Below are 57272 nucleotides of genomic sequence, written 5' to 3' on the forward strand. Positions count from 1 at the left end.
GGTGTTCAGGTCTTTCGTCACACATCGATCATGAACACCCTCCACCTATCCCCGTGCCCGGCCCCTTCACGCGACCTTCACGGAATCAACCATCTGAGCTGCGCGGAACTGCCGGCGGATGGGTCGACGACGAGGCGGACTGGAACGAAGCGCAGTCGCCCGACTGGCCCACGCTCCACCTCGCCTCGCGCCCGTTCCACGGTCGGCCCGAGAACGTCGACCTCGAACTGCAGCCGATGCCCGGGAACGTGTTGGCCATCATGGCCTACACCTCGGAGGCGGCGTTGCGTCAGGGGTGCGGGCCGCATCAGGCGGCGGCGCCGGTGCCGGCGGGGTTGCTCGGCGACGTCCGACGTCAGTGCGGAGCACACACGATCTGTCTGGACACACCGTTGCCGCAGCGCCTGCGGCACGGCGGAGAGGAGTGAGGCATGTCCGGCGATGAAGTTCATGTCGGACACGAGCAGCTGCGCCGGATGGCGTCTGCGTTGCGAAGCAGCACCGACGAACTGGACAGTGCCGCGAAGACTGCCCCCGACATGCCCGAGGTGAGCACCTCCGCCGAGAAGGTGAGCCACACGCTGGGGGAGCTCTCGCAGACTGCTGCCGGGTTGATCGCCACCATCGACGAAGTCGCCGGCAAGATCGATGCCAGCGACGGGAGCTACGGCGAGGTGGACAACCGCAACGCCGAGCAGCTGCGGAAAGAGTACTACGACGAGTACGCCGGTCGGCCGGACTGAGCGGGGAGCGGAGCATTGGCTGGGGAACTCGACACCGAAGTCCTGGACAAGCCCGGCACGTGTCGGCGCACGGCTGATTGGCTGGGCAAGCTCGCCGGCGGGATCACCGACGTGGCCGACACCGTGAGCCAGCAGCGCAGCGCCTCCGAGAGTTTCTGGCGGGGGACTGCGGCGGACGCGGCACGCGGCGAGCTCGGCAGACACGGCACGAACGCGGACGACTTGGAAGGCGCGATCAAGAAGGTCAAGTCGGCCTTGGAGATCTTCGCCGACGAGATCGACACCGTGAACCGGCGCATGGCCGACGCACGCGACACCGCCCGTGGCGCCGGTTTGGTGCTCAACGGCACGAAGATCCTGCCGCCGAAACCGAGCCCGACCGGATCTGCCGGCCGGCCCAACGGCCCGAGCGGGGTGGAGGAGCAGCAGCAGAAGGCCTTCGAGGAAGCCGGCGAAACGGTCGCGGACGCGCGGAGAAAGCAGGAGGAAGCGCACCGCACGCTCGAAGGCCAGTTGAAGGACCCGAACGAAACCTTCAACACGGTCAAGACCCACGTGATGCGAGCGGTGACCGGCGGCCTGACCGCGGTCAAGACCTCCAGTGATTCCGCGGCTGCGCTCTTCGAAAAGGCCGACGCCTTCGAACGCAACGCGAAGGAAATGGGCAGGCTGGCCAAGGCAGCCGATCACAGCAGTGACGCCGCCAAGACCAAGGTCGCCGCGATGCAGACCCGGGCCAAGGGCAAGGTCGCGAACGTGCACGGTGACAGGACCGGGCGGCTGGCCAACAAGGTCGGGCGAGGTGTCAGCAATTTCGTCGCCGCGGACGCGAGCAAGTACGTGAAGGGCGGTTCCAAACTCGCCGACGGTGCCAGTTCCGTGCTTCGCGGCGTGCCGTATGTCGGGACGATTGCGACGGTGGGCTCGGAAGTGACCGACTACGCGACCGGAACCGATTCGGCGGGAGAGGCCGCGATGGATGCCGGCGCCAGCCTCAGTGGAGCAGCGGTCGGGGGCGCGGCCGGTGCCGCGATCGGTTCGGCGATCTTCCCGGGTGTTGGCACCGTGATCGGGGGAGCTGTGGGCAGTATGGCCGGAGACTTCCTCGCGACCACAGCGGAGAACGTCCTGACGGGCGAGTAGAGGGGACGAGGGATGTCCGAGGACAGTGCTGTGGTGCCGGAGCAGCTGCCGCCGCGGCCGGATCGGTGGACGGGTGAGCCGCGGCCGCCGCGGGCGCCGGGGTTCTTCAAGGGGGACAAGCCGCCGAAGGATCAGGATCCGGAACGCGATCGCAGCCAGCGGCGCAAACCCACGCCGCCCGAGGGGCAGGGTCCGGTGCTGGAGTGGTACCGGCACAGCCAGCGCTACGCGATCGGCATGGGCGTCGCTGCCTCCGTGGTGATCGGGATTCTGATCGGTTTCCGCCAGGGGCTCGATTACAGCTGGCTGAGTATTCCGTGGATGTGGCTCTTCCTCGCCGTGGCGGGGTTGGGCATGTACGGCATCTTCCGCCAGGTCGATCCTGCGGTGGGGGCCGACTGGTTGAAGGTCGGCCGCACCTGGGTGCTGCTGTACGAGCTCACCGACATCAAGATCCGCCACCGCGGGATGTCGATGCACCTGGACCTCAAGGACAGCGGAGGGCGCAAGGTGCAGGTGAAAGTGGACGAGCTGCAGGAGGACCGCGACATGTGGGACCTCGTCTACAACGGCCTGCTGCACTCGGTCCTCGTCAATGACGCGAACACCAACACCGGAGTGCACTCGCGGCTGAAGGTGCCCGACCCGTTGGAGTAGGGGCCCGTTGTCGGCAACCGTGCTCAGGCGTGGGGGCGGCGAGCCCGATTCACCTCGCGTGCAACTGCCCACGCGTCCGCCACCGGACCCAAGTGCCCGAGCTTGTCGGGACTGCTCACCGAGCGGATCGTCTGGATCCGCCCGCCGAGCACGTCGATCGCCAACGTGCTGACCACCTTGCCGTCCCGATCGCGAAGGATCGCGCCAGGCCGGCCGTTCACCTCGCGTGGCTCCACTCTCGCGTCGATCTTGGCGAGCACCGGGAAGATCGACGTGAGCACGCGTGCCACGTTGTCGGCGCCGATCACGCCCTTGGTGAACGCAGGCGCCTTGCCTCCGCCATCCCCGACCATCCGGACGTCTGCAGCAAGCAGCTCCCTCAATCCGTCGACGTCGCCATCGCGGACCGCGTCGAAGAAGCGCGCCGCCAGTTCTTCGCGTTCCCGGCGGTCCGCCTCGAACCGAGGGCGCCCGTCATCCATGTGGCGCCGCGCCCGGGCCGCGAGCTGGCGGCAGGCCGCCTCGGATCTCCCGACGGCCGAGGCGACCTCGGGAAAGTCGAACCCGAACACGTCCCGCAACACGAACACCGCCCGTTCGAGCGGGCTGAGCCGCTCGAGCAGCAACAGCGCCGCCATCGACAGCGAGTCGGCCAACTCGGCCGACCGCGCCGGATCCTCATAGGGGTCGGTGAGTATCGGTTCGGGCAGCCACGGTCCGACGTAGGCTTCCCGCCGAACGCGTGCCGATCGCAGCACGTCGATCGAAATCCGCGTGACCACGGCCGAGAGAAACGCTTTGGTCGACGTGGGTTGTGCCGGGGAGGACTCGTAGCGCAGCCAGGTCTCCTGGACCGCGTCCTCCGCTTCAGCCACGCTGCCGAGGACCCGGTAGGCGATGGCGAACAGGAGCGGCCGCAGTTCCTCGAACTCCTCGTCCCGGGTCATGCGAGTTCTTTCTCGAAGCCCTGTCGCCACGAGGGGTGATGCGGTTCCCAGCCGAGCCCCCGCTTGGCCTTGGCGTTGGAGAAGCCACGCCCCTCGGTCATCATGCCCACCATCATCTCACCGGCCAGCAGCCGGGCCAGCCACGTTGGGACCCGCCGCGGTGGTTTGGCCCCGGCGCACTCCGCGAGATGGGGAAGCCACTCGCTGACCGGTGCCGGCTCGTCATCGACGATGTTGAACACGCCTTTCGCCTTCTGCTCCACCGCCAGGACGGTGGCGCTCGCCGCGTCGTCGACGTGCACCCACGAGAAATGGCCGGTTCCGCCCCCGACGAGCGGGAACATCCCTTTGCGCACGAACTTGACCTGATCGTCGTTGGCGCCTGCCCCGTAGAGCCCGCCGTAGCGCAGGACCGCGCCGCCGGCCCCGACGACCACGTCCTCGAGGTGGTTGATCGCCTTCGTCCCCGCCGCCACGGCTTCCAGCGGATCCTCCTCGGTCTTGACCCACCCGCCCTCGCGGATGCCATTGAAGATGGCGGCGCTCTGCGCGACGACGTGGGAGACACCGGTCGCCTCGGCAGCGGCCAGCAGATGGTCGGTCCCCTCGCTGCGGAGCCGGTTGGTGATGGCGAAGAAGCGGTCGGGCTTCCTCAGGTTGGGTTTGCCCGCGTGCGCGACGGAAAGAGCCGTCATCTGATTCACGATCGCGTCCGGCCGGGCCGCGGCCACCGCTTCACCCACCAGTACCGCATCCAGACCGTCCATCACGATGCCCTCGGCCCCGAGCTGCTCCAGCAGCCCCAACTTGCCCGCGCTCGTCGTCGTCGCGGTCACCTGGTGCCCACGGGCCACCAATTGCGGCACCAGACGCCGCCCGATGACCCCGGTCCCGCCTGCCACGAACACTCGCATGACGTCACGCTCCTCATCCGGTACTTGCTCTCACCACTGGGACGAGACAGCCCGGCAGCCCGTGACATGCGAAGGTCCGTACTGCACGGGTCCGTGACCGGCCACTCGGCACACTTCTGCCGAAGACGAGACCCTTGTCGCCGGATCGGGTGAGGCCGGAAAAGGACATGGCCGCTGCTGCGTTACTCGGCGTCGACGGATCCCGATTCAGTGTTCCCGGATCGGAGTAGTCCGGATGAGTCCCGGGCCGGTGTGTGCTGTGCTGGTGGTCCCTCGGAAGGAGTAGGACCGGATTGCGGAGATGGCCCGCGACCCGGTTCGCAAGGCGGCGCGGACGATTCGGCGCAGCCACTGGACGAGCGTGGGGGAACCGTCGGCGACGGGAACAAAAATGAGTGAACCGACCGGTATATCCGCTGAAGCTTCGGCTCGTTCGATCGGTGCCACTACCGTTGATGCCCGCGCGTTGGCACCCGACCTCGCACGTGGTTGCATGCTGCTGCTCATCGCGCTCGGAAACGCACATGTCTACCTCGTCGGAGACGAAATCGGTGTCCGGGGCTACCCGGTGGCCGAGGCGGTGCCCGACCGGATTGTCACGCTGCTGCAAATGGTTTTCGTGGACGGTCGTGCCTATCCCATGTTCGCGGCATTGTTCGGGTACGGCATCGTCCAGCTCGCTCGCAGGCAGGAAGGTGCGGGAATCGAGCCGAACACCGTTCGGAAACTGATCCGGCGCCGGGGATGGTGGCTCGTCCTGTTCGGGTTCGCGCACGCGCTGCTGCTGTTCTCCGGGGACATCATCGGCTCCTACGGGATACTCGCCGTCGGTTTGGCCGGGGTCTTCCTCCGGGCCCGTGACAGGATGCTGCTGTTGGCGGCCGGATTGTGGATGGTCCCGGTGGCCGTGTTCGGCGCGCTCCAAGGCCTGACCGTGCCGGAGACGTCACAGCCTTCGGTGTCGTCGATATCGACATCGAATCCGCTGGCCGCCGCTGTTCTCCGGCTGGAGGAGTGGGTGACGCTGACCTTCCAGCAGGTGCTGTTCAGCCTGGTACCCGCCCTGCTTTTCGGTGTGTGGGCGGCGCGCAGGCGTCTGCTCGACGAGCCCGAGCGGTATCGGTGGAGACTTCGGTATGCCGCGGCCGTGGGAATCGGATCGGCCGTGGCAGGGGGACTGCCGATGGCGCTGATGGCTTCCGCGGTGTGGCCGGAACCGGGATTCGTGGTCAGTACGATTGCCGGTCTGCTGCACTCCGTGGCCGGCTATGCGGGCGGCGTCGGTTACACCGCGATCGTGGGGCTTGTCGCGATCCGCCTCCGGCAACGGCGGCAGGGTCCGGTGAGCACGGCGCTGACGGCCTGTGGTCAGCGGTCGATGACGTGCTACCTCAGCCAGTCCGTTGTCTTCGTCGCGGTGCTCGCAGCCTACGGCGGCGGACTCGGGAACGACATCGGGATCGCCGCAACGGCGGTGCTGGCAGTGCTGACCTGGGTGCTGACCGTCGTCGCGGCCGAGGTCATGCGGCGGCGTCGTCGTCGTGGACCTGCCGAGGTCTTGTTGCGCCGCTTCACCTACGGAGCTACGGCCCCCCGGACATGACGCCGTGCCCACCGCGCCGGTGCCACCCACCGGGCATTCACGGGGGCATCACCAGGACACCGCGGTCGGTCGATGCCGATTCAGCGGGAAATCGCGGTGACGACACTGCCGGTCTGATTCTCGGACTGCTCCCGGGCGATGTCGGCTTGGGCAATCATTCCGATCAGGCGCTGATCCATGTCGATCACCGGCATTCTGCGTATCTGATTCCGGGACATCAGGGTCAGCGCTTCGTCCACGGGGACACCGGCACCCACACATACGGGATTCTGTTTGATGATGTCCGCTGCCCGTGTCCGTTCGGGATCGCTGCCCTCGGCGACACTGCCGACCACGATGTCGCGGTCGGTGAGGATACCGACGGGCCGCTGCTGTGCATCGCACATCGGCAGGGAGCCCACCCCCGCATCGCGCATCTTCGCCGCAACCGTGACCAGAGTGTCCTCGGCCTGGATGCATACCGGGTTCTGCGACATCAATTCACGTACGGTGGTCATCGCTGTTTCTCCTCCTGTGGGATCCAATCTGCGGATACCCGCCGTCGGCGAGAACACGCAGGCGGGTCGGAGATCCATCGGGGAGTAGGCGCGGTGTGACGAGGGCCATCGGACGCGTTGCGTCCCACGGACGCTCGTTTCCGAGAGTGCGAGAGAGGAGTATCTCGATGTCCGACAATCGCGCCGAAGCCACCCGGGAGCGCACCGTGGTGGTGGGGCTGGTGGCCGATCCCGGCCTGCCCGCGGAAATCGCGCAGCGGCTGTCCGAGGAACTGCCCGGGGTGCTGTCCCGGCGGGTCGACAACCGGGTCGAGTGGGAACTGCGTGCCACCACTGAAGGCATGGTCCTCGATGCCCACGGCCGGATACCGATCGTGGAGATGGCGCGCAGGAAGATGCCGGACGAGGGCTGGGATCTCATGATCTGCCTGACCGATCTGCCCCGGCGCAACGGTATCCGGCCGATCATCGCCGATGTCAGCTCCGTGCACGGGGCGGCGCTGGCCTCGCTACCGGCCATCGGGTGGGTGCGCAGGAAGGCGCACGTGCGAGAGACGCTCGTACATCTCATCGGCATCCTGGCCGGTGAGACCCTGCAACTGGATATCCACCACGCGCAGCGCGACAGTCACCACCACATCCGGCGCAGGCCGACCGAACGGGTCTCCTCGGTGCGGCAGGTTCCCGCGCCCGGAGAGCGAGGCGTCGACCTGTACCTGGCACTGACCGGGGCTCGGGGCCGGCTGCGACTGCTGTTCGGGATGGTGCGCGACAACCGGCCGTGGCGCCTCGTGCCCAGCCTGTCCAGGGCGTTCGCCGCGGCCGCGGCCACGGCCGCGTTCGGCATTTTCTACTCCAGCATCTGGCGGATGGCCGACGCTCTCTCCTCGGTACGACTGACCGTGATCAGTGCCTTCGCGATCGGGATCATGGTCACCTGGCTGATCGGCTACAACGGCCTGTGGGAGCGCCCGCGCAAGGCGGAAGGGCGGGACAAGGCCGTGCTTTACAATGCCGCGACCGTACTCACCCTCTTCTTCGGTGTGGCGGGCATGTACCTCTTGCTGTTCCTGGTCACCTTTCTGGCGGCCGTCGCCGTGATCTCCGCCGACTACCTGCACTTCCGGCTCGGGCACTCGGTCGGGATACACGACTACGCGAACCTGGTGTGGCTGGCCAGTTCGATGGGGATCGTCGCCGGTGCGCTGGGGTCCAGCCTGGAAACCGAGGAAGCCGTGCGCCAGGCGACCTACAGCAAACGGGAACGGGAGCGCCGCGACCGGCTCCGCGAGCGGGAGGAACAGGAACAGGGCCGGGATCAGGCAGCGAGCTCGGGATAGCACAGGCAGCGGAGGGCAGCGGTTCGCTGCGCAAACCGCCACCGGGAGTACCGGAGAAGTGCCTCGACGCGTCCGCGCCTGGCCGTGATACAGAAGTTCCGGAGGTGGGTGCCCCCTTCCCGGGCCCACACGAGTGGATGGTCCTGTGTTCGAGCTGTTGACGTCGCCGTGGCCGCTGGGCTGGAGCGTGGCCTTGTTCGTGGTGGCTGCTGCCGGTCCGTGCTCGCTGGTCAGCGAATTCTTGATCAGTATGTTCCGGCTGAACCAAAAGAATTTCCGTAGCAGACCCGGGTGGGACAGGCAAAATTTCTGTTGTGCTCGTCACGCTGCCCACCCTGTCGTGCCTGGTGGCGGGGCCATTGCGGCGGTGTTGGCCTGACGAGGGCCCGATGTTCTGTTAGTTTGGGGCAGCATGACCGGCGAAAAACCGAGCCATAACGGCGGCAAGCGGGATGGCGATAGCGGGTCAGCCGGGCGGGTGGAGATCGACACTCCGGTCGTCGCGGACGGTCCGGCGCTGTATCGAATCACTCGTGATTCGGGAGTGCTCGATGTGAACTCGTCCTATGTCTATTTGTTGTGGTGCCGCGACTTCGCGCAAACCTCCGTGGTGGCGCGGGCGGACGATGCGGTCGTGGGTTTCGTGACCGGCTTCATCAGGCCGGACGCGCCGGACACGATCGTGGTATGGCAGGTCGCCGTCGATGCTTCTCAGCGCGGTGGTGGCGTGGCGGGGGCACTTCTGAACCGGTTGGTGGATCGAGTGCTTCCGCGTGGTGTCCGCTATCTGGAAACGACGATCACGGCGGATAACGCCGCCTCGATCAAACTCTTCTCCGCACTGGCGCGCAGACGCGATGCGGAGCTTGTGGTCAGCGAGTTGTTCACTCCGGATCTGTTCCCGGACGCACACGAAGGCGAGGATCTGTATCGCATCGGCCCGTTTGCCGAGGTGGCTGCGCCGGTCTGACAGGTGGCGGCGTGCCTGCAGGTGAACGCCGCGAAAGTCTTCTACGTGGGAGAGACGTACATAGCCGGCGACTGCGACATCACGACAACGGTCGCCAGGCCGAACGGAGGATCGTGAACGACATTTTCGCCACCCTGGAATCCGAGGCCCGCAGTTACAGTCGGACCTGGCCTGCCACTTTCGACCGGGCCCTCGGCAGCTGGTTGTACGACGAGGACGGCAAGCCCTACCTCGACTTCTTCGCCGGGGCAGGGGCGCTGAATTATGGTCACAACAATCCGATACTGAAACGAAAGCTTCTCGAATACATCGAGCGGGACGGCGTGCACCACGGGCTGGATCAGGCCACGGTGGCCAAGCGCGAGTTCCTCGAGACCGTCGACGAGAAACTGCTCAAGCCGCGCGGGCTGGACTACAAGATCCAGTTCCCCGGGCCGACCGGTACGAATTCGGTGGAGTCCGCGCTGAAGCTGGCGCGCAAGATCACCGGTCGGGAGTCGATCATCAGCTTCACCAATGCCTTCCACGGCATGACACTGGGGTCGCTGTCGGTCACGGGGAACTCGATGAAGCGCGGCGGCGCGGGCATCCCGCTCGTGCACGCCACGCCGATGCCCTATGACAACTACTTCGACGGCCAGGTCGACGACTTCCTGTACTTCGAGCGGCTGCTGGAAGACAGCGGCAGTGGACTGAACGAGCCCGCCGCCGTGATCGTCGAGACCCTGCAGGGCGAGGGTGGGATCAACAACTCCCGTGCGGAGTGGCTGCGCAACCTGGCCGATCTGTGCAGGCGGCATGATCTCCTGCTCATCGTCGACGACGTGCAGATGGGCTGCGGCCGGACCGGTCCGTTCTTCAGTTTCGAAGAGGCAGGCATCGTCCCGGACATCGTCTGCCTGTCCAAGTCGATCGGCGCCTACGGCAGCCCGCTGGCGATCACGCTGATCAAATCCGAGCACGACGTGTGGGAGCCCGGCGAGCACAACGGCACCTTCCGGGGCAACAACCCCGCCTTCGTCACCGGTGCCGAGGCGCTGCGTCAGTACTGGAGCGACGACACGCTCGAGAAGTCGACCCTCGCCAAGGGACATCGTGTCGGCCAGGTGCTGGAGACCATCACCAGCAAGTACGACGGCACGATGGCCAAGGGCCGCGGGCTGGCCCGTGGGCTGGGCTTCGAGGCTCCGGAACTGGCGGGCAAGGTCTCCAAGGCCGCGTTCGACAGGGGGATGATCCTGGAGACGTCCGGGCCGGAGAGCGAGGTCGTCAAGATCATGCCGCCACTGACGCTGACCGATGACGAACTCGAGCAGGGACTGCAGATCCTCACCGACTCGGTGGAAGCTGCCATGGCCTGACTCCCGGCTCTCTCAGTGCCTGTCTTTGATTTGGTTCTTTCGCTCGGGTGATCAGCCTGAGCAGGGTGACCCGCTCCGGCGTATTCGATCGGAATGCCCGCAGGCGGGCATCAGCAAGGCAGCTGGCCACGTGGCGTAGGTGGCTACTCGATGTGGCCTGCAACGCCGCAAGGCGCCGCCTGAGACGGCGGTTCAGCAACCACCTGACCAAGCTCCAAGACGGGCTCTCAGTCCGCTCGGGGCCTGCATGGATCGCCCGCCTCGCAGGAGGCGGGCCGACCGTGCGGGTGCACCGAGTCCGATAATCCGGGTGACCGGAACTTCTGTATCGAAGGGGAAGAATTGCTCGTTCGTACGCTTGCCGATGTCGAGGACACCGACGCCGACATCAAGACCGAAGGGTGGCGCAGCAAGCGCATCATCCTGGCCAAGGAGAAGGCCGGTTTCTCGGTCCACGAAACCACGCTGTATGCCGGGACCGTGAACGACTTCTGGTACGCCAACCACATCGAAGCCGTGTTCGTCTTCGAGGGTGAGGGCGAGATCCTCGACAAGGCCACCGGCGAGACGCACGAACTCAAACCCGGTTCGCTGTACTTGCTGAACAATCACGACAAGCACCAGGTTCGGCCGAAGACCGACATGCGCACGGTGTGCGTGTTCAATCCACCGGTGACCGGCCGTGAGGTACACGACGAGAACGGCGTGTACCCGTTGGTCGTGGAGGACGACGACACGGTGTCTGCCGGCTGAATCGCTTGCGTGCCCGTGTGCAATCCCCAGCGGCGGGTAATCGGTAGTAGGGTCGGATTCACGACCCGGCCGGTTATCCGCCGTGGCGGGACGCGGCTGGTCTTCCCCCTGCTGGGGGATCACTCCCAACGAGGAACCGAGAAATGGCGACGGTGCGCAATACGCATCGGTCGCTCCGGCGGGAATTCGAGAAGGAGGCACGCACGATGACCATCGCCGATGCGAGCACGCGGGATCCCTACCCGACGCGAGGCACCGAATCCGTACTGATCGAGCGTGCGGACCCCACCGTGTGGCCGGGGGTGGACTCCGGCCCGGCGAGCCGCGAGGAGCTCGCAACCCACGAGGACAAGGGTTTTCACCTCATGGAGGGGCTGCTGACCCCGGCCGAGGTGCAGACGTACTGGGGCGAACTGGAACGCCTGACCCGGGACCCGGACGTGCGTGCCGACGAACGTACCGTGGTGGAGAAGAGTTCCGATGAGGTTCGCTCGATCTTCGATGTGCACAAGATCAGTGAGCCCATCGGTGAACTGATCCGGGATCCGCGTGTTCTCGATCGCGCCCGGCAGATTCTCGGCTCGGATGTCTACGTGCACCAGAGCCGGATCAACTACATGCCCGGATTCAAGGGCAACGGTTTCTATTGGCACTCCGACTTCGAGACCTGGCACGCGGAGGACGGGATGCCCGCGCCGCGCGCGGTGAGCATCTCGATCGCACTGACCGACAATTACTCGTTCAACGGCGGATTGATGGTCGTTCCGGGTTCGCATCGGACGTTCATCTCGTGTATCGGTGAAACTCCGCAGGACAACTACAAGTCCTCGTTGCAGGAGCAGGAAGTCGGCGTGCCGGGCCACGACGACATCACCAAGTTCGCCTACGCGAGCGGCATCGAGCAGTTCACCGGCCCGGCAGGGTCGGCACTGTGGTTCGATTCGAATTGCCTGCACGGTTCGGGAAACAACATCACTCCGTTCCCGCGCTCGAACATCTTCGTGGTGTTCAACAGCGTGCACAACACGCTGGTCGAGCCGTATGCGGCCGAAAAACCGCGCCCGGAATTCATCGCCTCCCGCGATTTCACTCCCGTGCGCCGGTGAGCCGACCCTTCCGGGTGGTCCGCCGCTTCGGCGGGCCGCCCGGGTCTTTTCGGTGGAATGACTGCGCGGATTAGGCTGACCGGCCGGTTGTTTGCGGTCGTCCGGCTGCTCAGGTTCCCCTCGGAGCGGTGATCCACTCGGTGGGTTGACCGGTCGCTTCGGCGATCAGGTCGAAATCCTCGTCATAGTGCAGCACGGCCGCACCGTGCTCTTCGGCGGTCGCCGCGATGACGAGGTCGGGAACCGGACGGCGGTGCTGACCGCGTTGAGCCAGGAGCGCCTGCACCTCGAGTGCCCGTTGCATGACCGCGTTGGTCACCGGTAACCATTCCAGGCCGTCGAGAGTGGCGCGCATGGCGGTGTGGTCGGCGGCGGACCGCGCCGAGTACAGGATCTCCAGCGCGATGATTTCGCACGTGGCCAGTTCTCCGACGCTGAGATGACGGTTGATGCGTGCGGCCACCTGCTCGTTCGTGCGCCGCTGCTCGAATGCCGATTTGTCCAGCAGGAACATCAACGCCAGGCACCGTCCAGCGCGTCGGGCTCCGCCAGGCTGTCGCTGATGAGGTCCAAGCCGGCCATCGCGTCGCGGCGTCGGCGAGTTGTCACAACCTGTTCCAGTGCGGCCCGGACGGTTTCGGCGGAACTGTCCGTTCCGAGTTCGTCGGCAGCTTGCCGCAACAGGTCGTCATCAACTCTGATTGTGGTTCGCATGCTCATGCCTCCACTAGATAGCATCAATACAAAGATAGTAGCGCATCATTCTCCAATGCCAACAGCATTGCTCTGAAGCGGCAGCGGCATCAATCGTATGGAGGATAGCCACACCCACCTGTCTTCGCGCTCCGAGATTCTTCGGCGGCCGCTGCTTCAGGGCAGACCGCTTCAGGGCAGGCCGTTTCAGGCCAGCGCGAGGTAGCGGCGTTCGCTGAACTTCTCGCCCGTGCAGGAGGCACCGAGGTCGTGTCCGACCCGTTCGATCACGTCGGCCAGTTCCAGCCGGTTCAGCCAGGGCCGGGGCAGTACGGCGGTGCCGTGCCGCGCACCGAGCAGCGATCCGGTGAGCGCGGCGGTCGAGTCGCTGTGGCCGGAATGGTTGGCGGCCAGCCGCAGTGCATCGGCGAACTGGGCGGGCTTGGGCAGGGCCAGTGCGCAGTACGCCCCGATGGCCACGGCCTCGGGGCCGATCCATCCCTGTCCGAGGCGTTCGATATGGCCGACACCGGCGCCGAGACGTGCCAGTGTGGAGGCTTCCGCGAGTGCCTCCGCGGTTTCGGCGTCCTCCCGCAACACTCTGCCCGCGGCCTGGTCGACCGCTTCGGGAAGCCTCCTGCCTTTGACCGCGAGCAAGTGCACCAGCAATGCCATCGCCCCCGCCGAGGCCCATCCGCCCGTGCCGCCATGGGTGAGTGCCCCGAACTGGCAGCCCAGGGTGTAGCTCATCTCCGCGGTCGGTGCGAACCCCACCGGTGCGCTGCGGTCGACGCCGCCGCATCCCTTGGAGCTGTTGCGTGGCCGTTCCGGCGTGCCGAGCTGTTCCTCCTGGAGAGCGCGCAGGCTCGTGAGGCCGGGCGAGCGATTGGCGTACAGCTCCGCCTCGGCGAGCAGGCCCGTCGCGCCGAGGCGGGGCTTGTCCTCCTGCTGCGTGGTCAGCCACCGGCGATAGGCGGCGGCGGTGGCTTCCACGGGGCGCCACGGGCCTCCACTGTTGCCGGTGGCCCATGCGTTGAGATAACCCTCGCCGGTGAACAGCGTCATCTGTGTCGAGTCCCCGAGCAGTGCTCGGGGTGGCGGTTCGGTGATCCCGGCATCGCCGTACTCGGCGCGGATGTCGGCATCCTGCCGGAATTCGACGGGTGAGCCGAGTGCGTCGCCGAGGGCGCCGCCGAGCAGGCAGCCCACAGCGCGATCAACCACTGTGGACGTCGTGGACACGAGGGCTCCTTCCACAGTGGTCCGGGCGGACGGTTGCGGCACGACTCTACTGGTCGTGTGCGTCCCGTGGCAGGTGTTGGGAGTAACCGGTGGTGACTCGCAGGGGTTTGTCCCGTCCGGCGGTGTAGGTCAAAATATGAAAAACACATCATATTTGGGGGAGTATGTCACCGCAGGACAGCGTGGCCGGCGCGCCGAGCACAGGGTTCGAGTTCCGTGTCCTCGGTCCGCTGGAAGTGCTGCACTGCGGTGTGTGCAGGCAACTGGGTCACTCCGGCATGCGCAGCGTGCTGGCTTGCCTGCTGTTCGAACCGAACCAAGCCGTGTCGATGGATCGGCTCATCGACACGTTGTGGGCCGAGACGCCACCGGCCACGGCGCGCACGATCATCCACGGCCACATCTCCAAGCTGCGCAAGCTGTTCACCGCGGCACCGGTCACCGAGGGTGAGGACGTACCCGCCATCATCACGCGGGCCCCCGGCTATCTGCTCACGGTCAGCAGCGATCGCATTGATGCGCACCGGGCCCGGGCGCTGATCGACCACGCGCGCGGTCTCGAACCGCCCGAGCGTTCCCGGGTGCTGTCCGAAGCGCTCGCCCTCTGGCGGGGCCCGGCCCTCGCCGATATCGCGTCGGACCGGCTGCGCCGGACGATCGCGGCGAACCTCGACGAGTTGCGCCTGTTCGCGCTGGAGGAGCGCATTGCCGCGGACCTGGAACTCGGATACCACCAGCACCTGGTGACCGAGCTTTCCGGCCTGGTCGACGAGTACCCACTGCGAGAGCGCCTGACCGGCCTGCTCATACTCGCCCACCACCGGTCCGGGCAGCGAGCGCAGGCACAGGCCCGGTACCACGCCCTGCGCGAGCGGCTGTCCGACGAGTTCGGTATCGATCCCGGCCCGGAACTGCGCTCCCTGTACGAGCGGATGCTCCGGGACGACGAGACACTGCTCGCCCACCACCGCGAATCGGTGACCACCACGTCGGCCGGTGATGGCGGCGCACATCAGGTCCCCGCGGAACTGCCGCCCGCGGTGGCCGGGTTCGTGGGACGGGAACGGGAGCTGGCGGCACTGGACCGGATACTGGCCGATCGGGAACAAGGCACGGCGAACCTGCTCACCGTGCTCACCGGACCTGCGGGGGTCGGCAAGAGCGCCCTCGCGGTGGTCTGGGCGCATCGCATCGCCCATACCTTTCCCGACGGCCGACTCCACGCCTCGTTGCGGGGATTCGACTCCGAGCGAGCTCCGCTGTCCCCCGGTGAGGTGCTGGCCGGTTTTTTGAAGGCCCTGGGAGTGGCTGCCGATGCGATCCCGGTGGATCTCGACGAGCGGGCTGCGTTGTACCGCTCGTTGCTGGCCGACCGGCGGGTGCTGGTGCTGCTCGACGATGCCAGGGATACCGACCAGGTCCGGCCGCTCCTGCCCGGCAGCCCGGGATCGCTGGTCGTGGTGACCAGTCGCCGCCGGCTCGACGGGCTCGTGGTGCGCAGTGGCGCGCGGATGCTGCCGCTGGAGACACTGCCCGCTTCCGCGGCCGTCGAGCTTCTCGACCGGGCGGGTGTGCCCGGCAGGTCGGCTTCCGAACCGGTCGCCGCGCGCCGGCTCGCCGATCTGTGCGGGGGGTTGCCCCTGGCCTTGCGCATCGCGGCCGCACGGCTGGCGGCCGGCCCGGGACGCAGCGTGGCCGAGCTGGTCTGCGAGCTCACCGACGAGCGGAACCGGCTGCACGGGTTGGACATCGACGATCCCGACACCAGCGTGCGGCGGGCGTTCGACCTTTCCTACCGCAACCTGCATCCCGCACACGCCACCATGTTCCGCCTGCTGGGGGTGATGCCCGGGCACACCTTCACCCCGCACACCGTGGCCGCGTTGTGCGGCACCGATCCCGATACGGCGCGGCACCGCCTGCGGGCGCTCGCGCTGGCGCATCTGGTGACCGAATCCGAGCCGGACCGCTTCGGTATGCACGATCTGCTGCGGCTGTACGCGCGGGAGCTGCTCGCCGCCTGCGCCGGGACGCAGGACGTCTCCGACGCGCACTGTGCCGAAACGGCTCTGCGCAGGCTGCTGCATCACTACCTGGTGGTCGCCGACCACGCACGTCGCTTCCTGCGTCCCGCCCGCGACGAGCTGGACTATTCCGGAGACGGCACCACGGTGCGCCCGTACATCACCGACCGTACCGAGGCACTGGAGTGGTTCGACGCGGAATGGCCGAACCTCGTGGCGGCGATCCGCGCCGCCCATGCCGAGGGGCTGCACGAGTACGCCTGGCCACTGGTGCGTCTGCAGTTCAACTACCTCATGGTGCGCTGCCCGTGGGAGGACTGGATCACGGTGTACAGCACCGGGATGGCCTCCGCGGGCAAGCTCGACGATCCGGCGGGCAAGGTGCTCATGTCCGCCGGCCTCGGTGTCGCGTACGCGCGGTCGGGCAATCCCGCGATGGCGCTGGAGCACTACACCTCCTCCCACGAGGGTGCGGTGGCCGCGGGCCGGCCGAGCTGGCTGGCCATGACCCAGGTCAACATGGGGAGCGCGCTGTTCCGGCTGGGCCGCTACGGCGAGGCACGGCGGCACTGCGAGGAAGCGCTGGAGACCTACCGCGAACTCGGTGACCGCTATCGCGAAGCCGGTGCCCTGAACAACCTCGCTCAGGTGGAGCAGGTCAGCGGGGAACGGGAGGCCGCCCTGGCCCACCTGCGCGAGGCCGAAGCGATGTATCGGGAGGCCGACGACCTGGAAGTCCTCGCGATGGTGCTGAACAACTGCGGGGAGGTCAGTACCGAATTGGGCCGCGTGGCCGAGGCCGAGCGCTACCATCACGAGGCACTGGAGGTCGCGCAGCGGTGCGGCTCGGCGATGCGGCAGGCCGCCGCCAATCTCGGTCTGGGGGACGCGGCCGCGCTGCGCGAGGACCGTGCGGTGGCCCGAACGCGCTGGGAGACCGCGCTGGCGATTTTCCGGGCGGGTGGTTCCCCGCGTGCGGAGGATGCGCGCACCCGGCTGAACGCGTTGCCCCACGGGCACCGCGCCGGTTTGCCGCCCGGGGCAGAGGGCTGCACGGCAGGGTCCGGCCACAGCGCTTAGCCATCGTTTAGCCGGCACTTAGCCGACTCTGCAATCTTGTGTGATGTGCGGGCCGGTGGTGCTACCCGGCGGGCCGGCTTTGCACAGGGCGGCTCTGGGGGTTCGAGGGGTCGCCCGTTGTCCCGACCGGGGGTGCGCCGGAAGGCGGGTCGGGACGCTCGTCGCGGGGGTCAGGTATCCGGGAGGGTGCTCCCTCCCGGACGGACGTGGGGGTGAGTGCGGCTCGCCGGAGGCACACCGGTGAGCCGCACTCGTTCCGTGCTCGGACATGCGGGAACGCGCCACCGAACCGGCGCAGGACGCCTCTACAGGCGCTGCAGTTCCGGGCGCTTGGGACTCCGCCCGTCACCGGAGGAGCGGCCGCGCAGGCGCCGACCGATCCACGGTGCGAGATGCTCGCGCACCCATCGGAGGTCCTCGGTGAGCTGGACGTGCCACGGGCGTTCGGGCTGGGGTGGCCAGGAACGACGCCAGTCCTCGTCGACCTCGAGGCCCAGTGTCTCGGCGGCGCGCAGAGCGACGCGGCGGTGCCCCTCCGGGGACAGGTGCAGGCGGTCGGTGCTCCAGGCGCGCGGATCCTGCAACACGCGCATCGACCAGAGATCGATGACCCGGCACTCGTGCCGCTCGGCGATCGCCCACAGGTGGGAGTTGTACGTACCGACCCTGCCCCGCACGTGTCGCATCACCGGCACCTGTCTGGTGTCGAACCCCGTGCCTATCAGTACCTGCGCACCGTGAGCGCGCAGCTCGGCCACGGCCGCATCGAAGCGCTCGGCGAGCAGATCGGGATCATTGCCCGGCCGGAGGATGTCGTTTCCTCCCGCGACCAGCGATACCAGTGACGGTCGGAGCGCCAGCGCCGCCGGGAGCTGATCGCCGATGACCTGATCGAGCAGTTTGCCTCGGACGGCGAGATTGGCGTAATGCAGCTCCGGGTCGTTCGCAGCCAGGATCTCCGCGAGACGGTCCGCCCATCCCCGGTAGCTCGCATTGTCGGCAGCGGGATCGTTCAGGCCTTCGGTGAAGCTGTCCCCGATGGCGACATAGCTGTTCGCGCGGTGCGCGGTCACGCTGCTGCCGGAGTCGTGCGCCCGTTCCCGTCCTCGCCCCATCGATCTTCCTTCCGTCTGCAGATGCTCGTCGGTACGGCTCCCGGCATTCCGGGGAGGCCGTGCGGAGGCCGTGCCTTCCCACCCGCTGTGGCCGACGATCACCACAGTGGCGGGTCGCGTCCTCCCTACGCCAGCGTCGGTACGGGGATGCGTGATTAACGGCACGTCGAAGTCTAGATATTCCTCCGTGCGGAGCCGCGGCGGTTTTGTGAAAACGCCGATACGGGGAAACGGCGACTGCTACCGTCCGGCGACACGTAACGAAACAGCGAGGGGACTCATCGTGTCGGAATCGATGTGCGGTCGTAGCGGCAGATGTGTCCCCGCCGGTGCCGGAGTCGAAAAGCGGCATGTTCGCGTGTGCAGGATCTGGTGTGTCCGCCGGTAGTGGGGATGAACTGGGGGAGTCGTGACGTCACCACGGGAGTCGGTCCCGGAATCGGCAAGGCCCGATCGCCACCCTCCCGCGGACCGACCTGCCGATCCGGGTGGGCGGCGCCGTGCGGAGGAGTCCCGCGGCATGCTTCGTGCCGGGCCCGCCGCGCCACCACCGGGACCACCTGCCGAGCCGCCCGGCGTACCGGGGGCCGGGCAGGCGGCAGTACCGCCCCGCCCGGGGCCGCCTCGTTTCGTCCTTCGGGCGGAGTTCGCCGCCCTCGCGGCGGAAGTGGATCCCCTTGCCTTGTGGAGGCGTATCGACCGAATCCGGGATCGATTCGTTCACGAACAGCGGCAGAAGCACTCACTCCGCCCGCAGGCGGATACGCACCGCCCGGAGTCCACGGCTGCGCCGGGGCGCGCCCCGGCCGGGCCGGTCCCGGTGCTGTCGGGTGAGCTCGGTGTGCACGGAGATCTCCGGGTTTCCGCGGGCTCGGGGGAATCCACTGCGGGCGAGCCCACCGGCCCGAGAGCTCCCGCGCCGCCGCCTGCGCAGCAATCGCCTGCGCAGCAGCCGAGCTCCCCGGTCGCCGACCGACCGCCGAAGTACCAACCGCGGCCCGACGGCGGTTTCGGCCCGATGGGCTCCGGCGTGTGGGCAGGGTCCACGAGCGGGCCGAGCCACTCGTCCAGAGACGCGGGGAGCCGCGTGCCGCACGGATCCGGCGGTGCCCCCTACGGGGCCGAGGGACGTGGTGACGGCACCGGACTGCGCAGCCGGCCACGATCCCGCACGGGCGAGGCCGAAGCCGGTGCGGTGCCGCAGTTTCTCGTCGAGGCCGACGACATCTTCGGTCCCGAGGACGGTGGTGGCAGGCTGGTCGCCCCACCGGTCATCGGTGAGGCCCCTTCGACCTACCGGGATTTCTAGATGGTCGGCGCGATCACCTTGTCCATCCCTGCGGTGGACGTGCTCGGCGAGCGGCTCAACCTCGACGTCCGGCAGTACCCGTTCGAGATTCCCCGGTTCGGTGGGACTCCGGCGGAGCGCTCCGGGATCGAGCAGCAGGTCGGCGACGAACTCGAAGCGGCGGGACTGGGCCGGGCAGGTCGGCCCGAGCCGGAGGTCGCCGACGCCCTGTACCTCCTGTCGAGCTCGGAGATCTCCGTCGCGGCGGTCGGATTGCTCGACGTTCGCACCGGACAGTGGCTGGCCGCTCGTGTGGTGGCGACCGGAGAGGTGGGTGTCCTCGGCATCATCACCGGTCGGGGTCTGCGGATGGAGTTCCTGCCCCCCGAGAACCTCCCCGAGACCTGCGCCGGCCTGCTCCCGCAGGCCCCTCCGGGAGCCGGAGAGGCCGTGTCGGTCACGATGTCCTCGAGCGCGGGAGAGCACGGACGCAGCGATCCGCGGATAGCGGAATCGGGCGGCATGCGCGCCGTGGAAGCGATCACCGGGCTGGCCCGGTATCGCATCGGTCACTACGTCGTCACCGGCACCGACCGCAGGGGGCGGAGTACGCGGTTGCCCGCCCTCGCCTGGTTCGACACCGAGCACGGTCGCTACACGATGCTCGGAGATCGCTCCGCTGCGGGCGAGGAGGTACTCACCTGCACGCCGGTGGACAGGCAGCGATTGCTGAGCCAACTCACCGGACTGCGCGATCGAGCCCACCGCCGGTAGCCGGCATGGTTGCGCGCAACACCGGTGGGTGCGTGGTTCGCGGCCGGTAAGGCAGGCTGAACCGTGTGATGCAGGACCGGCGGACCGAGACGATCTCCGACAGCGAACCCGACAGGGACTCGCTGATGCGCCTGCTCGGAGGGCGGACCAGCGCGCTCGATGCCAGCGCGCCGCCGGTGGCGTTCGGGCTCGGATGGCTGCTCTCCGGGGAGTCGATCGCGACCGGCGGGACGGTGGCCGTCATCGTCGGCGCTCTGATCGGGTTGTGGCGGCTGTTCCGGGGCGCGCGCCCGCTGGCGGTGCTCGTGAGCCTGCTCGGAGTGATGCTCGGCGCGGTGGTCGCCTTGCGTACCGGCTACGCGGCCGACTTCTTCCTCATCCGGTTGGGGACCAATGCTGCGAGTGCACTGGCCTGGATGATCAGCATCGCGGTGCGCTGGCCGTTGCTCGGCGTGGTCGTCGGTACGCTGCTCGGTCAGCGCACGCACTGGCGCCGGGACCCGGCACTGCTGCGCGCCCACAGCCGGGCCAGTTGGGTATGGGTGGGCCAGTATGTCGTGCGGTTGATCGTGTTTCTCCCGCTGTGGTCGATCAACGCCGTGGTCGCACTCAGTGCCGCCCAGGTCGTGCTGACCTGGCCGCTGGTGGCGGCATGTGTGGCCCTGAGCTGGTGGGTGTTGCGTTCGGTACTGCCCGACGACCATCCCGGCCTGCGGCACCCCCGGGTGGAATGAGCGACGGTGCCGCCCGGCCACCGTGGCCGGGTCGTCTTCTCGCACGCTTGCGCACGTCACCGGGCAGGGTCGTGGCGGTGAGGAGTTCCGAAGAACCGGGCGTGCAGTTCCTCGGGGGAGTGGCGGGCACCGGCCACCTCGAGCGCCGCCAGCCATGCCGCTCCCACCGCACCACTTCCGGCCGTGTACGGCGTTCCCAGCCCCCTGTGGCCGAGTTCGGTCTCGAGCGCCGCCCGGACCGGGTTGCCCGCGGCGATCAGGCTTCCCGCGAGCACGATCGGTGCCGTGTCGTCGTCGGTCCGGGTCGCGCGCACCGTGTCGGCCAGCAGGGACGCCGCCCGGTGCACGATGCCGGCCGCGGCCACACTGCCGGAGTGCGCGGATGCGGTCACGAGCGGAGCGATCTCGGCCAGCCGGACCGGTGCCGCGGCATTGACCGCCGTGATCAGCCGCCTGCGCTCCTCGGCAGGCGGGTCGCAGGGTGAGCCCGCTGTGCCCAGCAACTCGCTGCGCACCGACTCCACCAGCGGATCGAGCCGCCGGTGCCGCCGCCCCGGGACGTGCTCCTGCAGGGCGTGTCCGTCCAGGGCACGCAGGGTCTCCCGCACCGCCTCGCGGCCGAGCCAGAACGCCGACCCTTCGTCACCGAGCAGCCATCCGTAGCCGCCCGAGGTGGCCGCGAGCCGGTGTGCGGTGATCCTGGCGGCGATCGCACCGGTCCCGGCGATGAGTACCGTGCCGTCGGGCTGCGGCGTTCCGGCGGCGAAGGCGACTTCGCAGTCGCTGACCTCCCGTATCGGGCACTCGAGACCGAGTCCGGACCAGGCCCGTCCGAACAGCTCGGCCACGGTCGGATCGGCCATCGTGCTGACTCCGGCCATGCCGATCACCCCGTATCGCACGCGTTCCGGCGGCACCTCGGACAGGGCGGATCGGGCGGCCCGGGTGATCCGCTCCGCGGCCTGCTCGGGTGGGTGCGAGTTCGGGTTGCCGCCGCCGGCGTGCCCGGTGGCGATCGGCTTGCCGGACAGGTCGCCGAGCCAGGCCCGGCTCGACGTGCCGCCTGCGTCGAGGCCGAGGACCAGGGGCGCCCGATCGAGGTTCTCGCGATTCATCGAACTCCCATCGGCATCGGTCCCGGCTGTGCCGTCACCCCCTACCGAAAGCACTCCTAACGGGTGCGGGTGACCTTGTGCAACCCTCGCGGGCTGTCGGGATCGACGTCGCGCGCGAGGGCGAGCCCGAGCGCGAGCCGCTGGACGGGCAGCACTTCCAGGACGGGTGCGAGCTCTTCGGCACAGGAGGCCACCCCGATGCGGTGTGCGGCGCGGACCTCGGAAGCCGCCGATCCGATCACGCAGATGTCGGCCCCGTGCTCGTGCACCGTGTCGAGCACGGGGCGCATGGCCTCCCCGCCCCTGCCGGAGCTGCACAGTGCGAGCACGGCCGTCTCGGTGTCGACGGCCGCGACGGGGCCGTGCAGCAGGTCGGCCCCGCTGTAGGCGCGGGCCGAGAGATAACTCGTCTCGGCGAGCTTGAGAGCCGCCTCGGCGGCGGTGGCCGAGGAGTAGCCACGTCCGGTGGTGATCATCCCGTTGGCGAAGCGGTAGCGCTGGACTGCTTCGTCCACCGCCCCGTCGGAGGTGTCCAGTGCCGTCTGCGCCAGTTCGGGGATCGTCCCGGCCTGTTCCCCACTGCCGCCGCGCACGGCATCGATCAGCAGGTACAGGGCGAGCAGCGTCGCGCTGTAGCTTTTGGTGGCCGCCACCGCCTGCTCGGGGCCCGCGTGGATATCCACCGACATTTCGGCGGCCTCGTTCAGAGCGGATCCGGGGTTGTTGGTGATCGCCACGGTCGTCGCACCGTGCCTGCGCCCGCTTTCGGTCACCTCGAGCAGGTCGGGGGAGCCCCCGCTCTGGCTCACCGAGAGCAGCAGCACATCGGTCAGGTCCGGGCGTGCCCCGTACAGCGTCGCCGTCGACGGGGAGACCAGCCCGGCCGGGAGCTCCAGCAGTATCTCGATGAGGTACTTGGCGTAGACAGCGGCGTGGTCGCTGGATCCCCGGGCGGCCAGCAGCACGAAGCGCGGGCGGCGCTCGGCGATCCGGGCGGCCACCTCGCCGATCGCCCGACGCCGGCCGAGCAGTTCGGCGAACACCTGTGGCTGCTCGGCGATCTCGGCGGTCATGTGGCTGCCGGGTGGGTTCCCGGTCCGGTCGGCGGCTTCGTTCATGGTGTTCACCCGTCGTTGCCGAACTGTCGTTGCCCGGCCAGGATCCCCGGATCGACGCCGGGATGCGATCGCCGGTCCGTGCCGGTGTGTCACCGGTCTCGGCTCGCCAGCAACGTGGCGAGCTCTTCGGTGTCGATGTTGCCGCCGGAGACCACGGCGACGGTGTTCGTCTCGGGCAGAAGCGCGCCGCGGTGGCGATATGCCGCCGTGGTCACCGCGCCGCTGCGTTCGGCGACGAGATGGCAGGTACGGGCGAGGTAGCCGGTTGCCTCGGCGATGTCCTCCTCGCTCACGGTGACGATGTCATCCACCACTTCGCGCATGTGCGCGAATGTCCGTTCCGACGGCTCCGCGGTGAGCCCGTCGGCGGCGGTCCGCGTGCGCGAGGCGACCGGCCAGTGGCGGCGCGTGCCCGAGCGCAGGCTGTCCTGCGCGTCGGCGGCCAGTTCCGGTTCGACACCGATCACCGTGGCTTTCGGCAGTACCGACTTGACCGCGACACCGACACCGGAGATCAAGCCACCGCCGCTGACCGGCACCAGCACCACGAGCTCGTCGCCCCACCCGAAACCGCCCGCTGCGGTTCCGTGGCCAGTGGGCAGGCCGCCGGTGGAGCCGTTCAGGTCCTCGGCGATCTCCAGCCCCACCGTGCCCTGGCCGGCGATGACCGCAGGGTCGTCGAACGGCGGTACGACAGTCGCACCACGTTCGTCGGCGATCCGATGTGCTCGCCGTTCGCGCTCGGCGACCTCGACGGGAACGATCTCGGCACCCAACGCTCGCGCCGCGGCGACCTTCGCGGCAGGCGCGGTGTGCGGCACCACCACGGTCGCGGGCATGCCGAACGCCCGGGCCGCGTATGCCACGGCACGCGCGTGGTTGCCGCTGGAGTACGCGACGAGTCCGCGGGAGCGCGCGGTTTCCGGTACGGCGGACGCGGCGTGGAGGGCCCCGCGGATTTTGAACGCTCCGGTCGGCTGGAGGTTTTCCGGTTTGAGCAGCAGGGGGCGGGTCGGGTCGGCGTCGGGGGCAGGCACCAGCGGAGTGCGCACCGGCCGTATCGCCCCGGGCATCGCCGCCATCGCCGCTTGGGCCGCCACGATCTCGGTGTCACTCACCAGCCGCATGGAAACGGATCTTTCTGCACGAAGGACGGTTCGGCAACACTCCCGTCCCGGGAAGAGTTGCAGCTACGGTACCGTGACGTCGGACACAACTCGGGCGACGGAGAGTGGCAGAGTGGAGTGTTGTGCCTCACCGATGTCAGGCTTTGCTTACCCGAACAGGTTATCGTTGGAGCGCTCCGTCACGGTGCGTGCAATAGCCTCCGAGAGTGTGTCACAACCGTCACCCGTGATCGAAAATTTCCGCAGTCTCCAACCAAAGCAGGCTGTGCGTGATCGTCGACTCGGGTCATACTCCTTCGCCAGGGGGACGAAGATGCGTTCTCACGACAAGGGAGACAGCACATGAAGCGCGGACTCGCGGCCCGCATGGCGGGGACGGTGACGCTGGTGGTCGGGACTGTCGCCGCGTGGGCCATGCCGGCGACCGCAGCGCCCGAACCCACGTCCCCGTCCCCGGACACCGTCGCGGAAACCCCGTTGGAGGCCATGCGGCGAGACCTCGGGCTGACGCTGCAGCAGGTGGAGCAGCGGCTGCACCGGGAAACCCGCGCCGATCGGATCGACGAGCGCCTGCGGGCCGCCCTCGGTACGGCCTTCGGCGGGTCCCACTTCGACGCCGACCTCGGCACGCTGGTGGTGGGAGTCACCGACAGGGCCAAGCTCGAGCAGGTCCGTGCCGCGGGCGCGAAGGCCGAGCTCGTCGATGACAGCGCGAGCGTGCTGCACACGGTGGCCGACACGCTCGACAAGGCCGAGCAGCGGGCCCCGTCCTCCATCAGCGGCTGGTATGTCGATCCCGCCGACAACTCCGTCGTCGTCACGACCGCGAGTGGATCCGCGCAGCAGGCAACCGAATTCATCCGCTCGACCGGCGTGGACACCGGTGCGGTACGCGTGGTCGAGTCCCGGGAGTCGCCGCGTCTGTTCGCCGACATCATCGGCGGTAATGCGTTCTACAACACGAGCAGTTCCCGCTGTTCCATCGGCTTCGCCGTTCAGGGCGGATTCATCACCGCAGGCCACTGCGGGAATCAGGGTGACAGCACCACGCAGCCCAGCGGGACGTTCGCCGGGTCCTCCTTTCCGAGCAACGACTATGCCTATGTCAAGTCCTCGGCCACCCCGAAGCCGCAGGTCAACAACTACCGAGGCGGCACGGTGACCGTCGCGGGAGCGCAGGAGGCCCCGGTCGGCGCCTCGGTGTGCCGCTCCGGCTCCACGAGCGGCTGGCACTGCGGCACCATCGCGGCCAAGAACCAGACCGTGCGTTATCAGCAGGGCACCGTGTCCGGCCTGACCCGGACCGACGTGTGCGCCGAGCCCGGCGATTCGGGAGGACCTTTCCTCTCGGGTGACCAGGCCCAGGGAGTGGCCTCCGGCGGTTCCGGCGACTGCAACCGGGGCGGTGTGACCTACTTCCAGCCGATCAACGAGGCTCTCCAGGCCTACGGAGTCGACCTGATCACCGGTGGGTGAGCGGTTCCGGAGGCTTGCAGCGGTGGTCATCGGGTAAGCGGCGTCAGCCGCCTCCCTCATTGCTGCAGGCGTGCGCGCAGTTCCTCCGCCGCCCGGCGGGGGTCCTCGGCTTCGGTGATCGCTCGCACCACGACGATGCGCTCGGTGCCCGCGGCCATCGCCTCGTCCAGGTTGCCGTGGTCGATGCCACCGATGGCGAACCACGGTCGGCCGTGACCGTGGTGTTCGGCGACATGGTGAACCAGGTCGAGCCCCGCCGCCTCCCGTCCCGGCTTCGTGGGCGTGCTCCAGACCGGGCCGGTACAGAAGTAGTCCACCCCCTGCTCGGTGGCTGCCGCATCGGCCTGTACCACGTTGTGCGTGGAACGACCCACGGCCATCTGGTCGCCGACGACCTGGCGGGCCGTCTCCACCGGAAGGTCGTCCTGCCCCAGGTGCAGGATGTCGGCATCGGCGGCTCGAGCGATGTCGGCGCGATCGTTGACCGCGAGCAACGCGCCATACCGCGTACACGCTTCGGCGAGCACTTCCAGGGCCGCCAGTTCCTGCCGCGCCTCCAGCGGCGCCCCCGCGTGGTCCTTGTCCCGGAGTTGGATGATGTCCACTCCGCCGGCGAGCGCCGCATCGGCGAATTCGGCCAGGTCGCCGCGTTCGGTGCGGGCGTCGGTGCACAAATACAGCCGCGACTCGCCGAGCCGGACACGGATCCCGTAGCCATCGAATCCAGGCATACCTCTCAGGGTAGCTTCCACCGGATCGCGGGCCCGAATTTTCTGCATGCACGAAACCGCTGACTTCGGGCGATCACATCGGTAGCCTGGGTGGAGGTGAAGCACGGGAGTCCGCACGGGAGCGGACTGAGAGGGGGCTGATGCCCCGACCGTCGAACCTGATCCGGATCATACCGGCGCAGGGAGCGTGAAGTGTCCCGGAAACAGGACCGCAGTGTCGCGGTGGTGGGCGGTGGTGTCATCGGCCTGTCCACCGCCTGGCGCCTGGCCGTGGCGGGTCACCGGGTGCGGCTGATCGACCCGGCCCCGGCCTCCGGCGGTGCCTCCCGGGCCGCGGGCGGGATGCTGGCCCCGGTGGCCGAGGCGTGGCCCGGGGAGGAGTCCCTGCTGGAGCTGGGGACCGCTTCGCTGCACAGGTGGCCGGAGTTCGCCGAGCGGCTCGGTCGGGACTCCGGCAAGCCCTCGGGGTTGCGGGACGAGGGGACGCTCGTCGTCGCCGCCGACAGCGCGGACCGTGCCGAACTCGACACCCTCGCCGACTACCTGGCTTCGCTCGGGCGCACCGTCAACCGTCACTCCAGCCGTCGGCTGCGCAGGCTGGAGCCCGCTCTCGGTCCGGGGGTGCGCGGGGGTCTGGAGGTTCCGGGAGATCTCGCGGTGGACAACCGCGCCACTCTCGAAGCGCTCCGTGCCGCCGCCGAGGTGGCCGGCGTGGAGTTCGTCCGTGCCGCCGCGCGCGGTGTCCGATCCGGAACGGTCGAGCTGGTCGACGCTGCGGATCCCGAGCCCGGGCTGTCCGGGTCGGTGGTGCACTGCGATGTCGTGGTGATCGCGGCGGGCGTGCAGACCGGTGCACTGCACCCGGCGCTGCGGGGCGCCATCCGGCCCGTGAAGGGGGAGATCCTGCGCCTGCGGGCGCGCAGCACGTCGGTTCCGCCACCGCGGTGGACCGTTCGGGGACCGGTCCACGGACGGCAGGTCTACCTGGTGCCGCGCGAGGACGGGATGGTCATCGGTGCGACTCAGTACGAGGCCGGGTACGACACCGAGGTCACCGTCGGTGGCGTGCGGAACCTGCTGGCCGATGCCGAGCGGTTCGTTCCCGGCATCACCGAGTACGCACTGGTCGAGACCGCGGCGGGGCTACGGCCGAGCACCGAGGACAACCTCCCGCTGCTCGGCTGGGTGGAGCCCGGGGTACTGGTCGCGGCCGGGCATCACCGCAACGGATTCCTGCTCGCTCCCATCACGGCGGAGACCGTGGTCGGGCTGGTGTCCGGCGACGAGGTGGCGACCGAAGCCAAGGCAGCGGATCCATCGCGTTCGGGAGGACAGCAGTGAACATCACGATCAACGGGAAGCCGCACGAGTTCGCCGAGGGCGCCACGCTGGCCGATGCGCTGGAGCAGTTCGGGGCTCCGGACAGGGGAGTGGCGGTGGCTGTCGACGGCACCGTCGTCTCCCGCGGCTCCTGGCGGGCCACGCCGCTGGAGTCGGGATCGGTCATCGAGGTCCTCACAGCGGTACAGGGAGGTTGAAGGCATGGACGATCCGTTGGTGATCGCCGGGCGGGAGTTCGGTTCCCGGGTGATCATGGGAACAGGGGGTGCCGCGAACCTCTCGGCACTCGAGCGTGCGCTGCTTGCTTCGGGCACGGAACTGACCACGGTGGCGATGCGCCGTGCCGACCTCGGCGGCGGCAGCGGGGTGCTCGAGTTGCTGAACAGGATCGGTATCGAAGTACTGCCCAACACCGCGGGCTGTCGCACGGCGGCCGAGGCGGTGCTCACGGCACAGCTGGCGCGGGAGGCGTTGGGAACCCACTGGGTCAAGCTGGAAGTGGTGGCCGACGAGGACACCCTGCTCCCCGACCCGGTGGAGTTGCTGGATGCGGCCGAGCAGCTCGTCGACCAGGGCTTCGTCGTGCTCGCCTACACCAACGACGACCCGGTGCTCGCCCTGCGCCTGGAGGAGACCGGCTGCGCCGCCGTCATGCCGCTCGGATCGCCGATCGGGACCGGGCTGGGCATCCGCAACCCGCACAACATCGAAATGATCGTCTCCCGAGCCTCGGTGCCGGTCGTGCTCGACGCGGGGATCGGGACCGCGTCGGATGCGGCCCTGGCGATGGAACTCGGGTGCGATGCGGTGCTGCTGGCCACGGCGGTGACTCGCGCGCAGGATCCGGCCCGGATGGCCGCCGCGATGCGCGCGGCCTGCGAGGGCGGCAGGCTGGCTTCCCAGGCCGGACGCATCCCCCGACGCTTCTGGGCGCAGGCCTCCAGCCCCGGCCGCCCGATGGAGCAGTGAGAGGGTGTGCGGATTGCAGCCTCACCGGATGCGCAGGTGCTGGGTACGCACGAGCGAGAGCGTGTAGCTCTTCCACGGCTCGTCGGGCCCGAATATCGCATCGATGGCGGTGCGGGCGTGCAGCGCATTCTCCAGCAGCGCACTCGCCAGCGACTCCGTTTCCGGGGAGCTGTCCCCGCGCATCCCCGGGATCTCCGGCACGGTGTGCCCGGCGAGCACATCGCTCGCCGCGTGCAGTGCGGGGACGGCGGTCGCCCGTTCGGTCTCCGGCCGCAACGCCAGCGTGGCAACGTCCTGCCGCAGGGAATCCAGGGCCACGGCGGCGAGACGCGTGGAGTGCTCATCCTCCGAATCGGCGCCGGTGCCGTCCAGCAGCGCGGGCATCCCGAGCAGGTCCTGGGTGCGACGCAGGGCCGGGATGCTCGCCGACTGCGACACCAGTCCCGCGCCGGAACCGTGCTCGGTGGTTCGCACACTGCGCAACAGCCACGCCACCGCCCGGACGGTGGCCCGCAGCGTTCCGCGCACATCGGGTACGAGGCTGCCGGGCAGGACCAGGTATCCGAGGTAGCCGACGACCAGGGCGATGGCCGCTCCGATGGCGGTGTTGGCCGCGAAACCGATCGCCACGTCCGCCGGGGACCGCTGCAGCATCAGCGTCTGGTCGGCGACCGTGACCGTGATCAGTGCGCCCAGCAGTGTCCGGTAGTCGGCCCGGAGCCAGTCGACCCGCAACAACATCACCGTGACCGCCAGGGGAACGAGCAGGAAGGCACCCGGCAGCAGGGCGACCAGCACCGCCAGTGCGGCCACACCGAGCACCACCCCGCCGGTGCGCTCGAGAGCACCCGTCATGCTGTCTCTGGCTGCGGGCTGGAGCACCACGTACAAGCTCAGCAGCAGCGTCGAGACCGAGGGGTCGTCCATGGCCAGCGCGATGGCCATTCCCGCGCCGACCGCGAGTGTGCACCGCAGAGCGTGTCGGAACAGCGACGAGCGCGGTGACAGGTGGGCCCGCACCGCCACGTGCCACCCCTGCCGGTGGTCATCCCGCACCGCAGGCACGGTCGTCCCGTCACGCTCGATCACGGCCGCACGGATACGCTCCAGCCCCTCGTCGATGCCCCGTGCTGCGGCGGGGACGGCCTGCCGGGAGTTCTCCCCGAGCACGGAACGGAGCGGATCCAGGCGAGCGAGCGGCGGAAGTCCGGTACAGGCACTGGCACGGACCGCCCTGGCGAGTTCGGCGGCGACCGTGTCCGCCTCGTCGACGATGCGGTGGAGCAACTCGGCCTCGGTCCGGTCCCGGCGGGCCTGCGCCAGCAGGATCTCCCGAGCAGCCCGGTACCGTGCCGCTCCCGCCAGGACCCGGCCGAGCCAGACTGCCGAGTTGCCGCCGCGCCAGGCCGTCGCCGCCTGCTCGACGATGCCGGGACCCCACTCGGTGAGCGTGCGGGCCACCGCTGCCCGGGTGGTGCGGGTGGGATCGCTGCGGCCGGTCGTGATGCGCAGGCACACCGCGAACAGGCTCCCCAGCACGGCGGCACCGAGCAGCGTGTGCGTGGGTTGGTTCGCCCCGAGTCCGGTGGTGATGGAGGTGATCGTGGCGGCGGCGAATGTCTGCCCGAGAACCCGGTAGTGCTGTCCCAGCGCGGGAAGCATCCCCGCGCCGAACACGACGGCCGCAACCAGGAGTCCGGCCACCCAGGGGAGAGATGCCGGCAGCGGTCCGCCCGCCATGACGAGCACCAGGGCGGGAGCGAACCACCGGAGCCGACGCAGATCCGCGCGCAGCGACTGCCCGCCGGCGCCGACAAGCGTGAAGACGGCCGTCAGCCCGGCGAGGAGGGCGGGTGCGGCCAGATCGAACGCCCAGCCGAGCCCGGTAGCGGCAGACACCGTGAGCAACACCACCGTGGCGTACTGCTGTCGCCGTATATCGGGTGCTCCCGCTTCCGTGTCCAGCAATGTCCGCATCCGTGTCATCCCAGCTACGCCTTCGCCCGTTCCCGACGCTGCCATGACTCCCCCGACCGGTGTTTCCCTGCGGTGCTCTCCCCGGGCGGGTGTGCGACGGGGCTCCACGGAGTATGTCGATCTCGGGCGTTCCCGGAGTTATCGCTCCGGAGGAGAATCACCTGGACGGGTACTGCCACCACTCGAAAGGTGGCGCGGGATGCGGGCTGATGGGAGCGGGGGAGAGCTCAGATCGAGCGGGGACTGATCCGCCAGAACGTCGACACCGGGCCGATTCCGGCACCGAGCGGGTAGGCGTGCTCGACGGAGCGCGTCACGAACCTCTTGCCCTGCCGGACCGCGTCGGGCACCGCCGCCCCCTTGGCGAGCGCGGCGGTGATGGCCGACGCGAAGGCGTCACCGGCACCGTGCGTGTGCACGGTGGAGTAGCGGGGGCCGGGCAGCGGCGTCGCCTCGTTGCCGTCGAAGAGCAGGTCGACGCACTCGGGATCCTCCGGCAGGTGACCGCTTTTGATGAGCACCCACTCGGGCCCGAAGTCGTACACCGCCTTGGCCGCGTCCCACAGTTCCGCGCGAGTACGGACGTCGATGCCGGTCAGCAGACGTACCTCGTCGAGGTTGGGGGTCACCAGTGTCGCGCGGGGGAACATCTCGTTGCGGAGTGCATCCAGGGCGTCCGGGCGCAGCAGCGGCTCCCCGCTCCGGGCGGCGGCGACCGGATCGACGACGAACGGGGTGCGGCCGGAGCGGCCGATGCCGTGCGCATCGCAGGCCGCCACCACGGCCTCGATGCACCCCGCCGACGCCAGCACGCCGGTTTTCGCGGCACCCACTCCGATGTCACCCGCGACCGCCTCGATCTGCGCGGCGACCGTCTCCGGCGGGATCTCGACAGCACCGCTGACCCCGACGGTGTTCTGCACGGTCACCGTGGTCACGGCGGTCATCCCGTGCACGCCACAGGCGAAGAACGTACGCAGGTCCGCGTGCATGCCCGCGCTGCCCCCGGAATCCGACCCGGCGATCGTCAGCGCCGTGGGAGGCGCCGTGTCGTTGGCGGGGCGCACCTCGTGGGCACCGGAACCGACCGGCAGGTGCGGTCGCTGCGGTGTGCTGTCCTGCTCGTGCTGCATCACGTTCATGCTACGGCCTCCGCGAGAGGCGCGGATCTGACTACCTGATGTCGGGACTCGGCGCAGCGAGGCGCCGCCGGAGGTTCCGCCACCCGCACCCCTGCGCAAACCAATCCGCGCGGCTCCTTAGTCGGTGACGGGGAGGTAGACCCGACCCCCCTCCGCGGCGAACTCCTCGGATTTCTCCCGCATCCCGGCCTCGATGGCCTCGACACTGGTCAGACCGTGTTCCTCGGCGTAGGCACGCACGTCCTGGGTGATCTTCATCGAGCAGAACTTCGGCCCGCACATGGAGCAGAAGTGCGCGGTCTTGGCGGGTTCGGCGGGCAGCGTCTCGTCGTGGAACGACTGTGCGGTGTCCGGATCCAGTGCGAGAGTGAACTGGTCGTGCCAGCGGAACTCGAACCGCGCCTTCGACAGCGCATCGTCGCGTTCCTGCGCTCGCGGGTGCCCCTTGGCGAGGTCGGCGGAGTGCGCGGCGATCTTGTAGGTGATCACGCCGGTCTTGACGTCGTCGCGGTCGGGCAACCCGAGATGTTCCTTCGGGGTGACATAGCACAGCATCGCCGTTCCGGCCTGTGCGATGTTGGCCGCCCCGATGGCCGAGGTGATGTGGTCGTAGGCGGGCGCGATGTCGGTGGCCAGCGGTCCGAGCGTGTAGAACGGCGCCTCGCCGCAGAGTTCCTCCTCCCGGCGCACGTTCTCGGCGATCTTGTCCATCGGCACGTGCCCGGGACCTTCGATCATGACCTGCACGTCGTGCTCGCGGGCGATGTGGGTGAGCTCCCCGAGAGTTTCCAGCTCGGCGAACTGGGCGCGGTCGTTGGCGTCGGCGATGGAACCGGGACGCAGGCCGTCACCGAGCGAGAACGTCACGTCGTAGGAGCGCAGGATCTCGCAGAGCTCGGAGAAGTGGGTGTAGAGGAAACTCTCCTGATGGTGTGCCAGGCACCACGCGGCCATGATCGAACCGCCGCGCGAGACGATGCCGGTGATGCGCTGCGCGGTCAGCGGGACGTAGCGCAGCAGCACACCGGCGTGCACGGTCATGTAGTCCACGCCCTGCTCGCACTGCTCGATCACGGTGTCCCGGTAGATCTCCCAGGTCAGCTTGGCCGGGTCGCCGTCGACCTTCTCCATCGCCTGGTAGATCGGCACCGTGCCGACCGGCACGGGAGAGTTGCGCAGGATCGACTCCCGCGTCTCGTGGATCCGCTTGCCGGTGGACAGGTCCATGATCGTGTCGGCCCCCCAGCGCGTGGCCCACACCATCTTCTCGACCTCTTCCTCGATGGAGGAGGTCACGGCGGAGTTGCCGATATTGGCGTTGACCTTGACCAGGAAGTTCTTGCCGATGATCATCGGCTCGGTCTCCGGGTGGCACCGGTTGGCGGGGATCACCGCCCGCCCGCGGGCGACCTCGTCGCGCACGAGCTCGGCGCCGACGTTCTCGCGGGCGGCGACGAACTCCATCTCGCGGGTGATCACGCCGGCCTTCGCCCAGCCGAGCTGGGTGCGGTGCTCACGGCCGTCGGTCCATCCCGTACGCAGCGGGTGAAGACCACTGTGGACGTCCACTCGGGTCGCCTCGTCGGTGTAGGCGCCGGAGGTGTCGTAGACGTCGAGATGCTCACCGTTGGTCAGCTCGATGCGCCGGGCGGGCACCTTCAGTCCGGATTCGGTGGTGTGGTGGGTCTTGTGGGAGCCGCGGATCGCTCCCGTGGTGATGCCGGGACGAGTTTCGTCCGCAGTGGATCCGTTGGAATCGGACGACTTCGGAGACACGTCGGCCATGACTGCTCACTCCCTACGCCGGTATTACCCGGTCAGGTTCAGGCGGTCGGCGGCCCCGAGCCCTGTCGACTCAGCCGCCCTCTCAGCCCGCTTCCGGTGCGAGCTCCCGCAGGTTTTTCGTTGTCGCCCGTGAGGCTAACCACACTCGGCACGTCCTGCCAAGTGACCGTCACTCTCCTGACGGAGGGCGGATGTGCCGCAGGGCTGATGACCGGTCGAAACGATTCCCGTCAGGGGTGGCGAGGACGATGTGCGGTGATCGTGGAACGAGGAGTGACCGCCCAAGTGGACGATTGTGGGAGTGCTGCCTCAAGCCCTTCGATCGAGCCTGGACACCGGCGAGCTCCGACGGCGGTGACCCGGTGTCACTCCTCGGCGAACGGGTCGTCTTCCTCGGCCGGATTCCAGGACAGTCCCGGCGCTCCCCAGCCGTTGCGCTTGAGCATCTTCTTCGCCGCGCGCGCGTTGCGGCCGACCAGCCTGCTCAGGTAGAGGTAACCGTCGAGGTGATCGGTCTCGTGCTGCAGGCAGCGTGCGAGATACCCGGTGCCCTCCACCTCGAGGGTATTCCCGTGCCGGTCGGCTCCCGTGACCTTCGCCCACTCGGCTCGTCCGGTGGGATAGCTTTCCCCGGGCACCGACAGGCATCCCTCCCAGTCCTCCTCGGGGTCGGGCATGCCCAGTGGCCGTTCGGAGGTCTCCAGCTGCGGGTTCACAACGGCGCCCCGGTGATGGGTGCCCTCGTCGTCCGGGCAGTCGTAGACGAAGACGCGCAAGTCGACGCCGATCTGGTTCGCGGCCAGCCCGACCCCGTTCGCCGCTTCCATGGTCTCGAACATGTCGTCGACGAGGGTTTGCAGCTCGTCGTCGAAGCTCGCCACCGGGCGCGTCGGGTTGTGCAGTGCCGGATCGCCGGCGATGCGGATCGAGTGCACAGCCATGCATCGCACTGTATCGGTCCGGTGCCGAGGCGATCGGTGCGCGTCGTCGGATCGGCGCCTGCCTGCCGGGATCCCACGATCAGCTCAGAGGGCGTGCCGTACGCGGCACGATGTGCACGCGCCGTGGATCATGACATGGTGTAATGAGGGGCGGGAATCACACCCGTGTGATTCCCGCGAAGGCGGGTGCACCGATCGCGAGGCGAGGAGTCACATGGATGCTGCTCAGATGCTGACCGCGCAGGAGATCGCCCGGCAGTGTGAACACATGGCGCGTATCGCCGAGCAGCGCCGGAATGAGCCCGGACCGGCGTCCGACCGGAGCCTCCGGCTCGTGGACCCGATCACCGAACCGATCGAGCGGATCGGCGAGCCGGCACCGGAGGCGCCACAACCGCCCGAGCCCACCGCCGAGGGACGAGGGCGCACCCGGGACCTGAGTGCGCAGGAGCGGGGCATCCTGGCCTTCGAGCGGCAGTGGTGGAAGCGATCCGGTGCCAAGGAAAGGGCCATTCGCGAACTGTTCGACATGTCCGTGTCCCGCTACTACGAGGTGCTCGACACGTTGGTGGACGCTCCCGAGGCACTTCGAGCGGATCCCATGCTGATCAAGCGCTTGCGCAGGGCCCGGGACGGCCGACCGGACCCCGGCCCCGCGCCGTCGCGCGGAGCCGAATCGCCCCACCGGCCGCTTTCGTCCCGGAGCTTCGCACAGGGGGGAACCGAGAACCGATGACTTCCGGGCAACCACCGGCCGGGCCGTCCGCGATGAAGCTCGGCGGTTTCGCACTGATCGGGCTCGGCGTTCTCGCCGCGGTGTTCGGTGTCGCCACTGTCGTATCCGGTGGAACGAACAACACCGCGCAGCCGCCCTCACCTCCTCCGCTGCCCGCGTCCACCGCGACGAATCCGGCGGCCGGCTCGCCGACGACAGCGTCACGGGTGCGGACCTCCTCGCCCGAGTATCCGGCCGGGAAGCCGGTGACACCGCCGCCCGGCGATCCGGGTTCCGCGGCGCCGGGCACAGGCATGCCGGGCCGGACAGCACCGGGGCAGCCCACGCCGGGGCAGGTGGCTCCGGCTCCGGAGGTTCCGGGGCATGGTGGCTCGGGCAAGGGTTCCGTTTCGAAGGCCACGGTGCGTATTTACAACAACAGCATGATCCGCGGGCTGGCGCACCGGGCGGCCGAGGACTTCCGGCAAGCGGGCTACACGGTGGACGAGGTCGGCAATTACTCCGGAGGCCGGATCCCCACCACCACCATCTACTACCGGCCCGGTACGGCCGAGCAGCAGCAGGCCGAGGCCATCGGTGCGCGGTTCGACGCGCGCACCGAGCCGCGTTTCGACGGCATCGCCGATGCCGATCCCGGCATCATCGTCATCGTGACCAAGGACTACGACGGCGCGGGCAAGTGACCACACGTGCTCTCCGGCTCCTGCGGTTTTCGGAGTCCTGGGTTCCGGCGGGGCTCACCGTGCTCTCGGCAGCGGCTCGTCGGTTCACCGCTGCCGGTAGGTATCGAAGTCGCTGATCTGGGCGGGATCCAATGAGGGGCGGACGCTGGTTCGGGCCGTGTTCACGTGGGCGGCCGTGACCGCGGACGCGTCCAGGGATTCGCGCATGGCGGTCAGAGCCGCTTCGCGGACGAGTGCGGTGCAGTCGGCTGCCGAGTAGCCCTCCAGCGTTCCGGCGAGCTCATCCAGGTCCACATCGGGCGCCAGCGGGGTGTTCCGGCTCGCGGCCCGCAGGATTTCCCGGCGCGCCGCCGCATCCGGCGGCGGAACGGGCACCGCGCGTTCCAGCCTGCCCGGGCGCAGCAGGGCCGGATCCACCAGTTCGGGACGATTGGTGGCCCCGACCACGACGACATCGCGCATGGGTTCCACACCGTCGAGTTCGGTCAGCAGTGCCGCCACGACCCGATCACCCACCCCGGAGTCCGAGGACTGGCCCCTCCTGGGGGCCAGCGCGTCGACTTCGTCGAGAAAGACCAGTGCGGGCGCCGCGTTGGCGGCTCGCAGGAACAGCTCCCGCACCGCGCGTTCGGATTCACCGACCCACTTGTCCATGAGTTCGGCCCCTTTGACCGACAGCACGTTGAGCCTGCCGCTACCTGCCAGGGCGCGGACGAGGAAGGTCTTGCCGCAGCCGGGTGGGCCGTGGAGCAGTATCCCGCGCGGCGGTTCGACCCCGAGACGCGTGAAGGCGTCCGGGTATTGCAGCGGCCACAGCACGGTTTCGGTGAGCGATTGTTTGACCTCGGCCATGTCTCCGACTTCGTCGAGGGTGAGCCCACCGGTCTGCAAGGTGTCCGATGCGGACATGGAGATGGGGCGTACCGAGCTCAACGCCTCCAGGCAGTCCTGGTGGCGTACGCGCGGCTCGCTGCCGGTGTCGCCGGTATCGCTCTGGTGGCGCAGTGCGGCCCGCACGGCCGCTTCACGGCACAAGGCAACCAGGTCGGCGGCGACGAACCCCGGGGTGCGTTCGGCGAGATCACCGAGTTCGACGTCCGGGTCCAGTGGCGCGTCGCGCAGCAGCACCCGGAGAAGGTCGGTACGGGTCCGCGTGTCGGGCGGGGTGACGGTCAGTTCCCGCTCCACGAGCCCGGGCTCGCGCAGGCGCGGGTCGAGGGCCTGTGGCCTGGCACTGGTGACGACGAGTGCCAGGCCGGCGGTGGTGATCGCCGCACGCAAGGAGTCCAGTACGACGGTCGCCAGCGGCGGCGGGTCGGTGGCCGGGAGCAGGCTGTCGATGTCGGTGAGCAGCAGGACACAACAGCGGCCGCTGTCGGCGGTGGTCGTCGCGCGCGAGATCGCGTCCTGCACGCGCCGTGCGGCGGCCGCGGCTTCCAGGGCGCTCACGCTGGGGGCCGCGATCTCGACGAGTTCGGCGCCGACAGCTCCGGCGACCGAGCGGACCACGGTGGCCTTGCCGACCCCGGAGGGGCCGCTGAGCAGTACACCCAGGTGCGGTTTCGCGCCGAGCCGTTCCAGAAGTTCGGGCTGATCGAACGACAACCGCAACCACTCGGTGAGCCGGTCCGCCGTCTCCCGCGAGCCGACGAGGTCGGACATCGCCACCGGGGAGGACGGGTGCGGAGCCGGCTGCTCGGCGGGAGCGGGCGGCGGTTGTGGCGCGCTTGTCGACTCGGCCGCGGGCCCGGATCCGGCCTGGTCACGCCAGGCAACCACGGTGGAAGGGTGGACCGCGACAGCTCCGGCGGGATCGCTGGCGGCGATGGTGACCAGTTCGTTGGTCCAGGTCATGCCGATGGCGGTGGAGAGCTTGCTGCGGACCTGCCCCGCGTTGGCCGTCGTCGAGGGGGCGAGGTCCTGTGGCAGCAGCGAAACCGTGTCACCGGTGTGCAGGACCTTGCCGGTCAGCGCAAGACGCACGGTCTCGGGGGCCACTGCGGCAGTGGCCAGTCGCGAGCCCGCCACGGTGACACTGCGGGCTGCGGTGACCTGCGCCGGGGAGGTCACGACCTCGGCGCCTTCGGCGAGCCCGAGGTTGGTCAGTGTGATGTCGTCGACCAGGATGACACCGGTCGGGCCGCCGACCTTGGCGGCAGCGGCGAGCGCCACGGTGACTCGGCTGCCGGTGAGCTGCACGGCATCCCAGGAACGCAGACCGAGGGCATCCAGCACTTCGGGATGGAGTCGCACGACGCCGCGCCGGGTGTCCGAGGCCGAGGTCGACAGGCGAGCGGTCAGGGTGATCGAAGAGGACGCCACCCACTTCACCTTAACGGCGGCTGCGGCGTAACCCGATCCTGCGCCAGCTTCTCCTGCTCGTCCCGTCCGGGTGACCGTTGCGGCGGGGTAGCCGCACTCGACGGGCTGCGCCGGCCACGCTGCGGCGCAGCGGCGGTCGCAGCCCGAGGCGGCGCTGAGTGCGCCGCCGGATCGCGCGCCGTTCCCGTGGCGGGGCCTCCCAGGCCTCGGGGTGGTTGGCCAGCCAGGTGTGGCGATAGACGGCGTACGGGATGTGCACCAGGTACAGCGTCAACGCGACCGCGAGGAACACCAGCGGGTACACGATGATCCCGGCGGCGAGCAGCCCGACCAGCACCAGCAGCGGAGCCACCGTGCTGGCGGGCACCTTGACGGTTTTCAGGGACAGGGTCGGTACCCGGCTGACGGCCAGCGCCGCTATGGCCATGATCCAGACCATGACCACCGGCTGGGCCGACCACCAGCCGTCGTGGCCGATGCGGGCGGTCACCACCAGCGGCAGCAACGCGAGCAACCCGGCCGCGGGGGCCGGTACGCCGACGAAGAACTCCTTGGTGAAGATGGGCTGTTCGGTGTCGTCGAGCAGGGTGTTGAACCGCGCGAGGCGCAGGATCATGCACACCGCGAAGACCAGCGAGACGACCCAGCCGATCCGGTTGCCCTGCAGTTGCCACACGTAGAGGGTCAGCGCCGGTGCCACGCCGAAGGACATCGCGTCGGACAGCGAATCCAGTTCCGCGCCCATCTTCGTGGTGGCGTCGAGCAGCCGGGCTATCCGACCGTCCAGCCCGTCGAGGACCGCCGCGACGCCGACAGCGGCGATCGCGCCCTGGATCTGGTTGCTGAGAGCGAACTGCACTGCCGACAGGCCCGCGCACATGGCCAGCACCGTGATCGCGTTGGGCAGGAAGCGGACACCGGGATTGTTGCGGACAGCGCTCATGCGTTGTCGCCCTCGTTGCGCTCGCCGGCGGGTGCGGACACCGCGGGGAGCTCGGCGAGGACGGTTTCACCGCCGATGGTGCGCTGGCCCGGCTCGACCCGTATCCGAGCGGAGTCGGGAACGTAGAGGTCGACGCGCGAACCGAAGCGGATCAGGCCGTAGGTGTGGCCTGCCTGGACCGCATCGCCCTCGCGGACCGAGCTTTGGATGCGGCGGGCGACCAGGCCGGCGATCTGGACCACGACGAGCTCGTGGCCATCGGCGTCGCGCAGCAACATCGAGTTGCGCTCGTTGTCCTCACTGGCCTTGTCCAGGTCGGCGGAGAGGAACTTGCCGGGCCGGTAGGAAACCCCGGTCACGCGTCCGGTGACGGGGATGCGTTGCACGTGCACGTCGAAGACGGTCAGGAACACGCTGATGCGGATCATCGGCGTGTCACTCGCACCCAGTTCGGGAGGAGGAGCGGCGTGCTCGACGTGCGAAACGGTGCCGTCGGCCGGGGCGACCGCGATGCCCGGTGCGCTCGGAGTGGTGCGTCGTGGTTCGCGGAAGAACCAGGCACACCAAGCGGTGGCGATCGCGCCGAGCACGCCTGCGGGGCGCCACAGTCTGCGCAGCAGCAGCGTCGCGGCGGCGGAGCCGAGCACGAACGGGCGCCCGGCCGGGTGCATCGGCGGTACAGTGCTGCGCACGAGCTCGACCAGATGCGCCGCCGGGTTGGTCTTGTGGTCTGTCTCGGTGGTCATCGAGGTGATTCGCCTCTGCGTCGGAGGTCACGATGTGGCGGCCGGCGTTGTGCGGTCGTCACCGCTACAGCATCGCGGACACGCTCGCGGATTCCCCCCAGGGGGTGGTCGACCATCGAGCTTGCTTCGAAAATCCTGCGCTGGGCCACCGACCGGTATCCATCACCGCAGCAGGCCACCGGCTTTGCCACCGAATGATTCCGGGGCGACACCGACACCCCCGAAGTGCCGGTATCGCCCCGGAACCGCGACCGCCAGGTACCTCCCCGTTGGCCCTGACGGCCTCCCCCGGCTGGGTCCGTGCGCCCCCCGACGGCACACGCACCCGGTGTGTCCACCCCGTTCCCGTCGACAAGCGAGAGGGAAACAGGGGGACAACGCAGAGATGTTTCACATCCACTGGTTGTTACACATTTCCCAGTGTAGTGGAGCTCACAGGGAACTTCGTAGCCGCTAATGGAGGACATTGGGAACGAATTTAGCTACATACGGTGATAATGTGGGTCGATCATACTCACTCGTCCCGGGTTTGTTGGTCTTCCACCCTCATCCGGGCGCCCATCACCCTGTCGAGCCCCCCGTACGGCGCTCCGCGCGCGCCGGAATCGGGGGTGCTGTGCACCTCCAGCAACGCCAGATCGTCATCGCCCGGCACCGTGCCCGCCGGGTCGATTTTCGACACGGCGTAGTCGTCCAAGTAGAGCTCCAGGCTCAACATCCATCCCGCCCCCCGCTGCGACAACCGGGCCGTGGCGATATCGCGGCTGTCCACCCACTGGGCGTCCGCACGCTCGCGAAGCTCGGCGATGGGTGTGCTCTCCAGTTTCTCGAGCTGCCGATTCTCCTTGCGCCGCACCAGGGTCAGCGCCCCGGCGAGCAAGGAGGAGACGAGACCGGAGGCGCTCGGCACGAACAGCAGTCCCCGATCGGTCACCAGAAGGTCGTGCAGACGTGACGAATACCGCACGGGACTGACGATCCCCGCCAGCACCGCATCCGGTTCCTCGGCGGCCGGCCGGGAGTGGTCCAGTGGCACTCCCAGGTGAACCAGGTGGCGATGGAGTCCGGGGATCAGGCGTGGATCGACGACCGCCGGTCGGACCAGCCGGTCCGGATCCAGCAGCTGACCGTGGGCCAGCCGCACCTGGCAGGGCCCGCCCCAGTCGAGCTCGTGATGGGCATGACCCGCGCACACGAGCGCGTCGACGACGGCCGCTCCGAGCAGCTCGGTGATGGTGTCGATCACCGCCTGATCCACCTCGTCCGGATTCAGGCCGGGGTCGAGCACGGGGTTGATCAGATCGGCGCCCTGCCCCTGATGCAGGCACGCCAGGACACCCGCCACGGTCGTGTCGGAGGACACGCCGCTGTGCAGCACCGAGGCGCTGAGTCTCGCGGCCTGGTGAGCGGCTTCCGCCGCCCCGGCCATCCGCCCCAGCTCCGGCCACGGCACCCGGGTGCCCAGCCCGTCGACCATGAGCCGGTCCTCCAGCGCCGGGATGGTGCGGCGCGGCTCGCGCACCAGCGCCATCGCCGGCCGGTCGTCCGGCTCGTCATCACGGTCGGCGAGGCGCTTGAGTGCCTGGATGCGCTGTCCGACCGTGAGTCCGGAGGTGCGCTCGTGGTCGCCGTGGGCGTTCTCGTCGGAGATCGCCTGCTTGGCCCGCTCGGCGAGCTCCTTGCTGCGGTCCGGGTGTTCCAGGAAGGCCCGGAAGCCGAGCAGCAGGTCGGGAGTGCGCGCCACGGCCACGGCCATGCTGAGGTATTCGCGAGAATAGTCACGCCAGCCGAGCTCGATCCCGGTGACCTTGCGTAGTGCGGTGGTGGTGACGCGCTTGCCCTCCAGCTGTGCGGCCACGGTGTCCCCGGAGGATTCCAGATCGCGCATGATGGGTGCCGTGACGGCGGTGTAGAGCCGAACGTAGCCGGTGAACAGCCACTTGGTGGGTCCGCCGATCATCCCGGCCGCGGTGCGCTCGACACCGGTCGTGGTGCGATGGACCGCCGCTTTGAGCTTGCTGCCTGCGCCGGTGCGCCCGAGCTCGTGAGCCAGCAGCGCGCGCAGCTCGCTCACGCTCAGGCCCGCGATCAGGGGGAGTCCGATCTCGAGGTAGCGCTTGCGGGGGTGCAGGCCGAGCAGCACCGTGTCCTCGCGCACGTTCACACCGGGCTCGGAGACGATCCTGATCTGGTCGGGCTCTGCGACGCCCGCCGTGTCGGCGATGCGCTCGACCGTGCTCCACAGTTGCGGCTGAGTGGATCTGCCGACCGAGGTGCCGCGCGGGCGCGTGGGGATGCGCAGCACTGTACGCATCCCCAGGCCGATCAGGCCGGCGACCACGGCCGTGGCCAGTCCGGCACGCAGGCCGTTGTCCGGCTCGTAGCGATAGGCGAGTGCCGCGATGCCGAACAGGCCGACCACGAGTGCGGAGGGCAGGGCGAAGAAGCCGATGTGCAGCGCCAGCGCCAGGGCGGCGCGCCAGGGGCCACGCAATGTGAGGAACTCCCGATTGAAGGTCGTCCGCGATCGCCGGTCAGACTAGCTAGCCCATTCGGGTGAAGACCAGGGTGTTCACGGAGCGATACGAGTCGTGGGTCTTGCCTGTGTCACCGCTGTCACGATAGGCGGGGGACGCCTGCCCGGATTCACTCGAGGAGCCACACGCCCACGTTCGAGCCGGAGGGAAGTTCGGTGGCGTCCTCGGGCACTTCGAGCAGGCAGTTCGCCGACGCCATCGACGACAGCAGGTGTGAGCCCGGACCGCCTTCCGGGGTCACCGTCCCCGATGACGGATCGAACCGCGCCCTGCGGTACTGGCGCTTGCCCGCGGAGGAGCCGAGCTGTTCGGTGAGCACCGCCTGCCGGAACGGTCTCCGCGTGGTGTGATGTCCCGCGGCGCGGCGCAGCGCCGGGCGCACGAACACCTCGAACGACACCATCGCGCTGACCGGATTGCCCGGCAGGGTCACCACCGGTGTCCCGGCGCCGTTGCCGGTGAAGTACCTGCCCGCGCCCTGCGGCATTCCCGGCTGCATGGCGACCTTGGTGAATGCGACACCGCTTCCCGCCAGCGCGTCCTTGACGACTTCATAGGCTCCCGCGCTGACTCCACCGGACGTGATGATCAGATCCGTCGAGTCCAGGTGGGGTGCGAGTGCTTCGTGGAAGGCCGTGACATCGTCCGGGACGAATCGGAGCAACCGGGCACTGCCACCGGCCTGGCGCACTGCCGCGGCGAGCATGATGCCGTTGGACTCGTAGATCTGTCCCGGACGCAGGGGCAGGCCGGGCTCGACGAGCTCCGAGCCGGTGGACAGCACCAGTACCTGCGGTGGCCGGTGCACGGACAGTTGTGCAGTCCCCACGGCGGAGGCGACGCCGAGGTGCGCGGCTGTCAGCGTGGTCCCCGCTGTGAGCACGGTGTCGCCCGCGGCGACGTCCTCACCCGCCCGGCGCAGATGCGCACCCACTCGTACGGGTGTGGACACGCGGACCCGTTCCGTGCCGCTGTCGGTGTGTTCGACGGGAACCGTCGCGTCGGCACCGGGGGGCACCTGGGAGCCGGTCATGATGCGGTGCGCGGTTCCGGGCTCCAGGGCAGGCAGCTCGACCCGACCCGCCGGGATGTCGGCCGTGACCGGCAGTGTCACCGGATGCTGCTCGTCGACCTCGGCGAGGTCGGCCGAGCGGACCGCGTACCCGTCCATCGCGGAGTTGTCGAACGGTGGTAGCGGGATCGGTGCCGTGACGTCCTCGGCGAGCGCGAGTCCGAGGCACTCGTCGAGCGCCCGGGAGTCGACGGGGGTCGGTGTCAGCAGCGCCGAAACTCTCTGCTCGTGCTCGGTGACCGGGACCAGCCGTGGGGAGGGGGTAGCGTTCGTCACGGACCGATGATCCGTCATGGAGTGCTGTGCTGTCTGCACCGGCCTCGGTGATACGTCGGGTCGTACCGTGGCGGCTTCGTGCGGCTCGTGTGTCGCACAACCCACCGTGGTGCCGGAGCGCCCCCGAAATGCTGGGAACATTACTCCGAGTGTTGGTGAAAAATACCCGTTCGGATCAGCGCCGAGAGCCAATTTTCCCTGCTGAGAACGCGACGAACCTCTCCGTCTCGGGTAGCGTGTGGCTTGCTCCATCGGCGCTGGAAGCGTCGTGCATCACATTGTCACGAGGAGGACGCCGTGGCGGTCGGCACGGTCAAATGGTTCAACTCCGAGAAGGGGTACGGGTTCATCGCCACCGACGGTGGGTCCGATGTCTTCGTTCACTACTCCGCGATCAACATGTCCGGGTTTCGGACCCTCGACGAGGGCGATCGAGTCGAATACGAGGTGAAGGCGGGACGTGATGGTCGCAGCCAAGCCGACGGCGTCCGCAAGCTCTGACACGGAGAATCACTGACGGCTCGAGCCTGGTACCACAGGAGGACGGCCCGGTCACGGTGACCGGGCCGTCCTCCTGTGTCGGGCCGCCGGCCGGGTATCCGCTTTCCTGGTGGTCCCGCCGTGGGAACCGGTGCCCGCACGCGCACGGAGACCGCTAGGCTGCCCGGCGTGTCGGAAGACCTCACCGGGCGCCGCCTCGGCCACTACGAGATCGACGAAGTGCTCGGCCGTGGCGGGATGAGCACCCTGTACCGTGCCACCGACGTCCGGCTGGGGCGCACGGTCGCGCTCAAGGTCATGGGTGAGCACGTCACCGGTGATGCCGAGCTCCGCGAGCGATTCGTCGACGAAGCTCGCAACACCTCCGCCATCGACCACGCCAACATCGTGCCGCTGTACGACTTCGGCGAGGTCGACGGGAGGCTCTACATCGCGATGCGCCTGGTCGACGGTTTCGACCTGGCGAGCCTGATCTCCGAGGGGCCTCTTCCGCCGCAGCGGGTGCTGGAGCTGCTCGGTCAGGTCGGTGAAGCGCTGGACGTGCTGCACGAGCGAGGTCTGGTGCACCTGGATCTGAAGCCGGCCAACGTTCTGGTGACCGCACGTGAGTCCTCGTACGAGCACGTCTATCTCGCCGACTTCGGGCTGACTCGGCGCGGGGCGGTCGGACATCGCACGAGCAATGGTGACTTCCTGGGCACCCCGACCTATGCGAGTCCGGAGCATCTGCGGGGACGACCCGTCGACGGGCGCACCGACCTGTACGCGCTGGCCTGCATGCTCTTCGCCTGCCTGACCGGCAGACCACCCTTCCTCGGCCAGGTGCAGGACGTGATTCGCGGCCATCTTCATTCCGAGCCGCCTCCGGCCACCGCCCACGTGGCACTGCCCGTGGGGATCGACGGGGTGTTGCGTCGCGGGATGGCCAAAGACCCCGAGCAGCGTTACGCGAACTGCAGGGAACTGATCGCGGCGGCGCGGGAGGCATGCGCACCGGTGGGCCGGCCACCGGCCCCGCAGGGTTTCCGGCCCGGCCCGGAAACCCCTGCCGGCCGCGCCGCGGGGAGTGTGCCGGCTCCGGCGGTTCCACCGCTGTCACCGCCTCCGGTCGGGCCGTCCCCGGTCGGGGGTGTCTCCCGATCATTCCCGGAGGCACCGCCTCGGCCGTTCCAGCAGGCACCGGGGATGCCGCCGCCGGGTACGCCCCTGCAGGCCGGGGTTTCCCCGCGGCCCGTGGCGCTCGCGGGCAACGCGGGGAGCACGGCGCGCTGGCTGGTGCCGTTGCTGGCTTCCGTGGCGGCGATCGTGATCGTGGTGCTGTTCATCAGCATGGCGGCCTCGGTCGGTTCCGGTGGCTCGCGTCCCGAATCCCCGTTCGGTCCTTCCGGGGACTCCTCGTTCGAGAACGGGCCGTACAACGGTGGGGATCTGCCGCCGTCGGTGCCCACGTACGGGGTCTGATGTCTCACTCGTGCGAGCGACGGGGCGGGAAAGCCATCGGCTTGCACTCAGGATGAGAGAGTGCTAAACACGGAACTGGCACTCAGTAGGGTTGAGTGCCAGGTCGGGACGGTGAGGCCGAATCCGGAGTGTCACCCGACGATACGCCGGAGAGGTCGTCCGTCGCGGGCACCGCGCCTGGCCGAGCATCGAGTCCTGCCGTGGGGGTGGATGTACCTCCGCGGCGTCCAGACAGGTGGAGGACCACACCGCAATGGCCAAGATGATCGCGTTCGACGAGGACGCCCGCCGCGGTCTTGAGCGCGGCATGAACACCCTCGCCGACGCCGTCAAGGTGACGCTCGGCCCGAAGGGCCGCAACGTCGTGCTCGAGAAGAAGTGGGGCGCGCCGACCATCACCAACGACGGCGTCTCCATCGCCAAGGAGATCGAGCTCGAGGACCCCTGGGAGAAGATCGGGGCCGAGCTCGTCAAGGAGGTCGCCAAGAAGACCGACGACGTCGCGGGTGACGGCACCACGACCGCCACCGTGCTGGCCCAGGCGCTGGTGCGCGAGGGCCTGCGCAACGTCGCCGCCGGCGCCAGCCCGACCGCTCTCAAGCGGGGCATCGAGAAGGCCACCGAGGCGGTCTCCGAGCAGCTGCTCAAGAACGCCAAGGAAATCGAGACCAAGGACCAGATCGGCGCCACGGCCGCGATTTCCGCCGGAGACGCCCAGATCGGTGAGCTCATCGCCGAGTCGATGGACAAGGTCGGCAAGGAAGGCGTCATCACCGTCGAGGAGAGCAACACCTTCGGGCTCGAGCTCGAGCTCACCGAGGGTATGCGCTTCGACAAGGGCTACATCTCGCCGTACTTCGTCACCGACCAGGAGCGGATGGAGGCGTCGCTGGACGACCCCTACATCCTGCTGCTGAGCTCGAAGATCTCCAACATCAAGGACCTCCTCCCGCTGCTGGAGAAGGTCATGCAGTCCAACAAGCCGCTGCTGATCATCTGCGAGGACGTCGAGGGCGAGGCCCTGGCGACCCTGGTGGTCAACAAGATGCGGGGCACCTTCAAGTCGGTCGCGGTCAAGGCTCCCGGCTTCGGTGACCGCCGCAAGGCGATGCTGCAGGACATGGCCATCCTCACCGGTGGTCAGGTCATCAGCGAGGAGGTCGGCCTCAAGCTGGACAACGCCGAGCTCGACATGCTCGGCCGCGCCCGCAAGGTCGTCGTGACCAAGGACGAGACCACCATCGTCGAGGGTGTCGGTGACGACGAGCAGATTTCCGGCCGGGTCAACGAGATCCGCGCCGAGATCGAGCGCTCGGACTCCGACTACGACCGCGAGAAGCTGCAGGAGCGGCTGGCCAAGCTGGCCGGTGGCGTGGCCGTCATCAAGGCCGGTGCGGCGACCGAGGTCGAGCTCAAGGAGCGCAAGCACCGCATCGAGGACGCGGTCCGCAACGCCAAGGCCGCCGTCGAGGAGGGTGTCCTCGCGGGTGGCGGTGTGGCGCTGCTGCAGGCCGCCGTGGCCGCGTTCGACGGCCTCAAGCTGGAGGGCGACGAGGCCACCGGTGCCAACAGCGTCCGGCTCGCCGTCGAGGGTCCGCTGAAGCAGATCGCCGTCAACTCCGGCCTCGAGGGCGGCGTCGTCGCCGAGAAGGTGAAGGGCCTGGCTTCCGGGCACGGCTTCAACGCAGCCACCGGCGAGTACGAGGACCTGGTGCAGGCCGGCATCATCGACCCGGCCAAGGTCACCCGGTCGGCGCTGCAGAACGCCGCCTCCATCGCCGGACTGTTCCTGACCACGGAGGCCGTGGTCGCCGACAAGCCGGAGAAGAACGGTGGCGGCGAGGCCGCTGCCGACCCGACCGGCGGCATGGGTGGTATGGGAGGCATGGGCGGCATGATGTGAGCCCTGCTCACCGAAGCTGCCTGTGCGTGCCCGGCCACCGCGCCGCGGCGCACCGCCGGTACCGGCGTACAGCCGCAGAAAAGGGCCGTCCCATCATGGGGCGGCCCTTTTCGCATGGGTACTCCTTCGCGCGCGAAGCGGGGAGGTGTTCTTTGCCCGCATGCCCGGAACGAGATCGGTAACGGTTCGGTTACCGTGACCACGGCGACAAGGTGAAAAAGCCCGGGCAACGGGTAGGAAGCGAGGAGGCACCGTGGGTGGGAGGTTCCGGCGCAGTGTCCACCGCCCGGCGGTGTCGGCGTCGCTGCTGTGCATCGTGCTCGCCGTGGTGATGGGGTGCAGCAACAACGCTCCTGTGCCCGCCACATCGTCCTCGCCGCAGGCCTCGCCGTCCGCGGACTCGGGCGGGCAGGCGGACCTGCCGCAGGTGACCCCGCAACCGCGGACCATGACCAGGCTGGGACAGGATGTCCGGGTGCGGGGCACGGTCGAGGTGGTGGTGGACCCCCTCGTGGACCGGCCGACGCGCGAGTTGGCGGTGCGGGTTCTGCGATCGGCCGGGGCGTCCCACGTCGTCGTCCGCGAGCCGGGACCTGCCGTGGACGGCGCGACGCTGAGCATGCGCCTCGGCCACCGGAAAGCTCCGAGCGTGGTCAAGGGGATACAACACGTCGGCTTCTCGGTTCCGCCCCCACCGTTGCCGCCCGAGGGATACGTGCTCGCCGCACGAGGCGGCGATGATCCGACGCTGGTGCTCGGTGCCGGCGATTCCGCCGGGGCGTACTACGCCGTGCAGACCCTGCGCCAGCTGGCCACACCCGGCCGGATCGCCGGGGTCGGGATCGTGGACAAGCCGCAGATGTCCACGCGCGGCACGATCGAGGGCTTCTACGGCAGCCCGTGGACGCACGCCGAGCGGATGGATCAGCTCGCCTTCTACGGAGAGGTCAAGCTCAACACCTACATCTACGCGCCGAAGGACGATCCGTACCATCGCCGGCTGTGGCGGGAGCCGTATCCGCGGGAGAAGCTGGCCCGGCTCGGGGAATTGATCGGCCAGGCCGCAGCGCATCACGTGACGTTCACCTTCGCACTGTCGCCCGGGACGTCGATCTGCTACAGCGATCCCGCGGACTTCGACGCGCTGCGGGCGAAGCTGCAGCAACTGTACGACGCGGGAGTGCGCAGCTTCTCCGTCCCGCTGGACGACATCTCCTACACCGAGTGGAACTGTTCCGCCGACCGCGCCGAGTACGGCCCTCCCTCGCCCGACGCCGCGGGCCGGGCGCAGGCGGATCTGCTCAACCGGGTGCAGCGGGAGTTCATCGACACTCACCCGGACACGCAGCCACTGCAGACGGTTCCCACGGAGTACTCCGACGTCGAGGACTCGCCGTACAAGACGGCGCTGCGCACGCAACTCGATCCGCGAGTGCAGGTGATGTGGACCGGTGTCGGGGTGATCCCGGACGAGGTCACGGTCGCCGACGCGCGCAGGGCCGCACAGGTGTGGGGCCGCAAGGTGATGCTGTGGGACAACTACCCGGTCAACGACTTCGACGGGTCGACGGGGCGGCTCCTGCTCGGACCCTATGCGCAGCGCCGGAGTGGTCTGCACGAGCACCTGTCCGGCCTGGTGGTCAATCCGATGAACCAGGCCGCCGCCAGCAAGGTCGTCGAGATCGGTGCGGCCGGCTTGGCCTGGAACAGCGCGGACTTCGACCCGCAGCGGGCCTGGCACGCGGCCGCCGAACACCTCGCGGGCGACCGTTTCGCCGGTGACGAGCAGGCCCTGCGACCCGACCCGGAAACGGTCGAGGCCCTGATGGTCTTCTTCGACCTCAACCACATGGCCCCGCTGCCCAGCGGTGAGCCGTGGCTGGCGCCCGCTCCGGAACTCGCACGCCGCCTCGACGAGTTCCGCGCGGCGTGGCGCGGTGGTGACCGCAGCGCCGCACTGCGGCAGCTGCGCGGGTACGCGGAGAAGATCGCCGGTGCTCCCGAGCGGATCCGGGAGGGGGCAGCGCAGAATTTCGTCTCGGACGCGACCCCGTGGTTGCAGGCCACCGACCTGTGGGGCGACTCTCTCCTGGCTACTGTGGACGGTCTGCGTGCGCGCCTGGACGGCGACGAGGCCGCCGCCCGCAGGTACTTCGGCGAGGCCGCCGACCTGGCCGATCGCGCCGGGTCGGTCCGCACCGTCCCGGGGGAGACCCTGCCGCAGGGTCCGGTTCGCGTTGCCGACGGTGTCCTCGACACCTTCATCCGGCAGGCACCCGAGTTGCGATGAGCCTTCCTCGGCGGGGCGGCCTGCTCAGCCGACCGCGGTGCGGTACACGCTGAGCAGGTCGCTGCCGTGCTGCTCCCAGCGGTCGTAGAGCACGTCGCTGCCGTAGCGGGCGACGAGCTGCGCCTCGCCCCGGGTGATCGGGATGAGCGTGATGATGCGCAGCACCGCCGTTCCGTCCGCGTCGCGCAACACGTCGAAATCCTCGCCGAGGTAGGGATGCGGGGCAGCCAGTGCGCCGCAGATCTCGGTGTCCGGCAGCAGTATCCGGTCGTTGGTGATGAGTGCGCCGGGGCCGACCCGGCTTTCCGATTCGGTGAGCAGTTCGGCGATCGACCCGGTGAGGTGCCGGGCGTAGCGCTCCTGGTCGGCATGCAACGTGCACACGACCTCGTGGGGCAGCGGGGCGCCCGCGGTGTGCGAGCGCAGACCGCTGGTCAGCACCGAGACGTGCGCGCTGTGCGCGGGATCGCAGTAGATCAGGTGGTAGCCGCGGTTGCGCTCGTCGGTTTCCGGGCCTTCAGCGCCGCGGATCTTGCCGAGGTACGCCTCGACATGTGCGGGAAATTCGCTGAACCGGCTCATACTCCACCTCGCCTGGACACTGCCACCGGATCAGTATGGCGTGTGAATCTTCGTCGTCTCCCGGCGCCCCTGCGCGCACCGCCCGGTCCGGGCGCCATGCGTGCTCGATCGAATACGCTCGCGACATGGTCGACGAGGATGGTGCACGCGGGATGGAAAATCCGGCCGAAGTGGCGGCCGCACTGCAGGGAACGGGTTACCTGCCGGATGACGGGATCGCCACGGCCGCTTTCCTCGCCTGGCGGATGCGCCGCCCGCTGCTGTGCGAGGGCGAACCGGGTACCGGTAAGACCGCGCTCGCGCAGGCGCTGGCGAGCGCGCTCGATCTCGACCTGATCCGGCTGCAGTGTCACGAGGGCATCGATGCGGCCCAGGCTCTCTACGACTGGGACTTTCCGCGCCAACTGCTGCACCTGCGCACGCTGGAAGCGGCTTCGGAGGGGGCGCTGGATGTGCAGGAGGCGGAGGCATCGCTGTACACCTCCCGCTTCCTGCTGACTCGCCCGCTGCTGCGTGCCCTGCAGGAGTCCCCGTGCGTGCTGCTCGTCGACGAGATCGACCGCGCCGACGACGAGTTCGAGGCGTTCCTGCTGGAGATGCTGTCGGAATATTCGGTGAGCATCCCGGAGTACGGCGCGGTCGTCGCACAGGAACCGCCGCTGGTGCTGCTCACGTCGAACCGGACCCGCGAGGTGCACGACGCGCTGAAGCGCCGCTGCCTGTACCACTGGCTGGAACATCCGGACCTGCAACGGGAGGTGGCGATCCTGCGTCGCCGCTTGCCGGGGCTGGAGGCGCGGCTGGCGGAGCAGGTCGCCGATGCGGTGCAGCGGATGCGGCAGGCGGACCTGCTGAAACCGCCCGGGGTCGCCGAGGCGCTGGACTGGGCGCAGGCCCTGCTCGCACTCGGCGCCGACGAACTCGACACCGAGGTCGCGGCACGCACCCTCGGCGCGGTGTTGAAGTACCGCGAGGATGCCGAGCGGGTGCGTGCCGCCGGGCTCGTGGGGGCAAGCGGTTCCGACCGGTAGCGAATCGCGGCTCCGAAAGGCCGGCAGGCAGGTGCACAATGCGGATATGGGTGATGCGGGGCACACAGTGGACGGGCTGGTGGGGTTCGCTCGTGCGCTGCGGCATGCGGGAGTGAACTGCGGCCCCGATCGGGTCCGGGCATTCCTGGCCGCGACCGAGCACGTGGGATTCGCCGACCGATCCCGGCTGTACTGGGCGGGTCGTCTCACATTGTGCACCGATCCGGAGGACCTGCCGCGCTTCGACGCCGCCTTCGACTACTGGTTCGGTGGCGCGGACATGCCCGCGCCGGTGTCCGGACCGGCCACGGAGAAGCGGGCCCGCAGCGCGGCCCTGACCTCGCGCGAGGCCGGTACCGACGACGCCGAGCCGCTCGCGACGGCGGCCGGTGACGTCGAGACGCTGCGCTCCCGTGACCTGTCCGAGCTCAGCGCCGAGGAGCGTGAGCACCTGCGCAGGATGCTCGCCGAGTTGAGCCTCGATCCGCCGCTGCGTCCCTCGCTGCGGCGGAAACCGTTCCGGCGCGGAAACCTCGATCCTCGCGCGACGATGCGGGCGCTCCTGCGTACGGGCGGTGAGCCGATGCGGTTGCCCCGGCATCACCGGGCGAGGCGAACGCGCCGGGTGGTGATGCTGATCGACGTGTCCGGGTCGATGAATCCCTACGCCGATGCGCTGCTGCGTTTCGCGCACGTGGTGATGCGCCGATCACCGGCCGAGACCGAGGTGTTCACGCTGGGCACTCGAATGACCCGCGTGAGCAGGCAGTTGCGGCAGCGCGATCCGGAACGCGCGCTGGCTGCGGCGGGAGCAGCGGTACCGGATTTCTCGGGCGGAACCCGGCTGGGGGAGACACTGCGGGCGTTCCTGGACCGGTGGGGACAGCGGGGGGTTGCTCGGCGAGCGGTGGTGGTGCTGTTCTCCGACGGATGGGAGCGAGGCGATACTGCCCTGCTCGCCGAGCAGATGCTTCGGCTGCGGCGGCTGGCCCATGCCGTGGTGTGGGTGAATCCGCACGCGGGCCGGGCCGGCTACGAGCCGGTGCAGTCGGGGATCGCGGCCGCGTGGCCACACGTGGATCACCTGGTTGCCGGGCACAGCCTGCGGGCGTTGCAGGAATTGTGGTGGTGGGTCCGTCGTCTGGCCACTCACCACCGGACCGCGGGCGTTCCGTCCGCCGAGGAGCGACAGACACGGCAGGAAGTCGGAGGTGCGTAGTGCGTGACGTGCTCGACGAGGTGGAACGGCACTGGCGGGCGGGGAAACCGGTGGGGCTGGGCACCGTCGTGGCCACTTTCCGGTCGGCACCGCGCCCGGCCGGTGCTGCGATGTTGGTGACCGGCGACGGTGATGTCGTCGGCAGCGTGTCGGGCGGCTGCGTCGAGGGAGCGGTCCACGAGCGGGCCACCGGTGCTCTCGGGGGTGATCCTCCGGAGTTGCAGCGCTACGGCGTCAGCGATGATGACGCCTTCGCCGTGGGGCTGACCTGTGGCGGCATCATCGACGTCTTCGTGGAGCGGATCGACTGCCGATCGTTTCCGGAGCTGGACAAGCTGGCCGCCTCGGTGCGCGCGGAAGAACCGGTCGCCGTGGTCACGGTGGTCGAGCACCCGGACTCGGAGCTCGTCGGCTCCCGCCTGCTGGTGTGGAACGACCGGTCCAGCGGCGGGCTCGGTTCGAGCCGCATCGACGACGCGGTGCTCGACGATGCCCGGGGGTTGCTCGCGAGCGGGCGCAGCGGTGTGCTCGAGTACGGTGCCGACGGGCAGCGGCGCGGTGAGGGGCTGCGGGTCTTCGTCAACTCGTTCGAGCCGCCGCCCCGGATGCTCGTGTTCGGTGCGATCGACTTCGCAGCCGCGATGGCGCGCATGGGTTCCTTCCTCGGTTACCGGGTGACGGTGTGCGATGCCCGGTCGGTTTTCGCCACCCGCAGCCGCTTTCCCGATGTCGACGAGGTGGTGGTCGACTGGCCGCACCGGTACCTGGCCGGAGAGATCGAGGCCGGGCGGCTCGACGAGCGCAGTGCGGTGATGGTGCTGACGCACGATCCGAAGTTCGACGTGCCGGTGCTGGAGGTCGCGTTGCGGCAGCCGCTGGCCTATGTCGGTGCGATGGGATCCCGCCGCACGCACTCCGAGCGGCTGCGCAGGCTGCGGGAGAAGGGGCTTGCCGACAGCGAGCTGGCGACGCTGTCCTCGCCGATCGGGCTCGATCTCGGTGCGCGCACACCGGAGGAGACGGCGGTGTCCATCGCGGCGGAGCTGATCGCCCTGCGCTGGGGCGGACGCGGTGTCCGGCTCTCCGATGGCGAGGGGCCGATTCACCACGGTGCCTGACTCGCCGGGCGTCGATGTTCGGTGATCTCGCACAGTGATCATGTTTTTCGCTCGCGTGTGGGGTTGCTCTCGGATTCGAGACGTAGCAGGCTCAGTGCTTGTGACTCCCGTCACCGATGTGGAGCCGCCGAGTTCCGCGAACATCCGCGCACCGCGGGTCAGGTCCGCAAAGGAGGCCCAATGCCGCGCATCACCGTCAATGTCGACGGCACGACCTACACCGACGAGGTCCAGCCTCGGACTCTGCTCGTCCAGTACCTGCGAGAACAGCTGGGCAAGGTCGGTACCGTCGTCGGCTGCGACACCAGCAACTGCGGCGCCTGCACCGTCCACATGGACGGGCACAGCGTGAAGTCGTGCTCCGTACTGGCCGTGCAGGCGGACGGGCACGAGATCACCACCATCGAAGGTTTGGCCAGGGACGGGCAGCTGCATCCGATGCAGCAGTCCTTCCACGACAACCATGCCCTGCAGTGCGGGTTCTGCACTCCGGGCATGATCATGCAGGCTCTCGACCTGCTCGCCGAGAATCCGGAGCCGGACGAACAGCAGGTTCGGGAGGGGCTGGAGGGCAACCTCTGCCGCTGCACCGGCTATCAGAACATCGTGCGTGCCGTGCGTGACGCGTCCGAGCGGATGCGGCCGGGTGCCGGTCCGCCGATGGAGCATTCCGAGCCGACATCGCCACCGCGTACCGCCACCGAGCAGGACCGGGCGCAGGTGACAGGAGGTCAGCACTCATGACCGCGATACCCACGACGCCGGGAACGGAGCCGGAACTCGGCCGCGCCCGCAAGCGCAAGGAGGATGCCCGGCTGATCACCGGCAGCACGCGCTGGACCGACAACATGGCGCTGCCGGGAATGTTGCATCTGGCGGTGTTGCGCAGCCCGATCGCGCACGCGCGCATCGCCTCGATCGACGCCGACGAGGCCCGGCGGATGTCCGGGGTGCAGGCGGTGCTGACCGGCCGGGACCTTGCCGACGAACAGGGCAGCCTGCCGTGCGCGTGGCCGATCACCGAGGACATGAAGTCCCCGCAGGCCCCGCCGATGGCGGTCGACGAGGTGCACTTCGCCGGTGAGGTGGTGGCCGTGGTCGCCGCGCGCAGTGCCGCCGAGGCCCGGGATGCCCTGGATGCCATCGACGTCGACTACGAGGACCTGCCGGTGGTGCTGGACATGGAGTCCGCGCTGGCCGACGACTCGCCTCTGGTGCACTCCGACCTGGGAACCAACCGCAACGCCACCTGGACCTTCGATTCCGCCGAGGCGGGTACCGGCGGTGACGTGGAGCAGGCGCTGGCCGACGCCGAGGTGCGTGTCGAGCGGACGTTCCGCCAGCAGCGCCTGATCCCGGCGTTCATGGAGCCACGCTCGGTGGTGGTCGACCCCACCGGCGAGCAGTTCACCATGTGGTCGGCCACGCAGGTGCCGCACATCCTGCGCACGATGCTGGCGATGACGCTGGGCGTGCCCGAGCAGAAGATCCGCGTGATCGCCCCCGACGTGGGAGGCGGTTTCGGTGGCAAGCTGCAGGTGACACCGGAGGAGGTCATCACCTTCCTGCTCGCCCGGCGGCTCGGTCGTCCGGTGAAGTGGACGGAGTCCCGCTCGGAGACGATGGTCTCCGCCCACCACGGTCGTGACCAGGTGCAGAAACTCGCACTGTCGGCTCGCCGGGACGGCACGGTCACCGGGCTGAAGGTCGAGCTCCTGGCGGACATGGGGGCCTACCTGCGACTGGTGTCCCCGGGCGTGCCGATCCTCGGCGCCCTGATGTTCAACTCGATCTACAAGTTCCCCGCCTACCACTTCACCTGCACGAACGTCTTCACGAACAAGACACCGACGGATGCCTACCGGGGCGCGGGCCGGCCGGAGGCCACCTTCGCCATCGAGCGGATGATGGACGAGCTCGCCGCCGAGCTGGACATGGACCCGCTCGAACTGCGCCGCAAGAACTGGATCGGCCGCGACGAGTTCCCGTTCACCACGATCGCCGGGCTGACCTACGACTCCGGTGATTACGAGGCCGCCACCGACCGGGCCCTGGAGCTGTTCGGCTACCGGCAGCTCCGCGAGGAGCAGGCACGGCGGCGGGAGCAGGGCGACACCGTGCAGCTCGGTATCGGTGTCTCGACCTTCACCGAGATGTGCGGCCTGGCACCGTCGCGGGTGCTCGGGTCCCTGTCCTACGGCGCAGGCGGTTGGGAGCACGCGCAGATCAGGGTGCTGCCGACCGGCAAGGTGGAAGTGGTCACGGGAGTCTCGCCCCACGGCCAGGGCCACGTCACGGCCTGGAGCCAGATCGTGGCCGAACGTCTGGGCGTGCCGTTCGACGATGTCGAGGTGCTGCACGGTGACACGCAGTCCTCGCCCCGCGGTCTGGACACCTACGGTTCGCGCTCCCTGGCGGTCGGCGGGGTCGCCGCCGTGCACGCTGCCGACAAGGTCATCGAGAAGGCGAAGACGATCGCCGCGCACCTGCTGGAGTGCTCCGAGGACGACCTCGAATTCTCCGGTGGCAGGTTCGGCGTGCGGGGCACCGACCAGGGCACCGGCCTCGCCGATGTCGCGCTGGCCGCTTTCGCCGCACACGACCTGCCGGAGGGGATCGAGCCGAACCTCGACGCCGAGGCCTCGTTCGACCCGGAGAACTTCTCGTTCCCGCACGGCACACACCTGTGCGCGACCGAGGTCGACACCGAGACCGGGGCGGTGCGCATCCGCTCCTACGTCTGCGTCGACGACGTCGGCACCGTGGTCAACCCGCTGATCGTCGAGGGACAGGTGCACGGTGGGCTGGCGCAGGGCATCGCACAGGCGCTGTACGAGGAGGCGGTGCACGACGAGGACGGCACGCTGACCACGGCCACGTTCGCCGATTACCTGGTGCCCTCGGCGGCCGATCTGCCGGAGTTCACCACCGATCGCACCGAGACACGGGCGACGTCGAATCCGCTGGGCGTCAAGGGTGTCGGTGAAGCGGGCACGATCGCGTCCACCCCCGCGGTGGTCAACGCCGTCGTCGACGCACTCCGGCCTCTCGGTGTCGACGACGTGGAGATGCCGTGCTCGCCGCAGCGGGTGTGGCGCGCGATCACGGGCACGCGGACGAGCTCGGACACGGCCGCGGAAGCCGGT

50 protein-coding genes and 1 riboswitch (1 of these 51 running past the window's edge) are annotated in these 57272 nt (G+C 69.0%); of the genes, 29 read left to right on the top strand and 21 right to left on the bottom strand.

Annotated features, from left to right (window positions below):
- The 4 genes from DFQ14_RS22120 to DFQ14_RS10860 all read left to right on the top strand — a co-directional run.
- On the top strand, positions 1-428 hold a 428-nt coding region (locus tag DFQ14_RS22120), incomplete at its 5' end, for an SAV_915 family protein (RefSeq protein ID WP_218956401.1).
- A 3-nt stretch (positions 429-431) separates the two neighbouring features.
- Positions 432-743, top strand: coding sequence for a hypothetical protein (locus tag DFQ14_RS10850; protein ID WP_114453129.1), 312 nt, complete (start codon positions 432-434; stop codon positions 741-743).
- A 15-nt stretch (positions 744-758) separates the two neighbouring features.
- Entirely contained in the window at positions 759-1886 is a 1128-nt protein-coding gene (locus DFQ14_RS10855) for a hypothetical protein (RefSeq protein ID WP_114453130.1), read from the top strand.
- 12 nt (positions 1887-1898) lie between these two features.
- The gene (locus DFQ14_RS10860) at positions 1899-2543 is read left to right on the top strand and encodes an AtpZ/AtpI family protein (protein ID WP_246195857.1); all 645 of its coding nucleotides are present in this window, start codon (positions 1899-1901) and stop codon (positions 2541-2543) included.
- Positions 2544-2566: 23 nt separating this feature from the next.
- Here the strand turns inward: DFQ14_RS10860 and DFQ14_RS10865 are convergent, their stop codons facing one another.
- Positions 2567-3490: an RNA polymerase sigma-70 factor gene (locus DFQ14_RS10865; RefSeq protein WP_114453131.1), complete on the bottom strand. Its 924-nt coding sequence runs from the start codon at positions 3488-3490 to the stop codon at positions 2567-2569.
- A complete protein-coding gene (locus tag DFQ14_RS10870; protein WP_114453132.1) occupies positions 3487-4404 on the bottom strand; it encodes an NAD-dependent epimerase/dehydratase family protein in 918 nt (305 codons plus the stop codon). The genes DFQ14_RS10865 and DFQ14_RS10870 overlap by 4 nt, the downstream gene beginning before the upstream one ends.
- 493 nt (positions 4405-4897) lie before the next feature.
- On the opposite strand from DFQ14_RS10870, the gene DFQ14_RS10875 reads away from it, so the two are divergent.
- Positions 4898-6007, top strand: a complete 1110-nt coding sequence (locus tag DFQ14_RS10875) for a DUF418 domain-containing protein (protein ID WP_246195858.1) — start codon at positions 4898-4900, stop codon at positions 6005-6007.
- A gap of 80 nt (positions 6008-6087) precedes the next feature.
- Here DFQ14_RS10875 and DFQ14_RS10880 read toward each other — a convergent pair whose 3' ends face one another.
- Complete coding sequence (locus tag DFQ14_RS10880; protein ID WP_114453134.1) at positions 6088-6504, bottom strand: CBS domain-containing protein; 417 nt, start codon at positions 6502-6504, stop codon at positions 6088-6090.
- Between the two features lie 167 nt (positions 6505-6671).
- Here DFQ14_RS10880 and DFQ14_RS10885 point away from each other — a divergent pair, with 167 nt between their 5' ends.
- The 5 genes from DFQ14_RS10885 (at position 6672) to thpD (ending at position 12034) form a co-directional block, all read left to right on the top strand.
- The gene (locus DFQ14_RS10885) at positions 6672-7844 is read left to right on the top strand and encodes a DUF2267 domain-containing protein (RefSeq protein WP_114453135.1); all 1173 of its coding nucleotides are present in this window, start codon (positions 6672-6674) and stop codon (positions 7842-7844) included.
- A 412-nt stretch (positions 7845-8256) separates the two neighbouring features.
- Entirely contained in the window at positions 8257-8814 is a 558-nt protein-coding gene (gene ectA, locus DFQ14_RS10890) for a diaminobutyrate acetyltransferase (protein ID WP_114453136.1), read from the top strand.
- Between the two features lie 113 nt (positions 8815-8927).
- On the top strand, positions 8928-10175 hold the full coding sequence (gene ectB / locus DFQ14_RS10895) for a diaminobutyrate--2-oxoglutarate transaminase (protein WP_114453137.1): 1248 nt from the start codon (positions 8928-8930) through the stop codon (positions 10173-10175).
- Positions 10176-10517: 342 nt separating this feature from the next.
- Positions 10518-10928, top strand: coding sequence for an ectoine synthase (locus DFQ14_RS10900; RefSeq protein ID WP_114453138.1), 411 nt, complete (start codon positions 10518-10520; stop codon positions 10926-10928).
- A gap of 206 nt (positions 10929-11134) precedes the next feature.
- Positions 11135-12034 carry an ectoine hydroxylase gene (gene thpD, locus DFQ14_RS10905; protein ID WP_114453292.1) on the top strand — a complete coding sequence of 300 codons (900 nt, stop codon included), beginning with the start codon at positions 11135-11137 and terminating at the stop codon, positions 12032-12034.
- A gap of 109 nt (positions 12035-12143) precedes the next feature.
- Here thpD and DFQ14_RS10910 read toward each other — a convergent pair whose 3' ends face one another.
- From DFQ14_RS10910 to DFQ14_RS10920, 3 genes are all read right to left on the bottom strand, one after another.
- Entirely contained in the window at positions 12144-12548 is a 405-nt protein-coding gene (locus DFQ14_RS10910) for a PIN domain nuclease (RefSeq protein WP_114453139.1), read from the bottom strand.
- On the bottom strand, positions 12548-12748 hold the full coding sequence (locus tag DFQ14_RS10915; protein WP_114453140.1) for a type II toxin-antitoxin system VapB family antitoxin: 201 nt from the start codon (positions 12746-12748) through the stop codon (positions 12548-12550). The genes DFQ14_RS10910 and DFQ14_RS10915 overlap by 1 nt, the downstream gene beginning before the upstream one ends.
- Positions 12749-12934: 186 nt before the next feature.
- Positions 12935-13969, bottom strand: coding sequence for an ADP-ribosylglycohydrolase family protein (locus DFQ14_RS10920; RefSeq protein ID WP_114453141.1), 1035 nt, complete (start codon positions 13967-13969; stop codon positions 12935-12937).
- Positions 13970-14133: 164 nt separating this feature from the next.
- Between DFQ14_RS10920 and DFQ14_RS10925 the strand changes: the two genes are divergently transcribed.
- A complete protein-coding gene (locus DFQ14_RS10925) occupies positions 14134-17073 on the top strand; it encodes an AfsR/SARP family transcriptional regulator (RefSeq protein ID WP_114453142.1) in 2940 nt (979 codons plus the stop codon).
- Positions 17074-17378: 305 nt separating this feature from the next.
- On the opposite strand, the gene DFQ14_RS10930 is transcribed toward DFQ14_RS10925, so the two are convergent.
- Positions 17379-18188, bottom strand: a complete 810-nt coding sequence (locus tag DFQ14_RS10930) for an SGNH/GDSL hydrolase family protein (protein WP_114453293.1) — start codon at positions 18186-18188, stop codon at positions 17379-17381.
- A 1087-nt stretch (positions 18189-19275) separates the two neighbouring features.
- Between DFQ14_RS10930 and DFQ14_RS10935 the strand changes: the two genes are divergently transcribed.
- The 3 genes from DFQ14_RS10935 to DFQ14_RS10945 all read left to right on the top strand — a co-directional run bounded on the left by DFQ14_RS10935 (position 19276) and on the right by DFQ14_RS10945 (position 20984).
- Positions 19276-19497 (top strand): hypothetical protein, encoded by a 222-nt coding sequence (locus DFQ14_RS10935; protein WP_114453143.1) that lies wholly within the window; start codon positions 19276-19278, stop codon positions 19495-19497.
- Positions 19498-20250: an ESX secretion-associated protein EspG gene (locus tag DFQ14_RS10940; protein WP_114453144.1), complete on the top strand. Its 753-nt coding sequence runs from the start codon at positions 19498-19500 to the stop codon at positions 20248-20250. It abuts the gene before it with no gap.
- Positions 20251-20318: 68 nt separating this feature from the next.
- The gene (locus DFQ14_RS10945) at positions 20319-20984 is read left to right on the top strand and encodes a DUF3159 domain-containing protein (protein WP_246195863.1); all 666 of its coding nucleotides are present in this window, start codon (positions 20319-20321) and stop codon (positions 20982-20984) included.
- Between the two features lie 56 nt (positions 20985-21040).
- Here the strand turns inward: DFQ14_RS10945 and DFQ14_RS10950 are convergent, their stop codons facing one another.
- The 3 genes from DFQ14_RS10950 to DFQ14_RS10960 form a co-directional block, all read right to left on the bottom strand.
- Entirely contained in the window at positions 21041-22099 is a 1059-nt protein-coding gene (locus DFQ14_RS10950) for an N-acetylglucosamine kinase (RefSeq protein WP_114453145.1), read from the bottom strand.
- A gap of 56 nt (positions 22100-22155) precedes the next feature.
- A complete protein-coding gene (locus DFQ14_RS10955; protein WP_114453295.1) occupies positions 22156-23217 on the bottom strand; it encodes an SIS domain-containing protein in 1062 nt (353 codons plus the stop codon).
- Positions 23218-23306: 89 nt separating this feature from the next.
- Positions 23307-24344: a threonine ammonia-lyase gene (locus DFQ14_RS10960; protein WP_114453146.1), complete on the bottom strand. Its 1038-nt coding sequence runs from the start codon at positions 24342-24344 to the stop codon at positions 23307-23309.
- Positions 24345-24686: 342 nt separating this feature from the next.
- Between DFQ14_RS10960 and DFQ14_RS10965 the strand changes: the two genes are divergently transcribed.
- Positions 24687-25820, top strand: coding sequence for a S1 family peptidase (locus DFQ14_RS10965; RefSeq protein WP_114453147.1), 1134 nt, complete (start codon positions 24687-24689; stop codon positions 25818-25820).
- Positions 25821-25876: 56 nt separating this feature from the next.
- On the opposite strand, the gene thiE is transcribed toward DFQ14_RS10965, so the two are convergent.
- Positions 25877-26551, bottom strand: a complete 675-nt coding sequence (gene thiE / locus DFQ14_RS10970; protein WP_114453148.1) for a thiamine phosphate synthase — start codon at positions 26549-26551, stop codon at positions 25877-25879.
- A 93-nt stretch (positions 26552-26644) separates the two neighbouring features.
- A riboswitch (TPP riboswitch) is annotated at positions 26645-26753 on the top strand.
- Between thiE and thiO the strand changes: the two genes are divergently transcribed.
- From thiO to thiG, 3 genes are all read left to right on the top strand, one after another.
- A complete protein-coding gene (thiO, locus tag DFQ14_RS10975) occupies positions 26744-27892 on the top strand; it encodes a glycine oxidase ThiO (protein ID WP_114453149.1) in 1149 nt (382 codons plus the stop codon). Its footprint overlaps the riboswitch before it by 10 nt.
- Positions 27889-28089: a sulfur carrier protein ThiS gene (gene thiS / locus DFQ14_RS10980; RefSeq protein ID WP_114453150.1), complete on the top strand. Its 201-nt coding sequence runs from the start codon at positions 27889-27891 to the stop codon at positions 28087-28089. Before thiO ends, thiS begins: the two co-directional genes overlap by 4 nt.
- A gap of 4 nt (positions 28090-28093) precedes the next feature.
- The gene (gene thiG / locus DFQ14_RS10985; RefSeq protein ID WP_114453151.1) at positions 28094-28861 is read left to right on the top strand and encodes a thiazole synthase; all 768 of its coding nucleotides are present in this window, start codon (positions 28094-28096) and stop codon (positions 28859-28861) included.
- Between the two features lie 21 nt (positions 28862-28882).
- Here the strand turns inward: thiG and DFQ14_RS10990 are convergent, their stop codons facing one another.
- The 4 genes from DFQ14_RS10990 to DFQ14_RS11005 all read right to left on the bottom strand — a co-directional run bounded on the left by DFQ14_RS10990 (position 28883) and on the right by DFQ14_RS11005 (position 34706).
- Positions 28883-30847: an FUSC family protein gene (locus tag DFQ14_RS10990; protein ID WP_246195806.1), complete on the bottom strand. Its 1965-nt coding sequence runs from the start codon at positions 30845-30847 to the stop codon at positions 28883-28885.
- Between the two features lie 218 nt (positions 30848-31065).
- Positions 31066-31980: a bifunctional hydroxymethylpyrimidine kinase/phosphomethylpyrimidine kinase gene (gene thiD / locus DFQ14_RS10995; RefSeq protein ID WP_420810154.1), complete on the bottom strand. Its 915-nt coding sequence runs from the start codon at positions 31978-31980 to the stop codon at positions 31066-31068.
- Between the two features lie 117 nt (positions 31981-32097).
- On the bottom strand, positions 32098-33765 hold the full coding sequence (gene thiC / locus DFQ14_RS11000; protein WP_114453152.1) for a phosphomethylpyrimidine synthase ThiC: 1668 nt from the start codon (positions 33763-33765) through the stop codon (positions 32098-32100).
- A 365-nt stretch (positions 33766-34130) separates the two neighbouring features.
- Positions 34131-34706 carry a peptide deformylase gene (locus DFQ14_RS11005; protein WP_114453153.1) on the bottom strand — a complete coding sequence of 192 codons (576 nt, stop codon included), beginning with the start codon at positions 34704-34706 and terminating at the stop codon, positions 34131-34133.
- Positions 34707-34920: 214 nt separating this feature from the next.
- Here DFQ14_RS11005 and DFQ14_RS11010 point away from each other — a divergent pair, with 214 nt between their 5' ends.
- Positions 34921-35442: a DUF3263 domain-containing protein gene (locus DFQ14_RS11010; RefSeq protein WP_114453154.1), complete on the top strand. Its 522-nt coding sequence runs from the start codon at positions 34921-34923 to the stop codon at positions 35440-35442.
- Positions 35439-36125, top strand: a complete 687-nt coding sequence (locus DFQ14_RS11015) for a LytR C-terminal domain-containing protein (protein WP_114453155.1) — start codon at positions 35439-35441, stop codon at positions 36123-36125. The genes DFQ14_RS11010 and DFQ14_RS11015 overlap by 4 nt, the downstream gene beginning before the upstream one ends.
- Before the next feature lie 84 nt (positions 36126-36209).
- Here DFQ14_RS11015 and DFQ14_RS11020 read toward each other — a convergent pair whose 3' ends face one another.
- The 5 genes from DFQ14_RS11020 to moeA form a co-directional block, all read right to left on the bottom strand.
- Complete coding sequence (locus DFQ14_RS11020; protein ID WP_170206389.1) at positions 36210-38447, bottom strand: AAA family ATPase; 2238 nt, start codon at positions 38445-38447, stop codon at positions 36210-36212.
- A 10-nt stretch (positions 38448-38457) separates the two neighbouring features.
- On the bottom strand, positions 38458-39390 hold the full coding sequence (pssA, locus tag DFQ14_RS11025) for a CDP-diacylglycerol--serine O-phosphatidyltransferase (protein WP_114453156.1): 933 nt from the start codon (positions 39388-39390) through the stop codon (positions 38458-38460).
- Positions 39387-40136 carry a phosphatidylserine decarboxylase gene (locus DFQ14_RS11030; protein ID WP_114453157.1) on the bottom strand — a complete coding sequence of 250 codons (750 nt, stop codon included), beginning with the start codon at positions 40134-40136 and terminating at the stop codon, positions 39387-39389. The genes pssA and DFQ14_RS11030 overlap by 4 nt, the downstream gene beginning before the upstream one ends.
- Positions 40137-40650: 514 nt before the next feature.
- Entirely contained in the window at positions 40651-42630 is a 1980-nt protein-coding gene (locus tag DFQ14_RS11035; protein ID WP_114453158.1) for a M48 family metallopeptidase, read from the bottom strand.
- 152 nt (positions 42631-42782) lie between these two features.
- Positions 42783-44039 carry a molybdopterin molybdotransferase MoeA gene (moeA, locus tag DFQ14_RS11040; RefSeq protein ID WP_179951543.1) on the bottom strand — a complete coding sequence of 419 codons (1257 nt, stop codon included), beginning with the start codon at positions 44037-44039 and terminating at the stop codon, positions 42783-42785.
- 279 nt (positions 44040-44318) lie between these two features.
- Between moeA and DFQ14_RS11045 the strand changes: the two genes are divergently transcribed.
- The 4 genes from DFQ14_RS11045 to DFQ14_RS11060 all read left to right on the top strand — a co-directional run bounded on the left by DFQ14_RS11045 (position 44319) and on the right by DFQ14_RS11060 (position 50176).
- On the top strand, positions 44319-44522 hold the full coding sequence (locus DFQ14_RS11045; protein WP_114453159.1) for a cold-shock protein: 204 nt from the start codon (positions 44319-44321) through the stop codon (positions 44520-44522).
- Between the two features lie 168 nt (positions 44523-44690).
- Complete coding sequence (locus DFQ14_RS11050) at positions 44691-45983, top strand: serine/threonine-protein kinase (protein ID WP_114453160.1); 1293 nt, start codon at positions 44691-44693, stop codon at positions 45981-45983.
- A gap of 253 nt (positions 45984-46236) precedes the next feature.
- A complete protein-coding gene (gene groL / locus DFQ14_RS11055) occupies positions 46237-47886 on the top strand; it encodes a chaperonin GroEL (RefSeq protein ID WP_114453161.1) in 1650 nt (549 codons plus the stop codon).
- A 331-nt stretch (positions 47887-48217) separates the two neighbouring features.
- Entirely contained in the window at positions 48218-50176 is a 1959-nt protein-coding gene (locus DFQ14_RS11060; protein WP_114453300.1) for a glycoside hydrolase family 84 protein, read from the top strand.
- Between the two features lie 24 nt (positions 50177-50200).
- Here the strand turns inward: DFQ14_RS11060 and DFQ14_RS11065 are convergent, their stop codons facing one another.
- Positions 50201-50758: a suppressor of fused domain protein gene (locus DFQ14_RS11065; RefSeq protein ID WP_114453162.1), complete on the bottom strand. Its 558-nt coding sequence runs from the start codon at positions 50756-50758 to the stop codon at positions 50201-50203.
- Between the two features lie 152 nt (positions 50759-50910).
- Here DFQ14_RS11065 and DFQ14_RS11070 point away from each other — a divergent pair, with 152 nt between their 5' ends.
- The 5 genes from DFQ14_RS11070 to DFQ14_RS11090 form a co-directional block, all read left to right on the top strand.
- The gene (locus DFQ14_RS11070; RefSeq protein ID WP_114453301.1) at positions 50911-51789 is read left to right on the top strand and encodes an AAA family ATPase; all 879 of its coding nucleotides are present in this window, start codon (positions 50911-50913) and stop codon (positions 51787-51789) included.
- Positions 51790-51835: 46 nt separating this feature from the next.
- The gene (locus DFQ14_RS11075) at positions 51836-53008 is read left to right on the top strand and encodes a vWA domain-containing protein (protein ID WP_114453302.1); all 1173 of its coding nucleotides are present in this window, start codon (positions 51836-51838) and stop codon (positions 53006-53008) included.
- The gene (locus DFQ14_RS11080; RefSeq protein ID WP_114453163.1) at positions 53008-54126 is read left to right on the top strand and encodes an XdhC family protein; all 1119 of its coding nucleotides are present in this window, start codon (positions 53008-53010) and stop codon (positions 54124-54126) included. Before DFQ14_RS11075 ends, DFQ14_RS11080 begins: the two co-directional genes overlap by 1 nt.
- 180 nt (positions 54127-54306) lie before the next feature.
- Positions 54307-54870, top strand: coding sequence for a (2Fe-2S)-binding protein (locus DFQ14_RS11085; RefSeq protein ID WP_114453164.1), 564 nt, complete (start codon positions 54307-54309; stop codon positions 54868-54870).
- Positions 54867-57272: the 5' portion of a xanthine dehydrogenase family protein molybdopterin-binding subunit gene (locus DFQ14_RS11090; RefSeq protein ID WP_114453165.1), read on the top strand. It continues 66 nt past the right edge of the window; only the first 2406 of its 2472 coding nucleotides appear in the window; the start codon lies at positions 54867-54869; its stop codon lies beyond the right edge, outside the window. Before DFQ14_RS11085 ends, DFQ14_RS11090 begins: the two co-directional genes overlap by 4 nt.

It is taken from the genome of Halopolyspora algeriensis, from assembly GCF_003337235.1.
Taxonomy (GTDB): Bacteria; Actinomycetota; Actinomycetes; order Mycobacteriales; family Pseudonocardiaceae; genus Haloactinomyces; species Haloactinomyces algeriensis.

Bases quoted from the DNA above. Each gene is read 5' to 3' on its own strand.
- DFQ14_RS10870 (WP_114453132.1), bottom strand. From the start codon at position 4,404: ATGCGAGTGTTCGTGGCAGGCGGGACCGGGGTCATCGGGCGGCGTCTG.
- DFQ14_RS11030 (WP_114453157.1), bottom strand. From the start codon at position 40,136: ATGACCACCGAGACAGACCACAAGACCAACCCGGCGGCGCATCTGGTC.
- DFQ14_RS10915 (WP_114453140.1), bottom strand. From the start codon at position 12,748: ATGCGAACCACAATCAGAGTTGATGACGACCTGTTGCGGCAAGCTGCC.
- DFQ14_RS10860 (WP_246195857.1), top strand. From the start codon at position 1,899: ATGTCCGAGGACAGTGCTGTGGTGCCGGAGCAGCTGCCGCCGCGGCCG.
- DFQ14_RS10955 (WP_114453295.1), bottom strand. From the start codon at position 23,217: ATGAACGAAGCCGCCGACCGGACCGGGAACCCACCCGGCAGCCACATG.
- thpD (WP_114453292.1), top strand. From the start codon at position 11,135: ATGACCATCGCCGATGCGAGCACGCGGGATCCCTACCCGACGCGAGGC.
- DFQ14_RS10875 (WP_246195858.1), top strand. From the start codon at position 4,898: ATGCTGCTGCTCATCGCGCTCGGAAACGCACATGTCTACCTCGTCGGA.
- DFQ14_RS10940 (WP_114453144.1), top strand. From the start codon at position 19,498: ATGGTCGGCGCGATCACCTTGTCCATCCCTGCGGTGGACGTGCTCGGC.
- DFQ14_RS11015 (WP_114453155.1), top strand. From the start codon at position 35,439: ATGACTTCCGGGCAACCACCGGCCGGGCCGTCCGCGATGAAGCTCGGC.
- thiD (WP_420810154.1), bottom strand. From the start codon at position 31,980: ATGAACGTGATGCAGCACGAGCAGGACAGCACACCGCAGCGACCGCAC.
- groL (WP_114453161.1), top strand. From the start codon at position 46,237: ATGGCCAAGATGATCGCGTTCGACGAGGACGCCCGCCGCGGTCTTGAG.
- DFQ14_RS10910 (WP_114453139.1), bottom strand. From the start codon at position 12,548: ATGTTCCTGCTGGACAAATCGGCATTCGAGCAGCGGCGCACGAACGAG.
- DFQ14_RS10865 (WP_114453131.1), bottom strand. From the start codon at position 3,490: ATGACCCGGGACGAGGAGTTCGAGGAACTGCGGCCGCTCCTGTTCGCC.
- DFQ14_RS10880 (WP_114453134.1), bottom strand. From the start codon at position 6,504: ATGACCACCGTACGTGAATTGATGTCGCAGAACCCGGTATGCATCCAG.
- DFQ14_RS10945 (WP_246195863.1), top strand. From the start codon at position 20,319: ATGCAGGACCGGCGGACCGAGACGATCTCCGACAGCGAACCCGACAGG.
- moeA (WP_179951543.1), bottom strand. From the start codon at position 44,039: ATGACGGATCATCGGTCCGTGACGAACGCTACCCCCTCCCCACGGCTG.
- pssA (WP_114453156.1), bottom strand. From the start codon at position 39,390: ATGAGCGCTGTCCGCAACAATCCCGGTGTCCGCTTCCTGCCCAACGCG.
- DFQ14_RS10850 (WP_114453129.1), top strand. From the start codon at position 432: ATGTCCGGCGATGAAGTTCATGTCGGACACGAGCAGCTGCGCCGGATG.
- thiE (WP_114453148.1), bottom strand. From the start codon at position 26,551: ATGCCTGGATTCGATGGCTACGGGATCCGTGTCCGGCTCGGCGAGTCG.
- DFQ14_RS11075 (WP_114453302.1), top strand. From the start codon at position 51,836: ATGGGTGATGCGGGGCACACAGTGGACGGGCTGGTGGGGTTCGCTCGT.
- DFQ14_RS10965 (WP_114453147.1), top strand. From the start codon at position 24,687: ATGAAGCGCGGACTCGCGGCCCGCATGGCGGGGACGGTGACGCTGGTG.
- DFQ14_RS10925 (WP_114453142.1), top strand. From the start codon at position 14,134: ATGTCACCGCAGGACAGCGTGGCCGGCGCGCCGAGCACAGGGTTCGAG.
- DFQ14_RS11070 (WP_114453301.1), top strand. From the start codon at position 50,911: ATGGAAAATCCGGCCGAAGTGGCGGCCGCACTGCAGGGAACGGGTTAC.
- DFQ14_RS10990 (WP_246195806.1), bottom strand. From the start codon at position 30,847: ATGACACGGATGCGGACATTGCTGGACACGGAAGCGGGAGCACCCGAT.
- ectA (WP_114453136.1), top strand. From the start codon at position 8,257: ATGACCGGCGAAAAACCGAGCCATAACGGCGGCAAGCGGGATGGCGAT.
- DFQ14_RS10930 (WP_114453293.1), bottom strand. From the start codon at position 18,188: ATGGGGCGAGGACGGGAACGGGCGCACGACTCCGGCAGCAGCGTGACC.
- DFQ14_RS11005 (WP_114453153.1), bottom strand. From the start codon at position 34,706: ATGGCTGTGCACTCGATCCGCATCGCCGGCGATCCGGCACTGCACAAC.
- thiG (WP_114453151.1), top strand. From the start codon at position 28,094: ATGGACGATCCGTTGGTGATCGCCGGGCGGGAGTTCGGTTCCCGGGTG.
- DFQ14_RS11010 (WP_114453154.1), top strand. From the start codon at position 34,921: ATGGATGCTGCTCAGATGCTGACCGCGCAGGAGATCGCCCGGCAGTGT.
- DFQ14_RS11085 (WP_114453164.1), top strand. From the start codon at position 54,307: ATGCCGCGCATCACCGTCAATGTCGACGGCACGACCTACACCGACGAG.
- DFQ14_RS10885 (WP_114453135.1), top strand. From the start codon at position 6,672: ATGTCCGACAATCGCGCCGAAGCCACCCGGGAGCGCACCGTGGTGGTG.
- DFQ14_RS11060 (WP_114453300.1), top strand. From the start codon at position 48,218: ATGGGGTGCAGCAACAACGCTCCTGTGCCCGCCACATCGTCCTCGCCG.
- thiC (WP_114453152.1), bottom strand. From the start codon at position 33,765: ATGGCCGACGTGTCTCCGAAGTCGTCCGATTCCAACGGATCCACTGCG.
- DFQ14_RS11065 (WP_114453162.1), bottom strand. From the start codon at position 50,758: ATGAGCCGGTTCAGCGAATTTCCCGCACATGTCGAGGCGTACCTCGGC.
- DFQ14_RS10950 (WP_114453145.1), bottom strand. From the start codon at position 22,099: ATGAATCGCGAGAACCTCGATCGGGCGCCCCTGGTCCTCGGCCTCGAC.
- DFQ14_RS10960 (WP_114453146.1), bottom strand. From the start codon at position 24,344: ATGCGGCTGGTGAGTGACACCGAGATCGTGGCGGCCCAAGCGGCGATG.